The sequence below is a fragment of the Candidatus Pelagibacter communis genome (genome assembly GCF_001180105.1).
In the GTDB taxonomy this organism is placed as follows: domain Bacteria; phylum Pseudomonadota; class Alphaproteobacteria; order Pelagibacterales; family Pelagibacteraceae; genus Pelagibacter; species Pelagibacter ubique_K.
Genome location: NZ_CVSO01000070.1, coordinates 1 through 56665 on the forward strand (window position 1 = coordinate 1; position 56665 = coordinate 56665).

Annotated in this window: 65 protein-coding genes and 1 tRNA gene (1 of these 66 cut by a window edge); 33 read left to right on the plus strand and 33 right to left on the minus strand. The window is 29.4% G+C overall.

What is annotated here, in order from left to right:
• The first annotated feature begins 190 nt into the window (after positions 1 to 190).
• From AMN84_RS04355 to AMN84_RS04365, 3 genes are read left to right on the plus strand one after another with little or no spacing between them, the layout of a single operon-like run.
• Entirely contained in the window at positions 191 to 697 is a 507-nt protein-coding gene (locus tag AMN84_RS04355) for an invasion associated locus B family protein (RefSeq protein WP_075483738.1), read from the plus strand.
• An 8-nt stretch (positions 698 to 705) separates the two neighbouring features.
• On the plus strand, positions 706 to 1890 hold the full coding sequence (locus tag AMN84_RS04360; RefSeq protein WP_075483739.1) for an argininosuccinate synthase: 1185 nt from the start codon (positions 706 to 708) through the stop codon (positions 1888 to 1890).
• 4 nt (positions 1891 to 1894) lie between these two features.
• Positions 1895 to 3037 (plus strand): FAD-binding domain-containing protein, encoded by a 1143-nt coding sequence (locus AMN84_RS04365; protein ID WP_075483741.1) that lies wholly within the window; start codon positions 1895 to 1897, stop codon positions 3035 to 3037.
• Here the strand turns inward: AMN84_RS04365 and AMN84_RS05175 are convergent.
• From AMN84_RS05175 to AMN84_RS04380, 3 genes are read right to left on the minus strand one after another with little or no spacing between them, the layout of a single operon-like run.
• Positions 3030 to 3155, minus strand: coding sequence for a DUF2256 domain-containing protein (locus tag AMN84_RS05175; protein ID WP_075483743.1), 126 nt, complete (start codon positions 3153 to 3155; stop codon positions 3030 to 3032). The genes AMN84_RS04365 and AMN84_RS05175 overlap by 8 nt on opposite strands.
• A complete protein-coding gene (locus AMN84_RS04375) occupies positions 3130 to 3501 on the minus strand; it encodes a thiol-disulfide oxidoreductase DCC family protein (RefSeq protein WP_075483745.1) in 372 nt (123 codons plus the stop codon). Before AMN84_RS04375 ends, AMN84_RS05175 begins: the two co-directional genes overlap by 26 nt.
• Positions 3491 to 4984 carry a cryptochrome/photolyase family protein gene (locus AMN84_RS04380; protein ID WP_075483747.1) on the minus strand — a complete coding sequence of 498 codons (1494 nt, stop codon included), beginning with the start codon at positions 4982 to 4984 and terminating at the stop codon, positions 3491 to 3493. Before AMN84_RS04380 ends, AMN84_RS04375 begins: the two co-directional genes overlap by 11 nt.
• A 28-nt stretch (positions 4985 to 5012) precedes the next feature.
• Between AMN84_RS04380 and AMN84_RS04385 the strand changes: the two genes are divergently transcribed.
• Together AMN84_RS04385 and AMN84_RS04390 are read left to right on the plus strand one after the other, a co-directional pair.
• Positions 5013 to 5729 (plus strand): SDR family NAD(P)-dependent oxidoreductase, encoded by a 717-nt coding sequence (locus AMN84_RS04385; RefSeq protein WP_075483749.1) that lies wholly within the window; start codon positions 5013 to 5015, stop codon positions 5727 to 5729.
• Between the two features lie 52 nt (positions 5730 to 5781).
• Positions 5782 to 7449, plus strand: a complete 1668-nt coding sequence (locus tag AMN84_RS04390) for an O-linked N-acetylglucosamine transferase family protein (protein WP_075483751.1) — start codon at positions 5782 to 5784, stop codon at positions 7447 to 7449.
• On the opposite strand, the gene folD is transcribed toward AMN84_RS04390, so the two are convergent.
• The 5 genes from folD to hemC are packed head-to-tail and all read right to left on the minus strand — an operon-like array spanning position 7441 to position 11263.
• Positions 7441 to 8286, minus strand: coding sequence for a bifunctional methylenetetrahydrofolate dehydrogenase/methenyltetrahydrofolate cyclohydrolase FolD (folD, locus tag AMN84_RS04395; RefSeq protein WP_075483753.1), 846 nt, complete (start codon positions 8284 to 8286; stop codon positions 7441 to 7443). The two genes, AMN84_RS04390 and folD, sit on opposite strands and share 9 nt — an antisense overlap.
• A gap of 6 nt (positions 8287 to 8292) precedes the next feature.
• Positions 8293 to 8580, minus strand: a complete 288-nt coding sequence (locus tag AMN84_RS04400) for a YggT family protein (protein ID WP_075483755.1) — start codon at positions 8578 to 8580, stop codon at positions 8293 to 8295.
• The gene (locus tag AMN84_RS04405; RefSeq protein ID WP_075483757.1) at positions 8577 to 9662 is read right to left on the minus strand and encodes a mechanosensitive ion channel family protein; all 1086 of its coding nucleotides are present in this window, start codon (positions 9660 to 9662) and stop codon (positions 8577 to 8579) included. The genes AMN84_RS04400 and AMN84_RS04405 overlap by 4 nt, the downstream gene beginning before the upstream one ends.
• A gap of 2 nt (positions 9663 to 9664) precedes the next feature.
• The gene (locus AMN84_RS04410; protein WP_075483759.1) at positions 9665 to 10363 is read right to left on the minus strand and encodes a uroporphyrinogen-III synthase; all 699 of its coding nucleotides are present in this window, start codon (positions 10361 to 10363) and stop codon (positions 9665 to 9667) included.
• A complete protein-coding gene (hemC, locus tag AMN84_RS04415) occupies positions 10364 to 11263 on the minus strand; it encodes a hydroxymethylbilane synthase (protein WP_075483761.1) in 900 nt (299 codons plus the stop codon).
• A gap of 44 nt (positions 11264 to 11307) precedes the next feature.
• On the opposite strand from hemC, the gene tsaD reads away from it, so the two are divergent.
• From tsaD to acs, 4 genes are read left to right on the plus strand one after another with little or no spacing between them, the layout of a single operon-like run.
• On the plus strand, positions 11308 to 12381 hold the full coding sequence (gene tsaD, locus AMN84_RS04420; RefSeq protein ID WP_075483763.1) for a tRNA (adenosine(37)-N6)-threonylcarbamoyltransferase complex transferase subunit TsaD: 1074 nt from the start codon (positions 11308 to 11310) through the stop codon (positions 12379 to 12381).
• A gap of 16 nt (positions 12382 to 12397) precedes the next feature.
• Positions 12398 to 13966 (plus strand): tetratricopeptide repeat-containing sulfotransferase family protein, encoded by a 1569-nt coding sequence (locus AMN84_RS04425; protein WP_075483765.1) that lies wholly within the window; start codon positions 12398 to 12400, stop codon positions 13964 to 13966.
• A gap of 21 nt (positions 13967 to 13987) precedes the next feature.
• Complete coding sequence (locus tag AMN84_RS04430) at positions 13988 to 14401, plus strand: EVE domain-containing protein (RefSeq protein WP_075483767.1); 414 nt, start codon at positions 13988 to 13990, stop codon at positions 14399 to 14401.
• A gap of 2 nt (positions 14402 to 14403) precedes the next feature.
• Positions 14404 to 16494 carry an acetate--CoA ligase gene (acs, locus tag AMN84_RS04435; protein WP_082254980.1) on the plus strand — a complete coding sequence of 697 codons (2091 nt, stop codon included), beginning with the start codon at positions 14404 to 14406 and terminating at the stop codon, positions 16492 to 16494.
• On the opposite strand, the gene AMN84_RS04440 is transcribed toward acs, so the two are convergent.
• Complete coding sequence (locus AMN84_RS04440) at positions 16491 to 17114, minus strand: esterase (RefSeq protein WP_075483769.1); 624 nt, start codon at positions 17112 to 17114, stop codon at positions 16491 to 16493. The two genes, acs and AMN84_RS04440, sit on opposite strands and share 4 nt — an antisense overlap.
• Before the next feature lie 122 nt (positions 17115 to 17236).
• Between AMN84_RS04440 and AMN84_RS04445 the strand changes: the two genes are divergently transcribed.
• Genes AMN84_RS04445 through purH form a run of 7 tightly spaced genes read left to right on the plus strand, consistent with a single transcriptional unit; the run spans position 17237 to position 23601 of the window.
• Entirely contained in the window at positions 17237 to 17500 is a 264-nt protein-coding gene (locus tag AMN84_RS04445) for a DUF4212 domain-containing protein (RefSeq protein WP_075483884.1), read from the plus strand.
• Entirely contained in the window at positions 17500 to 19320 is a 1821-nt protein-coding gene (locus AMN84_RS04450) for a sodium:solute symporter family protein (protein ID WP_075483771.1), read from the plus strand. Before AMN84_RS04445 ends, AMN84_RS04450 begins: the two co-directional genes overlap by 1 nt.
• Positions 19321 to 19370: 50 nt before the next feature.
• Positions 19371 to 19721, plus strand: a complete 351-nt coding sequence (locus AMN84_RS04455; protein WP_075483773.1) for a hypothetical protein — start codon at positions 19371 to 19373, stop codon at positions 19719 to 19721.
• A gap of 43 nt (positions 19722 to 19764) precedes the next feature.
• Positions 19765 to 20424, plus strand: a complete 660-nt coding sequence (gene rpe, locus AMN84_RS04460; RefSeq protein ID WP_075483785.1) for a ribulose-phosphate 3-epimerase — start codon at positions 19765 to 19767, stop codon at positions 20422 to 20424.
• Between the two features lie 6 nt (positions 20425 to 20430).
• Positions 20431 to 21672: a heparinase II/III domain-containing protein gene (locus AMN84_RS04465; protein WP_256998160.1), complete on the plus strand. Its 1242-nt coding sequence runs from the start codon at positions 20431 to 20433 to the stop codon at positions 21670 to 21672.
• Complete coding sequence (locus tag AMN84_RS05145) at positions 21641 to 22057, plus strand: heparinase II/III-family protein (protein WP_256998161.1); 417 nt, start codon at positions 21641 to 21643, stop codon at positions 22055 to 22057. The genes AMN84_RS04465 and AMN84_RS05145 overlap by 32 nt, the downstream gene beginning before the upstream one ends.
• Positions 22054 to 23601, plus strand: coding sequence for a bifunctional phosphoribosylaminoimidazolecarboxamide formyltransferase/IMP cyclohydrolase (gene purH, locus AMN84_RS04470; protein WP_075483787.1), 1548 nt, complete (start codon positions 22054 to 22056; stop codon positions 23599 to 23601). Before AMN84_RS05145 ends, purH begins: the two co-directional genes overlap by 4 nt.
• Here the strand turns inward: purH and AMN84_RS04475 are convergent.
• A complete protein-coding gene (locus tag AMN84_RS04475) occupies positions 23598 to 23936 on the minus strand; it encodes a 4a-hydroxytetrahydrobiopterin dehydratase (RefSeq protein WP_075483789.1) in 339 nt (112 codons plus the stop codon). The genes purH and AMN84_RS04475 overlap by 4 nt on opposite strands.
• An 11-nt stretch (positions 23937 to 23947) precedes the next feature.
• A tRNA-Gly gene (locus tag AMN84_RS04480) sits at positions 23948 to 24022 on the minus strand.
• A 125-nt stretch (positions 24023 to 24147) separates the two neighbouring features.
• On the opposite strand from AMN84_RS04480, the gene AMN84_RS04485 reads away from it, so the two are divergent.
• Positions 24148 to 24792: an LON peptidase substrate-binding domain-containing protein gene (locus tag AMN84_RS04485; RefSeq protein ID WP_075483791.1), complete on the plus strand. Its 645-nt coding sequence runs from the start codon at positions 24148 to 24150 to the stop codon at positions 24790 to 24792.
• Here AMN84_RS04485 and AMN84_RS04490 read toward each other — a convergent pair whose 3' ends face one another.
• Positions 24793 to 25881, minus strand: coding sequence for an FAD-dependent monooxygenase (locus AMN84_RS04490; protein WP_075483793.1), 1089 nt, complete (start codon positions 25879 to 25881; stop codon positions 24793 to 24795). It lies immediately after the preceding gene.
• Between the two features lie 60 nt (positions 25882 to 25941).
• Between AMN84_RS04490 and AMN84_RS04495 the strand changes: the two genes are divergently transcribed.
• Both AMN84_RS04495 and AMN84_RS04500 read left to right on the plus strand, forming a co-directional pair.
• Positions 25942 to 27996, plus strand: coding sequence for an FtsK/SpoIIIE family DNA translocase (locus tag AMN84_RS04495; protein ID WP_075483795.1), 2055 nt, complete (start codon positions 25942 to 25944; stop codon positions 27994 to 27996).
• A gap of 35 nt (positions 27997 to 28031) precedes the next feature.
• Positions 28032 to 28541 carry a LolA family protein gene (locus AMN84_RS04500; RefSeq protein WP_179850703.1) on the plus strand — a complete coding sequence of 170 codons (510 nt, stop codon included), beginning with the start codon at positions 28032 to 28034 and terminating at the stop codon, positions 28539 to 28541.
• Here the strand turns inward: AMN84_RS04500 and AMN84_RS04505 are convergent.
• The 10 genes from AMN84_RS04505 to hisB all read right to left on the minus strand — a co-directional run bounded on the left by AMN84_RS04505 (position 28538) and on the right by hisB (position 33668).
• A complete protein-coding gene (locus AMN84_RS04505; protein ID WP_256998162.1) occupies positions 28538 to 28879 on the minus strand; it encodes a GNAT family N-acetyltransferase in 342 nt (113 codons plus the stop codon). The genes AMN84_RS04500 and AMN84_RS04505 overlap by 4 nt on opposite strands.
• A 22-nt stretch (positions 28880 to 28901) precedes the next feature.
• Entirely contained in the window at positions 28902 to 29048 is a 147-nt protein-coding gene (locus AMN84_RS05150; protein WP_256998163.1) for a hypothetical protein, read from the minus strand.
• Positions 29045 to 29410, minus strand: coding sequence for a histidine triad nucleotide-binding protein (locus AMN84_RS04510; protein ID WP_075483799.1), 366 nt, complete (start codon positions 29408 to 29410; stop codon positions 29045 to 29047). The genes AMN84_RS05150 and AMN84_RS04510 overlap by 4 nt, the downstream gene beginning before the upstream one ends.
• The gene (gene hisE / locus AMN84_RS04515; RefSeq protein WP_075483801.1) at positions 29407 to 29679 is read right to left on the minus strand and encodes a phosphoribosyl-ATP diphosphatase; all 273 of its coding nucleotides are present in this window, start codon (positions 29677 to 29679) and stop codon (positions 29407 to 29409) included. Before hisE ends, AMN84_RS04510 begins: the two co-directional genes overlap by 4 nt.
• Before the next feature lies 1 nt (position 29680).
• Positions 29681 to 30436: an imidazole glycerol phosphate synthase subunit HisF gene (hisF, locus tag AMN84_RS04520; RefSeq protein ID WP_075483803.1), complete on the minus strand. Its 756-nt coding sequence runs from the start codon at positions 30434 to 30436 to the stop codon at positions 29681 to 29683.
• Complete coding sequence (hisA, locus tag AMN84_RS04525; RefSeq protein WP_075483805.1) at positions 30429 to 31145, minus strand: 1-(5-phosphoribosyl)-5-[(5-phosphoribosylamino)methylideneamino]imidazole-4-carboxamide isomerase; 717 nt, start codon at positions 31143 to 31145, stop codon at positions 30429 to 30431. Before hisA ends, hisF begins: the two co-directional genes overlap by 8 nt.
• 63 nt (positions 31146 to 31208) lie before the next feature.
• A complete protein-coding gene (locus AMN84_RS04530) occupies positions 31209 to 31769 on the minus strand; it encodes a hypothetical protein (RefSeq protein WP_075483807.1) in 561 nt (186 codons plus the stop codon).
• Between the two features lie 10 nt (positions 31770 to 31779).
• Positions 31780 to 32442, minus strand: coding sequence for a hypothetical protein (locus AMN84_RS04535; RefSeq protein ID WP_075483809.1), 663 nt, complete (start codon positions 32440 to 32442; stop codon positions 31780 to 31782).
• Between the two features lie 2 nt (positions 32443 to 32444).
• Positions 32445 to 33071, minus strand: a complete 627-nt coding sequence (hisH, locus tag AMN84_RS04540; RefSeq protein WP_075483811.1) for an imidazole glycerol phosphate synthase subunit HisH — start codon at positions 33069 to 33071, stop codon at positions 32445 to 32447.
• Between the two features lie 6 nt (positions 33072 to 33077).
• Positions 33078 to 33668, minus strand: a complete 591-nt coding sequence (hisB, locus tag AMN84_RS04545; protein WP_075483814.1) for an imidazoleglycerol-phosphate dehydratase HisB — start codon at positions 33666 to 33668, stop codon at positions 33078 to 33080.
• A gap of 89 nt (positions 33669 to 33757) precedes the next feature.
• Between hisB and hslV the strand changes: the two genes are divergently transcribed.
• Together hslV and hslU are read left to right on the plus strand one after the other, a co-directional pair.
• Positions 33758 to 34273, plus strand: coding sequence for an ATP-dependent protease subunit HslV (hslV, locus tag AMN84_RS04550; protein ID WP_075483817.1), 516 nt, complete (start codon positions 33758 to 33760; stop codon positions 34271 to 34273).
• Between the two features lie 59 nt (positions 34274 to 34332).
• Positions 34333 to 35637, plus strand: coding sequence for an ATP-dependent protease ATPase subunit HslU (hslU, locus tag AMN84_RS04555; RefSeq protein WP_075483885.1), 1305 nt, complete (start codon positions 34333 to 34335; stop codon positions 35635 to 35637).
• On the opposite strand, the gene AMN84_RS04560 is transcribed toward hslU, so the two are convergent.
• Both AMN84_RS04560 and AMN84_RS04565 read right to left on the minus strand, forming a co-directional pair.
• Positions 35617 to 36039, minus strand: coding sequence for a Smr/MutS family protein (locus tag AMN84_RS04560; RefSeq protein WP_075483819.1), 423 nt, complete (start codon positions 36037 to 36039; stop codon positions 35617 to 35619). The two genes, hslU and AMN84_RS04560, sit on opposite strands and share 21 nt — an antisense overlap.
• 3 nt (positions 36040 to 36042) lie before the next feature.
• Complete coding sequence (locus AMN84_RS04565; protein ID WP_075483821.1) at positions 36043 to 36630, minus strand: Tim44/TimA family putative adaptor protein; 588 nt, start codon at positions 36628 to 36630, stop codon at positions 36043 to 36045.
• A 58-nt stretch (positions 36631 to 36688) separates the two neighbouring features.
• On the opposite strand from AMN84_RS04565, the gene AMN84_RS04570 reads away from it, so the two are divergent.
• Positions 36689 to 37114 carry an FxsA family protein gene (locus AMN84_RS04570; protein WP_075483823.1) on the plus strand — a complete coding sequence of 142 codons (426 nt, stop codon included), beginning with the start codon at positions 36689 to 36691 and terminating at the stop codon, positions 37112 to 37114.
• The gene (locus AMN84_RS04575) at positions 37098 to 37526 is read left to right on the plus strand and encodes a protein-export chaperone SecB (RefSeq protein WP_179850704.1); all 429 of its coding nucleotides are present in this window, start codon (positions 37098 to 37100) and stop codon (positions 37524 to 37526) included. Before AMN84_RS04570 ends, AMN84_RS04575 begins: the two co-directional genes overlap by 17 nt.
• Here AMN84_RS04575 and dnaQ read toward each other — a convergent pair.
• The 5 genes from dnaQ to AMN84_RS04600 are packed head-to-tail and all read right to left on the minus strand — an operon-like array spanning position 37517 to position 40932.
• Positions 37517 to 38179 (minus strand): DNA polymerase III subunit epsilon, encoded by a 663-nt coding sequence (dnaQ, locus tag AMN84_RS04580; RefSeq protein ID WP_075483827.1) that lies wholly within the window; start codon positions 38177 to 38179, stop codon positions 37517 to 37519. The two genes, AMN84_RS04575 and dnaQ, sit on opposite strands and share 10 nt — an antisense overlap.
• On the minus strand, positions 38176 to 38748 hold the full coding sequence (gene coaE, locus AMN84_RS04585) for a dephospho-CoA kinase (RefSeq protein WP_075483829.1): 573 nt from the start codon (positions 38746 to 38748) through the stop codon (positions 38176 to 38178). Before coaE ends, dnaQ begins: the two co-directional genes overlap by 4 nt.
• On the minus strand, positions 38745 to 39533 hold the full coding sequence (gene aroE / locus AMN84_RS04590; protein ID WP_075483831.1) for a shikimate dehydrogenase: 789 nt from the start codon (positions 39531 to 39533) through the stop codon (positions 38745 to 38747). The genes coaE and aroE overlap by 4 nt, the downstream gene beginning before the upstream one ends.
• Complete coding sequence (locus AMN84_RS04595) at positions 39530 to 40114, minus strand: Maf family protein (protein WP_075483833.1); 585 nt, start codon at positions 40112 to 40114, stop codon at positions 39530 to 39532. Before AMN84_RS04595 ends, aroE begins: the two co-directional genes overlap by 4 nt.
• Positions 40111 to 40932, minus strand: coding sequence for a pyruvate, water dikinase regulatory protein (locus AMN84_RS04600; RefSeq protein WP_075483835.1), 822 nt, complete (start codon positions 40930 to 40932; stop codon positions 40111 to 40113). Before AMN84_RS04600 ends, AMN84_RS04595 begins: the two co-directional genes overlap by 4 nt.
• 278 nt (positions 40933 to 41210) lie before the next feature.
• On the opposite strand from AMN84_RS04600, the gene hemE reads away from it, so the two are divergent.
• The 5 genes from hemE to AMN84_RS04625 all read left to right on the plus strand — a co-directional run bounded on the left by hemE (position 41211) and on the right by AMN84_RS04625 (position 46726).
• Entirely contained in the window at positions 41211 to 42215 is a 1005-nt protein-coding gene (gene hemE, locus AMN84_RS04605; protein WP_075483837.1) for a uroporphyrinogen decarboxylase, read from the plus strand.
• Positions 42212 to 43213 (plus strand): ferrochelatase, encoded by a 1002-nt coding sequence (gene hemH, locus AMN84_RS04610; protein WP_075483839.1) that lies wholly within the window; start codon positions 42212 to 42214, stop codon positions 43211 to 43213. The genes hemE and hemH overlap by 4 nt, the downstream gene beginning before the upstream one ends.
• On the plus strand, positions 43210 to 43650 hold the full coding sequence (hemJ, locus tag AMN84_RS04615; RefSeq protein ID WP_075483841.1) for a protoporphyrinogen oxidase HemJ: 441 nt from the start codon (positions 43210 to 43212) through the stop codon (positions 43648 to 43650). The genes hemH and hemJ overlap by 4 nt, the downstream gene beginning before the upstream one ends.
• 52 nt (positions 43651 to 43702) lie before the next feature.
• A complete protein-coding gene (rho, locus tag AMN84_RS04620) occupies positions 43703 to 44974 on the plus strand; it encodes a transcription termination factor Rho (protein WP_075483843.1) in 1272 nt (423 codons plus the stop codon).
• 69 nt (positions 44975 to 45043) lie between these two features.
• Positions 45044 to 46726: an O-linked N-acetylglucosamine transferase, SPINDLY family protein gene (locus tag AMN84_RS04625; protein ID WP_179850705.1), complete on the plus strand. Its 1683-nt coding sequence runs from the start codon at positions 45044 to 45046 to the stop codon at positions 46724 to 46726.
• On the opposite strand, the gene AMN84_RS04630 is transcribed toward AMN84_RS04625, so the two are convergent.
• Positions 46717 to 47550: a sulfotransferase domain-containing protein gene (locus tag AMN84_RS04630; RefSeq protein WP_075483847.1), complete on the minus strand. Its 834-nt coding sequence runs from the start codon at positions 47548 to 47550 to the stop codon at positions 46717 to 46719. The genes AMN84_RS04625 and AMN84_RS04630 overlap by 10 nt on opposite strands.
• A gap of 49 nt (positions 47551 to 47599) precedes the next feature.
• Here AMN84_RS04630 and mnmE point away from each other — a divergent pair, with 49 nt between their 5' ends.
• The 5 genes from mnmE to AMN84_RS04655 all read left to right on the plus strand — a co-directional run bounded on the left by mnmE (position 47600) and on the right by AMN84_RS04655 (position 53196).
• Entirely contained in the window at positions 47600 to 48931 is a 1332-nt protein-coding gene (gene mnmE / locus AMN84_RS04635; protein ID WP_075483848.1) for a tRNA uridine-5-carboxymethylaminomethyl(34) synthesis GTPase MnmE, read from the plus strand.
• Positions 48932 to 49047: 116 nt separating this feature from the next.
• Positions 49048 to 50919 (plus strand): tRNA uridine-5-carboxymethylaminomethyl(34) synthesis enzyme MnmG, encoded by a 1872-nt coding sequence (gene mnmG, locus AMN84_RS04640; protein WP_075483850.1) that lies wholly within the window; start codon positions 49048 to 49050, stop codon positions 50917 to 50919.
• Complete coding sequence (locus AMN84_RS04645) at positions 50916 to 51554, plus strand: 16S rRNA (guanine(527)-N(7))-methyltransferase RsmG (protein ID WP_256998164.1); 639 nt, start codon at positions 50916 to 50918, stop codon at positions 51552 to 51554. The genes mnmG and AMN84_RS04645 overlap by 4 nt, the downstream gene beginning before the upstream one ends.
• Positions 51551 to 52351, plus strand: coding sequence for a ParA family protein (locus tag AMN84_RS04650; protein ID WP_075483852.1), 801 nt, complete (start codon positions 51551 to 51553; stop codon positions 52349 to 52351). The genes AMN84_RS04645 and AMN84_RS04650 overlap by 4 nt, the downstream gene beginning before the upstream one ends.
• A complete protein-coding gene (locus AMN84_RS04655; protein WP_075483854.1) occupies positions 52348 to 53196 on the plus strand; it encodes a ParB/RepB/Spo0J family partition protein in 849 nt (282 codons plus the stop codon). The genes AMN84_RS04650 and AMN84_RS04655 overlap by 4 nt, the downstream gene beginning before the upstream one ends.
• Here the strand turns inward: AMN84_RS04655 and holA are convergent.
• The 3 genes in view from holA to leuS are tightly spaced (each overlapping or abutting the next) and all read right to left on the minus strand, a layout consistent with a single transcriptional unit that may run on beyond the window.
• A complete protein-coding gene (holA, locus tag AMN84_RS04660; RefSeq protein WP_075483856.1) occupies positions 53180 to 54181 on the minus strand; it encodes a DNA polymerase III subunit delta in 1002 nt (333 codons plus the stop codon). The two genes, AMN84_RS04655 and holA, sit on opposite strands and share 17 nt — an antisense overlap.
• Entirely contained in the window at positions 54178 to 54636 is a 459-nt protein-coding gene (locus tag AMN84_RS04665) for an LPS assembly lipoprotein LptE (protein ID WP_075483858.1), read from the minus strand. The genes holA and AMN84_RS04665 overlap by 4 nt, the downstream gene beginning before the upstream one ends.
• Positions 54633 to 56665: the 3' portion of a leucine--tRNA ligase gene (leuS, locus tag AMN84_RS04670; protein ID WP_075483860.1), read on the minus strand. It continues 508 nt past the right edge of the window; 2033 of the gene's 2541 nt are visible here — the last part of the coding sequence; its start codon lies off the right edge, out of view; the stop codon is at positions 54633 to 54635. The genes AMN84_RS04665 and leuS overlap by 4 nt, the downstream gene beginning before the upstream one ends.

The following is a 56665-nucleotide window of genomic DNA, read 5'->3' on the forward strand; positions in this document are numbered from 1 at the left end:
ACTTCCATTTACCTTATTTTTTTTTAGATCTACTATTTTTTGTAAACTAAATCTTTCCTTTTGTCACAAGTGTAATAATTGGTGCTACTACTATGCAACAGTTGAAAACAAATGTAGAAAGTGTAAATGTAAAATTAAATAATGAAATTATTAACCAAATTAACGAAGTTCAAAAAACATATCCAAATCCATGTCCTTAATTAATAAAATTACAGTATTGTTACTTTGTCTTTTTATTCTCACTGAAGCCTCAGCTCAAGAAATTAAAAAGGTAGGTAAATTTAAAGACTGGGAAACAATAGTAGTTACTGATGGAGCAAAAAAACTATGTTTTGCACAATCGAAACCAGTTTTACAATCACCAAAAAAAAATCCAAGAGAGGCAAGACTATTTATTAGTTTCAGACCAGCTGATAAAATTAAAGATGAAGTAAGTATTACATCTGGTTATCAATATAACACTCAAAATTCAATTACAGCTAAATCTGGAAAAAATAAAATTAAGTTTGATGTTAAAAAAGAAAACTTTGCTTGGATAGGCGACACAGGTTTAGAACGAAAGATGGTTAATGTAATGAAAAAAGGATCAAGAATTATGATTACGGGATATAATCAATCTGGATCTCAAACAATTGATCACTATTCTTTAATGGGTTTCACAAAGGCTTATAATACTGCAAAAAAAAGTTGCGCTTAATATCTTAAATGAAAAAAAACAAAAAAATTGTTTTAGCCTACTCAGGCGGACTTGATACATCTATTATTTTAAAATGGTTACAGGAAAATTACGATAGTGAAGTAATTGCCTACACTGCAGACATTGGTCAAGAAATAGACCGAAAGAAAATTATTAAAAATGCAAAAAATCTTGGTGTTAAAAAAATAATAATTAACAATTTAAAAAATACGTTTGTAAAAGAATATGTCTTCCCAATGATCAGAGGTCATGCAATTTACGAGGGGGTTTACCTTCTTGGGACATCAATTGCGAGACCATTAATTGCAAAAGATCAAATTAAAGTCGCAAAAAAATTTAAAGCTTTCGCTGTTTCACATGGGTCAACTGGAAAAGGAAATGATCAGGTTAGATTTGAACTTGGATATCATTATTTTGGTCCAAAAATAAAGGTTATTGCTCCTTGGAGAATTTGGAAATTAAAATCAAGAACAGATTTAATTAATTATGCAAAAAAACATAACATTCCAATTCCAAAAGATAAAAAAGGTGCACCACCTTTTTCAGTAGATGACAATTTATTTCATACATCTACTGAAGGTAAAGTTTTAGAAAATCCAAAAAATTCAGCACCTGAATTTATTTTTCAAAGAACAACTTCACCTGAAAAGGCACCTAATAAACCCACTTATGTTTCTATTGGTTTCAAAAACAGTGATCCAGTTAGTATTAATGGAAAAAAGTTAACACCAGAAAAACTTTTAGAAAAATTAAATCAAATCGGTGGAAAAAATGGAGTTGGAAGAGTTGATTTAGTTGAAAATAGATTTATCGGAATTAAATCAAGAGGTGTTTATGAAACGCCAGGCGGGACATTACTTTTAATCGCTCATAGAGCAATGGAGTCTGTGACACTAGATAAAGATACTATGCATAAAAAAGATTCTATAATGCCAAGATATGCAGAATTAATTTATAACGGTTATTGGTTCTCAAAGGAAAGATTTAGTTTACAAAAAATAGTAGATCTAAAAAAAAATAAGGTAAATGGAAGTGTTAAGTTAAAACTTTACAAAGGTAATGTTATAATTCAATCGAGAATGACAAAAAGCAGTGCTTACTCAATGAAAAAAGTTTCTTTTGAAGAAAATAAAACTTTTAACAAATCCAATGTTGAAAGATTTATAAATTTCCATAAAAAAAAATTAAATTAAAAATATGAATTTCGAAGCATCCAGAGCGAAAGCTATTGATAAATTAAATAATTTTTTAGAAAAAAATCTTTCGGATTATTCAAGGTTGAGAAACTTCGATTTTGGGCCTGATAAAAGAGATAACGTATCGTGCTTATCGCCCTATGTTACTCATGGGGTCCTTAATGAAATTGAAATTATTAAAAAATCGCTAGCGAAGTTTTCCTTTTCAAAAAATGAAAAGTTTATACAGGAGGTTCTTTGGAGAACTTATTGGAAAGGTTGGCTTGAGTTAAGACCAAACGTCTGGACCGATTATTTGGTAAGCTTAAACAGTATAAGAGAAAAATTTAAAGATAATAAAGAATACTTAAATGCGATAGAGGGAAATACTAACATCGAATGCTTTAATGAATGGGTAAAAGAATTAATAGAAAATAATTATCTTCATAATCACACGAGAATGTGGTTTGCAAGTATCTGGATATTCACATTGGATTTACCTTGGCAGCTAGGCGCAGAATTTTTTATGCAACATCTTTATGATGGTGATGCTGCATCAAATACACTTGGATGGAGATGGGTTGCTGGAGTACAAACACAAGGAAAACATTATCTAGCTAGTGAATGGAATATCAAAAAATTTACCAATAATAGATTTAACAATATTAAATTGATTGAAAACGCGCCACCAAAAGTTTCTGAAAAGACATACTCAATTGTAAAACAAAATTTTGCTAATCCTCAAGATATCGACTCTGAAAATTTATTAATTTTTGAAAATAACCTATCTTTTGAAATCACTGACTTTAAAGATTTTAAATTTAAAAAGATTTATTTGGTATCAAACAAAAATGAAAACAGATCCATCAAATTAAGTGATAAAGTAATTAAATTTAAATCTCTTTTAATTAAAGACCAAGAACAAAGAATAAAGAATCAATCAATTGAGTGTGAGATTATAGATATAAGTGAGGTCAAAAAAATAGGTGAAAATATTATTGGTTTATATCCAACAGTTGGTGAAAACTTAGATTATTTAAATTTAAATAACATTAAACTTAACTTCTTGTTCAGAAAGCTTGATCAGTATTCCTGGCAGTATTGCAATAAAGGTTTTTTTAATTTTAAAAATCATATTCCAAAAATTATTACAATGTTCACTTAGAAGAACATCTTTTTGAACAGTATTTGACTTTATCCCAATTCAATCTCCATTTTTTTCTCCATTTAAATGGCCTTTGACAAACTGGACAAATTTTAGTTGGAAGGTTTTGTTTCTTCATTAAGTTGATGTTTGTTTTTCAAAAAAAGAAAGTAGGCAACAAATTCATAAAGATAATGAAAAATTATAAATAAAGGTTTGAAACTAAATATTTTAGCTAAAAATTTATATTTTGGAATTTTTGACCAAATTATTACAAATGCTTTCGCCCCACCTATAACTTCTCCATTTTCGATGACATGCAATCTTCTTAGAAGCTCTGCTTGAGATTTTGAAGTCAAATTAATTGCTTCCTGATTATTGGTTATATCGACCCACTCTAAATTTTCATCAGAATTTTTTTTATAATGATCAATTTCCATTTTACAAATGTTACAGGAGTTATTGAAAAAAACTTTAATTGGCATTTGTATTTTCTTTAATAAATTTATCCGCTGCAGCCAGAATCATTTTTTTTCTAGATGAATTCATTTTATCATAAATTCTAACCATCATCGATAGTCTTGGATTTTGTAAAAAAAATTTTCTATTTTTATTAATAAATCTCCAATAAAGACCATCCATAATATTACACCAATCACCCTTTTTAAAATCCATCATTTTTAAAAAATAACTTGAACCACAAATATATGGTTTGGTTGCAAATATTCCTCCGTCACTAAATAGCCCCATGCCATAAACATTTGGTAACATTACCCATTCAGATGAATCAACAAACATTTCCATAAACCATTTATAAACAAAGATTGGTTTGATCTCACATAGATTCATTATATTAGATAAAATCATTAGTCTTTCTATATGGTGAGACCAGCCATGATCTTTAGCGTTTTTAATTGCATAATCTAGAGGGGGTAAACCGGTGTTTCCTTCATACCACGAAGGTTTCATTTTTCGGTTATGTTTAAAGAAATTTCCAGTTTCTAATTTATTATGGAAATTTTGGTAAATTCCTCTCATAAATTCACGCCAACCAATTACCTGTCTAATGTAACCCTCCAAAGAATTAATTCTTATTTTTTTCTTTTTGTGGCTTGTTAAAATTCTATCTAATATAATTTCAGGTGTAATTATTCCTAAGTTTAAATAAGGACTTAGTGCACTATGAAATAATATATTATTACTCTGATCAACAGCATCCTCATAATCTCCAAATAAATTTGATTTTTCTTTGATAAAAAAATCTAAAAGTCTCATTACATCTTTAAGTTCAGTTGCAAACCAGAAATTTTTTGTTGAACCAGGATGTTTTGAAAAATTTTTTTCTATAATTGATTTCAAATTTTTTGTATGAGAAGTTTCATTTATTTTTGGGAAGACTGGAATTTTGGTTCCTTTAGGAAGTTTTTTCCTATTGTCTTCATCAAAACTCCATTTTCCTCCTACTGGATCTTCACCATTCATTAAAATATTCATTTTTTTTCTTGTCTCTTTATAAAACACTGCCATGAAAGGTTTTTTTGATTTAGATAAATATTTTTTAAAATCATCTCTAGAATTTAAAAACATTGGGGTTTTGATTATATTTAATTTTATTTTATTTTTTTTAATAAAATCTAAAATTTTCTTTTCAAATGGTTTATCTTCTATCTCAAAAAAAGAAATTTCTTTAATTTTGTTTTTTTTAACAACCTTTTGTATTTTTGTTAAATAGTCACTTTTAAAATCTGCGTTATCAATTTTTGAATAAATTAGTTTAAATCTATTTTTCTTTAAATTTTCTGCATATGATCGCATTGAAGATAAAAATAGTAATATTTTTAATTTATGATGTTTTTCATAGGTGCATAAGCCATAATCCTCTGCCATAAAAAAAAGATGGTCATTTTTGAAGCGGCTTAAGTATTTTAATGGAAATAATTGGTTTCCAAGTGTAATAAACAATTTCATAATTTATTTATAAATACTATTATAAGATATGTCAGGAAAATATTTAATATTTGGTGCGACAGGTTCTATCGGCTCAAATTTGTCAAAAATGATGGCTGAAAATAATGAAGATGTTCAGCTTATTGGAAGAGATGAAGAAAATCTAAAAAATATTTCTTCTGAGATAGGTTGCAAATATACTGTTGTGGATGTTCTTGACTCTGCAAAAATTGAAAGTTTAAAAAATGAATTTGCAAGTGAAGAAATAAAAGGGATTGCATATTGTGTGGGTTCAATAGACTTAAAACCTATTAGAATGGTAAAAAAAGAGGACTTTCAAAAATGTTTCGATTTAAACTTTTACCCAATTGTTGAAACAATTAAAAATTTTCAAGAAAGTTTAAAAAAAAATAAAGGCTCTGTTGTAATTTTTTCAACAGTTGCAGTCAGAAGAGGATTTACTAATCATAGCATTATCGCATCTGTAAAAGGAGCTTTGGAGGGATTGACTGTATCTTTAGCAGCTGAATTTGCTCCAAACATAAGAGTTAATTGTATTGCACCAAGTCTAACTAAATCAAAAATTGCTGAACCGATGCTGAAGAATAAACTAATCGCTGAAGGTATAGCAAAAGCACACCCCATGAAAAGAATTGGTGAAGGTAAAGACGCTGCGGCGATGGCAAAATTTTTGCTAACCGATGAAAGTTCGTGGATAACTGGTCAAATTATAGGTGTGGATGGTGGAAGATCAAAATTAACATGATCTAAATTATTAAAATACCATTTTTAATAAAATAATATATTCTTGAAGTATTGTGAACAAATATTCAGCAGATGAGCTTTTTAAAATTGCCTATAATCATCTTCAAAAAAAAGAATTTGAAAAATCTACTAAGTTGTTCGAGAAACTTTTAAATGATTATCCTAATAATTTATCCATACTCCGTAACTTAAGTCACTCTTATGCTTTTTCTGGAGCTTTTAAAAAAGCCGAAGAATGCATTAAAAAAATTATAAAAATTAAACCTGATGAACCATTTGCTTATCAATTTCTAGCTAGTGTTTTAAAGAGCCAAGATAAGATTGAGGAAATGATAAAGATAGTGAATGAGGGATTAAAAAAAAACTTAATTAATGAAAAATGGGAAGTACAAAAAAAAATACTTTCTCCGTTAATTGCAAGTGACAAAAAAGAGATAGATGATTATAGACAAAAAATTAATAAAGGTTTAGATGAAGTTATTAGCTCAGATATAAAATTAGACTATGATAATGATCAAATAATTTCACCTCCATTATTTGAGCTTACTTACACCGATAAAGATAATTTAGAAATAAACAAAAAAATGGTGAAAGCTCTAAAAAAAATTTATCAACCGCTCAATCGTAAAATTGCAATAAATCAGAAATTAAATGATAAAATTAAAATTGGCTTTGTTTCTGAATTTTTTACTGATCATACAATAGGCAAATTGTTTAAAGATTTAATTTTCAGCCTAGATTTGAAATTTTTTGATGTTGTTATTTATCATTCTTACAAAACAAAAAAGGGCGAAATATTTGAAGAATTTTTAAACAAAAATAGTAAAGGTTTTAAAAATGAAATATTGCCTAATAAATTAATTGATAAAATTAAAATTCTAGAAAAAGAAAATTTTGACATTCTTTTTTATCCAGATATTGGCATGTCAATTGAATTTTATTTTTTATCTTTAGTTAGATTGGCGAAATATCAAATTATGTCTTGGGGCCATCCAGAAACAACTGGATCTGAATCTATCGATTATTTCTTATGTTCTAAAAATCTAATCTTGGAAAACTCTAAAAAATTTTACTCTGAAAATTTTTTAATAATAGATAAGCTTCCAATGATTTATAATAAACCGATTATTAGAAATAAATTGGATGATAAGGATATATCAAAAAAAAATATTTATTCTTGTCCCCAGACCTTATTTAAATTTCATCCAGACTTTGATGACTATTTATTTGATATTTTAAAAAAAGATAAAAAAGGAATTTTATATTTATTAAAAGACACTCACAAGGTTTACTACCAAAAGTTATTAGAAAGGTTTAAAAAAAATAAAAATTTCGACTCTAATAGAGTTGTTTTTCTAGATCCGTTAAATTTAAATCAGTTTATCAATCATTTGGGAACTTCTTCTGTGTTACTTGATCCAATTTATTTTGGCTCTGGAAATTCTTTCCATGAGTCAATGTTTTATGGGACGCAAACAGTGACATATCCAACCAAATATATTAAATCAAGAATCGTAAGCGCTGCATATATTCAAATGGAGGTTAAAAATCCACCAATAGTTAAAGATAAAAATGATTATGTTAATAAAGCAATTGAAATAGCTAATGACGAAAATATTTTAGACAGAAAAAAATATTATCAACAAGCAGCAAATAAAAAACTTTTTAATACTGAAGATGTTGGTGAAAAGTTTAATTCTATTTTAAAGGAATTATTTTAAACTTCTTTTAAAGCATTCAATTGTGTTTTTTAATAAGCAAGCAATCGTCATTGGTCCTACACCTCCTGGTACTGGGGTCAATGCTTTAGCTACCTTAGATACCTCTTCAAATGCAACATCCCCTACGATGCCTTTATCTGTCTTATTAATTCCTACATCAATTACTATTGCGTCTTTTTTGATCCAGTCCGCTTTAACTAGCTCTGGAATTCCTACAGCAGCAATAACAATATCACCTTTCAAACACTCGTTTTTTAAATCTTTAGTTTTTGAATGAGTAATAGTTACTGTGCAATTTTCTTTTAAAAGAAGCTGGGCCATCGGTTTACCATTTAAGTTAGATCTTCCAATCACAATTGCCTTTTTGCCACTTAAATTTGGTTCAGTCCTTTTTATAAGTAAATAACATCCTAATGGTGTACAAGGAACTGAGCTTTCATATCCAGATGATAAATTTCCTACATTGTAAGGATGAAAACCGTCAACGTCTTTATCAGGATTAATTCTTTCAATTATTTTTTGTTTATCAATATGATCTGGAAGGGGAAGTTGAACAAGTATGCCCGAAACTGTCTCGTCTTTATTGAGTTCATCAATTTTGTTTAATACTGAAATCTCCTGAATATCCTCGGGGTACTTTATAATCTCTGATTTAAGACCAATTTCCTTTGCGGATTTTTCTTTGTTTCTTACATAAATTTGACTTGGAGTTAAATCTCCAATTAAAATTACTGTCAAGCCTGGAACTTTTTTAAATTTTTTCTTAATTTCGTCAACTTCAACTTTAAGTTCGTTCCTCAGTTCAGCAGCAATTTTTTTTCCGTCAATTAAATTCATGATATTCTATATTATTGGTCTTATGTAATACTCCATACACATTTGCATGATCCATATCAACATAAGCAATATAACAGGCGAGATGTCAAATGCGCCAAGATTTGGCAAAAAGGCTCTTATTCTATTAAGAAACGGTTCAGTCATCCTATAAGTAAAGTCTAAAACAGAGTAAACAAATCTATTTCCAGTATTAATTATATTAAAAGCTACTAACCAACTTAAAATGACGTTTGCAATTACTATGTATGAGTAATACTTGAGTATTGTCATAGCAACTATATAAATTATTATCATTTTTTTTCTACGTAAATTGATTGACTAGGAAACGCAAACGATGCTTTATTTTTTTCAACAATTTCTTTAATACCAATTGCTAATCTTTCCTTAACTTTAAGCCACTCATTCCAGCTATCTGTTTGTGTAAAACATCTAACATACATATCTATAGAGCTATCCGAAAATTTATCTACTCTTACAGCCAAGCCTACCTTTGTGTCAAAATCTTTATTTTCAATGATAAAATTTTCAATTTGGTCCCGTATATTTTTTAATTGTTCTATAGTAGTGTCGTACTGAAGTGTAATTGTCCAGCTAATAAGCCAATTTGTAGTTTGGCTTATATTTATTACAGCGTTTTCAGCAAATTGAAAATTAGGTATTATAGCTAATGATTTATCAAACTTTCTGATAGTAGTTGATCTAAATCCAATTTTTTCAACAATACCTTCTATTGTGCCTTCAACTAAAATCCAGTCACCCATTTTAAATCTTTTTTCAACAAGTACTAAAATCCCTGAAATTAAGTTTTTAAATAAGTCTTGTGCGCCTAATGCTACTGCAACACCAAACAAGCCAAGTCCTGCTATAATTGGACCGATCTTAATTCCCCATAATTCTAATACAGCGGCAGCTCCAAGTATAAAAATAAGTATTTTTAAAGACTTAATTATCCAACCAATTAATTCACGTGTTAAAATTCTGTCTAGTCCACTTAAGATATAGGAAATTGGTTCTATTATTTGATGAATAATCCAGAACAATAGTATGGTAATTAATGTTCTATTAACATTATCAACGAATGAACTAGTCTCATCACTGAATGTCATATAATAACTTGCAAAAAAGAAACCCAACACTATTGGTAAAAATCTTGCTGGACCAACTAAAGATTTCACGAATGTATCATCTAATTTATTAGTTGTTTTTTTAGATATAATTTCCAATTTTTTTAAAATTAGTTTGCTAATAAGGCCTCTAAAAATTAGAAATATTAAAAATATTCCTAAACCAATCAGAATTTGACCAATATTAATTCCGAGAATTCCCTGGTCCCAAACCGAAAGAAATAGATCTTTAAAATTTATAAAAACTTCCATATCTAAATTTTATATAATAAAAATTCTTCTTCACCAGGATTAAATAAGAAGATTTTCTTCCATTTTATCTCATTTAACACAGATGATGTTTTTTCACCTATACACATAAGATTAGTTTTCATCCAATAATCATGTAGTTTATATTTTTTGATCAAATTTAAAAAACTCTCTGCACTATTTTGAGAATAAATATAAATAATATCAGGAATTTTTTTTTTAAGCTCATTTAAAAAATCAGGATTTAGTTCTTTAGTGTGTGAGACGCTATAATTAATTAACCTTTGAACATTTAATCCTTCTTTAATTAGGTCTTTGTCCAGATCATATGAGACTAATTCACCACTTATATACAAAATCTTCTCAGTCTTTTTTTCCAAATTTTGCAAAATTAATTCTTTCAAACTTCTTACATTTCCACCTGCCGAAAATGTATTATGAAAACCTTTTTGTTTTGCAGTTTTTTCTGTTGCATCACCTACACAAAAACATAAAATTTTTTTATCAAGGTGTTTAATATCTAAATTTCTAATTGCATTTGAGCTTGTAAAAACAACGTTATTATACTCTGAGCCATTAAGTTTAGGATGGCTTATTTTATCTATTTTAATTAAAGGAAGATGAGATACTGTGAAACCCTTGTCTTTGAATTTTTTTATGAGTTCTATTGAGTCTTCCAAAGGTCTAGTTAACAAAACATGCATTTATTTTTCCATTTCAAACTGTTTTTTTAAATCATCGCCGGCTTTTTTGGCAATTTCTAAAGATTCTTCTATTTTACATTCATCTTTATAAGTAAATTTTTTGTCACCATCACTAGAAAATAATTCAGCCACAATGTTTACATTTTTACCTCTTACATTAGCATATATACCTGCAGCAGTGTTGCAGTCTCCCTCCAAAGCAGTTAAAATTTTTCTTTCAATTTTAGCTTCAATTGAAGTTTCAAAATGGTTAATTTTTGAAAGAATTCTATTTACTCTATCATCTTCTTCTCTGGACTGAAGAACGATAGTCCCTTGACCAGCAGGAGGAACTATTCTTTTACATTCAAATATTTCTGATATTCTATTTTCTAATGATAAAGCAACTAAGCCAGCCTTTGCTAAAATAATTGCATCGTATTGATCTTCATCTAATTTTTTAATTCTGGTGTCTATATTTCCCCTTATTAATTTAAATTTTAAGTCTGGTCTTAAACGTTTTAATTGAAATTCTCTCCTTAATGAAGAAGTACCAACAACTGAGTTTTTTTTAATTCTATCAAGAGTTAAATTTTCTTTATTGACCAAAACTTCTTGGGGATCGTTTCTCTTAAGAAAACATTCAGTTCTTAGGCCCTTAGTTTCATTGGATGGAACATCTTTTAAAGAATGAACAGCTATATCAATATTTTTGTCTATAAGTTCTTTTTCAATGTTTTTTATAAATTCTCCTTTTCCTCCAATTTCACTAGTCCTTCTATCTAAAACTAAATCACCTTTTGTGGTTATTTTTATAATTTCAACCTCAACACCTGATTGTTTAATTTCGTCTTTTGCAATTTCAGCATATTTTAGTGCTAAAGAGCTTCCCCGAGTTCCAATTTTTAATTTTTTTATCATTTTAAATATTTTTTATTTTTAAAATTAATTATACTAATTAAATATTGAAAAAGAAAAAAACTATAATACTTGGTATTGAAACTAGCTGTGATGAAACGGCAGTGTCTGTTTTAGAGCATGAAAACAATAAAAGACCCAAAATATTGTCTAATATTGTGTCAAGCCAATTCGATATTCATGAGAAATTTGGTGGTGTAGTACCTGAATTAGCTGCCCGATCACATTTGGAAAAAATAGATTTGATTACAAATGAGGCTCTTAAAAAGAGTAAAATTAACATTAATAAAATTGATGCAATAGCTGCTACCGCTGGGCCAGGTTTGATAGTTTGTTTGTCTGTTGGATTAAATTTTGCCAAGGCTTTATCAGTCTCTCTTAGAAAACCTCTAATTGCTGTTAATCATCTTGAGGGACATGCTCTAAGTCCTAAACTTAATTCTGAATTAAAATTCCCATATTTGCTTTTTTTGATTTCAGGTGGTCACACTCAATTTTTATCAGTCGATGGACTTGGAAAATATAAAAGGCTAGGAACGACTATTGATGATGCATTGGGTGAAGCTTATGACAAAGTCTCAAAAATTATGAACTTTACTTATCCTGGTGGTCCAATTATTGAACAACTTTCAAAGAAGGGAAACAAAGATCGATTTAAATTACCAAAACCAATTTTTTATAAAGGTGGATCTAATATGTCTTTTGCAGGTTTAAAAACAGCAGTTTTAAGATTAAAAAATTCGTTAAAAACGAATAAAGACAAATGTGATCTAGCTGCAAGTTTTCAAAAAACTATCATAGAAATCTTAATTAAAAAAACAAAGAATGCTATTGATGAACATATTGAAAATTATCCTAGTAATAGAAGCTTGGTTGTTGCTGGTGGTGTTGCATCTAATAAAGAAATTAGAAAAAATTTAAAAAAACTATGTAATCAGGAAAATTTCGAAATTTTTTTTCCAAATATAGAAATTTGTACTGACAATGCGGCAATGATTGCCCTTGTTGGTTTAGAAAAATATAAAAAAAAAAAATTTGATAGTTTAGATTTCGAAGTTAAACCTAGATGGCCTTTGGATAGAAAAGCAAAATTTTTGAAGGGTGCGGGTGTAAAATTATAATTGCAAATTTAAATAGATGAATGGAAAAAAATACAGTATCCAGGAAGCATTAAGGTTAGCCTCAAATTATTTACATAAAAGCGAACTAAAAATTGCTAAAGATATTTATAAAAGTATTCTTAGTTCAGATTCATCAAATATTATTGCTTTGTATAATCTCGGACTAATACATTTTAGATTAGCTGATTATCAAAGCTCTATTAACTATTATAAAAAAGTAATTAGTCTTAATCCTGAAAGGATTGAGGAAGTTTATTTAGGTCTCAGTATTGTTTATAAAAATTTAGATGATACCGAAAATGAAGTCTTTAATCTTCAGAAAGCAACACAAAAAAATCCTAATTATTTTGTTGCCTTTAATAATCTTGGAAATTTAAATCGACGATTAAAAAATTATAAAGATGCAATTTTTAATTATCAAGAAGCTATAAAAATAAAAAAAGATTATGCTTTGGCTCATAATAATCTAGGAATTGTTTGGCAAATACTTGGAGATAAGATGAAATCAATAGATAGTTATAAAAAAGCGGTAAGTTATGAACCCTCAAACTTAGAATATGAATACAATCTTAGCAATCTTGATGATAAAAATTTGAATTCTAATTTAAATCACAAAGTTTCAAACATCATAAAAGAAAACCAGACTGATTTCAGGAATTTAGCATTTGGAAATTTTTTATTATCTAAATTTGAAAACAAAAAAAAAAATTACAAAGATGAATTCAAATATTTGATGGAAGGACATCAATTTTATTTTGATTCTAACAAAGAACAATTTTCTAAAGATCTAAATTTTTATTTTAATGACTTTCCAAAAATAAATGAAAAAATCAAATCAAACTTTAATAAAGAAAAATTAGGTTTAGATTGTAAAATAAGACCAATCTTTATCATCGGCTTGCCAAGGTGTGGCTCTACACTTGTTGAGAAAGTAATTGCATCAGGTTTAAAGACAATACCCGTTGGAGAAGAAACTGGAATAATAAGCTGTGAGATAAGAAACTATATTCATAAAGCAGAAACTATTCAAATTGATATAAACTCACTAAAAAATAAAATTATTAAAAAATATAAAACCTTAAAGCTAATTCAAAAAAAAAATAACTTAATATTTACTGACAAAAGTTTAGAAAATTTTTTATATGTTGATTTTTTAAAAATTATTTTTCCAAATGCAAAAATAATAAATTGTTTAAGAAACCCGCTTTCATCTTTAGTTTCTACTTTAAAAAATAATCTTCCTTTTTTGGCTTGGTCTCATAACTTAGATAATATATTCAAGTACTATGATTTTTATTATGAAACTATAAATAGAACAAAAGACTGTAATTCAGATTTAATATATAATTTAAACTATGAAGAATTCACTAAAAACCCCTTGATGGAGTCAAAAAAATTATTCAAATACTGTGAATTAGACTGGGATCCAAAATGCCTAGAATTTTATAAAAGAGACGATTTGACTTCTCAAACTATGAGTAATCTTCAAATAAGGAAAGCAATCGATAATAATACGAATTCGAAATATTTGATTTATAAAAAGTTTTTTTCTGAGTTTCAAAAAAAATATAGTTGGTTTTGTTAGTTATGAAAAAAAAATAAAAAAATGAAATACTGGTTATTAAAGTCAGAGCCTTACGTATGGTCTTTAAATCAACAAAAAAAAGCAGGTGAGAAGGGATCAATTTGGGATGGTGTTAGAAATTATCAAGCAAGAAATAATTTAAAAAAAATGCGAGTTGGTGATCTTTGTTTTTTTTATCATTCAAATATTGGAAAGGAAATCGTTGGTATTGTAGAGGTAATAAAAGAGGCTTTTTTGGATCCAGCCGATAAAAAAAAGATGTTTGTAGCTGTAAAAGTGAGGTTTAAAGAAAAACTTAAAAATCCTGTAAAATTAGAGGATATCAAAAAAAATAGCTCTTTAAAGGATATTCCCTTGATTAAACAAAGTCGATTATCAGTTATGCCCATTGACTCTAAAAGCTGGAAAATATTATATAATATGAGTAATATTTAGTTATGGCAAAAAGATCTAAAAAAAAAAGAAAAGTTAAAAAAAGAAAATCTTTGAAAAAAAGTAAGAAAAAAAATCTTCAAAATTCAAAAAAAAGAAAAACCTCTAAATCAAAAAAGAAGAGGAAAAATAAATTATCTTTAAGTCCAAAAAAAGAAAATATAGAAAAAATTTACAAAACAAAATCTGAGTGGATAAAAAAAGCTTTGGTATCAAAGACCGAGTACGAAAAAAAATATAACAACTCACTTAAAGAAAACGACTCTTTTTGGAGAAAAGAGGGAAAAAGAATTAGCTGGATAAAACCATACTCAAAAGTAAAGGATGTTAAGTATAGTAAATCTGATGTTCATATAAAGTGGTATTATGATGGTACTTTAAATGCCTCTAGTAATTGTATCGATAGACATCTCAAAAACAACAAAGATAAAACAGCAATTATCTGGGTTGGAGATGATCCAAAAGTTCAAAAGAAAATCACATATAAACAACTTCACACAGAAGTTTGTAAAGCTGCAAATGCTTTAAAAAATTTAGGGGTTAAGAAAGGTGATAGAGTTACAATTTACCTCACTATGATACCCGAACTGGCATACACCATGCTAGCATGCGCAAGAATAGGTGCGATACATTCGATAATTTTTGGTGGATTTTCTCCCGATAGTATTTCTGGGCGTATTAATGATTGTAATTCCGATTTTGTAATTACAGCAGATGAGGGTCTGCGGGGTGGGAAAACAATTAATTTAAAATCTATCACTGATGAAGCTTTATTAAGTTGTCCGAATGTAAAAAAATGTATTGTTGTAAAAAGAACAGGGAATAGAATTAATTGGAATGAGGACAGAGACGTCTGGTACCATGAAATAACAAAAAATGTACCGTCTTTATGTGAACCCGAAGAGATGAGCGCAGAAGATCCACTTTTCATTTTATACACATCTGGATCAACAGGTAAGCCAAAAGGGGTTTTGCATACGACGGGTGGTTATATGGTTTACGCATCTATGACACACCAATATATTTTTAATTATAAACCCAAAGATATTTATTGGTGTACAGCTGATATAGGTTGGGTTACAGGTCACAGCTATATTATTTATGGACCATTGTCCAACTGTGCAACAACACTTATGTTTGAAGGCATACCTACTTACCCCGATATTTCAAGATGGTGGCAAATTGTAGATAAATACAAAGTTAATATATTTTATACAGCCCCAACTGCAATTCGAGCGCTAATGAGAGAAGGAGATGCTCCTGTAAAAAAAACTTCTAGAAAAACTTTAAAACTTTTAGGAACTGTTGGTGAACCAATCAATCCTGAGGCTTGGGAGTGGTATTATAAAACGGTGGGAGACTCGAGATGTCCTATAGTTGATACCTGGTGGCAAACGGAAACAGGAGGCATTTTGATAAGTCCTCAAACTGGAGCAATAGATCTTAAACCGGGATCTGCGACTAAACCGTTTTATGGTATTAAACCTGTAATAGTTGATAAAGACGGGAAAGTACTCAAAGGAGAAGCACAAGGAAGATTGTGTATTGCTCAATCCTGGCCAGGTCAAATGAGAACAGTTTATGGAGATCACAATAGATTTATTGAAACATATTTTTCACAATTTGATGGAAAATATTTTACAGGTGATGGGTGTCGAAGAGACAAAGACGGTTACTATTGGATAACTGGGAGAGTTGATGATGTTATAATAGTGTCGGGTCATAATCTTGGAACTGCAGAAATAGAAAGTGCATTTGTTGCGCATCCAAAAGTAGCTGAAGCTGCTGTTGTTGGATATCCTCATGATATTAAAGGTAATGGTCTTTACTGTTATGTAACTCTTAATGCGGGTGAAAAACATGATGGTGATTTAGAAAGAGAGCTTAAAAACCATTTAGTAAGATCTCTTGGGCCAATTTATAGGCCAGAGATAATTCAGTTTGCCCCTAGTTTACCTAAAACTAGATCAGGGAAAATAATGAGAAGAATTTTAAGAAAAATTGCTGCTAATGAACATGACCAACTTGGGGATACAACAACTTTGGCAGATCCAAGCGTAGTAAAAAATCTCGTCGACGAAAGAAAAAATATTTAAAAATTAATTCTCTTTTCGAATTCTTCTTTAATATTATCCCACTTCAGTATCATAGAGTTTAAAACAATTTTTCTGTCCAAAGTTTTAAGCTCTTCAGCAATTGGCGCCCATTCATACAAAGCCAAAGCGCTCTTATTAAATGGCAAAGAGCTAAAATATTTTTTCCAATCAATTTCTTCTAATCTTTTGTCAAAAGTTGCTTTTCCTTTTGCAATAATATCATCTGGCATTCCATTCTTTAGTTCATCGTGCAAGATCTCTTCATAAATCATTTTGGATTTGGTTGTGTCTTCGTATTTAAAAAAATAGTTTAAATACGAAAAGCTGTAGAAAGTAAGATCTTGAAGGGCCACATAATAAATATTCCATTTTGCTTTGTTTATTGAAGATAAAAAAACTTCGTTATCAAAATGCAAAACGTATCTAGTTCCCATTCTTGTTTTTAAGTAATTGTAAAGAGTAACCTGGGTCACCCAAGCTGATTTTTGTTGAATAAATTTTTTCAGGTCGTCCAAATTCCTTAATTTGCTCTTAGGAAGCACTGCTTTGAACATTGCTCCTAAATAGACTTTGAAATCAGCAAGACTTATATCTTTTAGATTGAATTTATATTTTAGCATTATTTTCTACTACAAGTTGTCTAATTGTGTAAAAACACACTCAATTGTAACATTTTTAGGGGTTCCAATCTATGTCATTTTGGGTAATGTTTCGTCTTTTAACCTATAGGGAGGGAAAAAAAATGTCAAAACAACAACAACACTGGGAAAAAACTAGAATGTTGCTATTTATAACATTAGCAATCTGGTTTGTTTTCTCTATTGGCATCTTTTTCTTCGGCGCCGAGATGGAAGCGTCATCAATAAGACCACTTGGATATCCGTTGTCTTATTACATGACATGTCAAGGTTCTCTTGGAATTTTCGTAATACTAATTTTCTGGTTTGCGAATAGACAAGAAAAAATTGACGAAGAGTTCGGCTACACTGAAAGAGAGGATGACTAATGTTTAAAGGTAAATTTATAGACAATCTTCCTAAGATTTATGGAACATATACCGGCGGGTTTATTGTTTTCATAATCTTAATGGCGATTGCTGAACAAGCTGGAATGTCTGCGAAGTTAATTGGTATTTTCTTTGTTGCGTTCACAGTTTTAATTTATGCGTTAATTGGTTACCTATCACGTACAATGCAAACAGATGCATATTACGTAGCTGGAAGACAGGTTCCAACAGTATTCAACGGAATGGCAACTGCTGCAGACTGGATGTCTGGTGCTTCATTCGTTGCGATGGCTGGAGGAATTTACTTCAAAGGTTACGGCTATATGGCATTGCTTGTTGGTTGGACGGGTGGATACGTACTAGTTGCTTCGCTTTTAGCACCTTACTTGAGAAAGTTTGGTTGCTACACAGTTCCAGATTTTATCGGAACTAGATATGGCGGAAACATGGCTAGACTATCTGCGGTAATAGTCTTAACAGTTGCATCATTCACATACGTGACTGCACAGATAAACGCGACAGGAACAATTGCATCAGTTGCACTTGATATTCCTTTCGAGATTGCTGTGTACGTTGGTCTTGCAAGTATATTGATGTGTTCAATGCTTGGTGGAATGAGAGCAGTTACTTGGACGCAAGTTGCTCAGTACATCGTACTGATTATAGCATACTTGTTACCAGTTTTCTGGATCAGTAACAAAATGGGTGCAGGAGTATTTCCACACCTAATGTTAGCAGATGAAGTAGCAAGAATCGCTGAGTTAGAAGCTCAGTTCGGTCTTGGTGAAGTTAAAAACTCTGCAGCTGACCTAAAACAGGTACCAAAAGGACTATCTGGTATAACTAAAGCGCACGCAGAAGTTAACACAACACCTTGGAAATTTATTTCATTAGCGGTTTGTATGATGGCTGGAACAGCTTCATTACCACACGTTATGATGAGATATTTCACAACTCCAAGTGTGAAAGCTGCAAGAAGATCAGTAGGTTGGTCACTATTCTTTATATTCCTACTATACTCTTCAGCACCAATGTTAGCGACTTTGTCTAAACTATCACTAATGGATCCAAACTTAGCTACTGGAATTATTGGTAAATCAATCACTGAAGTTCAAGCGATTGACTGGTATCAAAACTGGAACCAAGCAAACTTAATGTTTGTAAGCGACTTTAACGGAAATGGAACGCTTGAATTAAACGAGTTTTTCATGGGTGGTAAAGCCGTTGTATTGGCTACTCCAGAGATAGCAGGATTACCATATGTAATTTCTGGTCTAGTTGCTGCTGGAGGTATGGCTGCTGCCATGTCAACAGCTGACGGATTAGTGTTAGCGATATCAAATGCTCTATCGCATGATATTTACTACAAGATGATTAACCCAAGAGCAGAGACAGCGAAAAGACTTATCGTTGCAAGGGTATTACTTGTATTAATTGGTTTTGCAGGAGCAACAATTGCAGCTCTTGAGATTCAAGGTATCTTAGGTTCAGTCATCTGGGCTTTTGACTTTGCGATGTCAGGATTGTTCTTCCCACTTGTGTTAGGAGTATGGTGGAAGAGAGCTAATGCTCAAGGAGCAGTCGCTGGAATGTTAGGTGGTTTAATCGCTGGTTCAGCATATCTAATTGCTGTAAGAAGTGGTTACCCTGGATTCTGGGGAGTTACTCAATTAACATTTGGTATTGTTGGATCTTTAGTAAGCTTAGTATTAATGGTGGTAGTCAGCTTGATGACTAAAGCACCTGATGCTGCTACTCAAAGAATGGTTGACGAAGTACGAATACCTAGCGGTAAAGCGATACTTGGTAAACAACACTAAATAATTACTTTCGAAGGGGCGAATTTCGCCCCTTCAATCTTTTTAAAATCATGTACGCAAATTTTCATCCAATGGTTTATTTAATCGATTACGTCATGGGCGTAATTATGTGGACATTAATTGGAAGAGTTGCGATGAATATATTTCAAAGGGAAGACTCAAATTTCTTCTTTATGAGGATATTTGTGAAGATGACTGATCCGTTTATAAGGATATTTGCGTTTATCACTCCATCCTTCATTATAAAACCTTTGGTGCCACTTTATGTTGCTTGGTTCTTCTATATGTTTAGATTTTACTTAATGCCTTACCTGTTGGGGTATTCTGTAATGGGAATGTTGTCATTTCCATTAGAAAGTGAAATTGCTATTCAGATATACCAAATTTTCGGTAAAAATTGATTCAAAAAAAAAACAAAAATTGATACTAGTATTCTAAGTATCAATGAAAAAAATTCAAATATCTCCATCAATTCTTTCAGCTGATTTCAGCAATTTGGAAAAAGATATTAAAAAACTTGAAACGGCAGGAGCTGACATGATTCATGTAGATGTGATGGATGGTCACTTTGTACCCAATATTACTATTGGTCCACCTGTTATTAAAGCGCTGAGAAATAAAACGTCACTTCCATTTGACGTTCATTTAATGATTAGTCCAGTTCATAAATATATAAAGGATTTTGCAAACGCAGGGGCAGATATTATTACAATTCATCCAGAGGCTACTCCTAATTTGCAAGAGTCCATCGATGAAATCAGAAGTTTTAAAAAAAAGGTTGGTATATCTTTAAACCCAGATACTAAAATTGATATTGTTGAAGATTATTTGGATAAGGTAGACTTAATACTTATCATGAGTGTTTACCCAGGTTTTGGTGGTCAAAAATTTATATCTGATGTTTTAGAAAAGATTAAAAGCTTAAAAGATTTAAAGGATAAAAGAAAATTAAATTTTGATATTGAAGTTGATGGTGGAATTAATTTTTCAAATTTCAAATCAGTAATTGATGCTGGGGCAAATGTCTTGGTATCAGGGACTACAATTTTTAAAGAAAACAATGGAGATATAAAAAAGAATATAGATTTTCTAAAATCGATTTGATTTATCATGATAGCTAAAGAAAAATTTTTTAATAATTCTCTTTCTTATCTTTATAAACAAATTAGAAAAGTATATCTCAACTCAAATATTTATAACCGGAAGATATCTAGAGTATTTGACGGAGGCTTGAATTATGTTCCAAATTTAAGTTTACTAAATTGTATTATTAAATCGAAAGAAAGAAATTTTAGGATTGAAGATTTTAGTCTTGAAGATGTTTGGAACAAAATTGATCTTAATGATAAAGATTTTAAAAAGATTCATAGTTTTTATTGGTTGTTTACAATTAACTTAAAATCATCAAAAAAAATTACTCAAAATATAATATCGAACTGGATTGGAAATTATGAAAGCTATTCACCTAAAAGTTGGGAAACAGATACCTTGGCAAAAAGAATTATTTCATGGATTGCTAATAGCCAGATTACTTATGAAAACGCGACAGAAAATTATAAAATTTTATTTTCTAGAAACATTAAAAAACAAGTAAATCATTTAATTAATGAGATTGATAACTCTTCAACTTTAAACGACAAAATGTTGGGATGTGCTGCGATAATTCTTGCCAGTTTATCTTTTAATGGCCAAACAAAATATCTAGACTTTGGACTAAATTTGTTAAAAAAAATTATTAATTCATCTTTTGAATTAGATGGATTTCCAAAATCTAGAAGTCCAAGACAACTACTTTTTTACATGAAGTATTTGATATTTATAAGGGAACTTCTTAGAGACTCACAGAATGAAATTCCTGAACATCTAAATGAAATTATCTATTACTTAGGAAAATGTTATGCATTTTTCTTTAAAGAAAATGAAAAGAAATTTTTGTTTAATGGCAACCAAGAAATAAGTAACCTAGATTTTCAAAATTTTCTTAAAATCCATGATTATAAATTTAAGAATAACCTAAATAATTTAGGCGGATACGCAATTCTCTCACATAAAAAAAATTGTTTAGCGATGGATGTTGGTTCATCCCCAGAAAAGAAAAATTCATCAGAATATCAATCTGGAGCGTTATCTTTTGAATTTTTTCATGAAAATGAAAAACTCATTACTAATTGTGGGTACTATCAAGATTTTAAACATAAATTAAATATTATTTCAAAATCAACAGCATCGCATTCAACTATTTCAATTGATGACAGTTCTTCATGTTCTTTTTCGAAAAATCCTAATGGTCAAAATTTTCTAAAAACTAACTTAAAAATATTTGATAAAAAAAATAGAGGACGATCAAGATAAATGGCATATCTCAGCAAAACATGATGGTTACCAAAAAAAATATGGCCTAAATATTCAGAGAGACCTTATCTTTTTCAAAAATAAAAATAAATTTATTGGAACTGATAAAATCATATCCAAAAGAGGTTTTCAAAATTTAGAATATGAAATTCGATTCCATCTTATGCCAGGTATAAATGCGATAAAAACACAAGATCAAAAATCTATATTAATACAACTGAAAAAATCGGGTTGGAAATTTACCTGTGATAAAGAAATTTTTGATATTGAAAAAGGTCTTTATTTTGGAAGAAAAAACTCTTTTTCTGAAAATTTAAATATATTTATAAATGGGTTTATCTCGAATGAAGAAGAAGAAATAAATTGGTCGATTGAAAAAATATGAATTTAAAAAAGATTAATCGAGCTCTAATTTCAGTTTCTGACAAATCTGAACTTTCAAAAATTTTAAAAGTTCTTAAAAGATTTAAAGTTGAAATATTAAGTTCTGGAGGTACTTATAAAAAAATTAATAGACTAGGTTATAAAAGTATTGAAATAAGTGATTTTACTAATTCTCCAGAAATATTAGATGGAAGAGTAAAAACCTTACATCCAAAGCTTTATGGAGGAATCTTATTCAAAAGGAACAATAAAAAACATCAAAAACAAATTAAAAAAATTGATATCAAAAAGATAGATTTAGTTATTGTAAATTTTTATCCTTTTGAAGATGCAGTAAAAACAGGAAATGATAAAAAAATAATCGAAAATATCGATATTGGGGGACCAACTTTGGTTAGAGCAGCAGCAAAAAATTATGAGGATGTAACAGTTATTACAGACACAAATCAGTATATTGCACTTCAAAATGAAATGAAAAAATATAGAGGTTCAACAAGTCTTGATTTTAGAAAAATATTATCAAGAGACGCTTTTCTTGAAACCGGGTATTACGATACAAAAATTACTGAATATTTGAACAAATCAAACAATTACTCGCTACCACCAAAAAAGAAATTGATTGGTGGAAATTTAGTTGAAAATTTAAGGTATGGAGAAAATCCTCATCAAGATGCAAGTGTCTATTCTTTAAACAAAGAAATTAATATAAAACAACTAAATGGAAAAAAATTAAGTTACAATAATTATAACGATATTTTTACAGGTATATCCTTATCAAAATCATTTACTAAAAATTATTCGACAGTAATTATCAAACATGCAAACCCTTGTGGAGTTGCATTAGATAAAAGAAAAATCAATAGCTATCTAAAAGCATATGAGTGTGACCCCACAAGTGCTTTTGGAGGTATTATTTCATGTAATTATAAAGTTGATAAAACTGTTGCAAAAGAAATTTCAAGTAAGTTTTATGAAGTAGTTGTTGCTAACGGTTTTGAAACTGGCGCTTTAAAAATATTAAAAAGGAAAAAAAATTTAAGATTGATTGACTCTAGTTCATTGAGAGAACTTAATTTTGAACAAAATACATCAATTATGAATAATTTTCTTTCGCAAACTTCTGACACTGGGATATTTAAAAAAGGCGACTTTAAAGTTGTCTCTAAAGTTAGACCTTCCAATGAGACTCTGAAAAATCTTTTGTTTACATTTAATGTATGTAGATTTGTAAAATCAAATGCAATTGTGATCTCACAAAGTAATGCAACTATTGGAATAGGATCAGGACAACCAAGTAGACTGGATAGCTGCAAGATTGCTGTTAGTAAAATGAAAAAATTAAGAAAAATTGATAGTAAAGAAAAAGTTGTAGCTGCATCTGACGCTTTTTTTCCTTTTGTAGATGGGATTGAAACTTTAGTACAAGCTGGTGTTGAGGCTATAATTCAACCAAGTGGATCTATTAGAGATAAAGAAATTATAAATTTTGCAAATAAAACAAATACTATTCTTGTCTTTTCCAAGACAAGACATTTTAAACATTAAGAAATTTTATCTATTTTAGCTGCAAGAATGAAGTCACTTTCGGCAAGACCATTTATAGCGTGAGTAAAAATTTTAATTTTTGCATATCCCCAACCAAACCAAATATCAGGATGATGACCTTCGCTTTCAGCAATGCCTCCAACTTTGTTTACAAATTCCTGGCTTTCAAGGAAATTTTTAAATTTAAATTCTTTAATTAAATAATAGTTTTTACTTTCATCAGGTTTAACGTCCCAACCGTCAACTTTTTTAAGATATTTATGTATCTCATCAATCTTAAAACTTGGAATTCCACCTTCGCACGGAATACATCTTTTTTCTGCTAAATCACTCATAATACTTTAAATGGAGCGGGCAATGGGACTTGAACCCACGACCTTCTCGTTGGCAACGAGACGCTCTACCACTGAGCTATGCCCGCCTATTTAATTACTTTGAAGTTAAAGGCTTTTTAAAAATTAAGCAAGCGACAAATTGATTAGTCTAAATTAAGAATTCTTTAAGCTTTGGTATAGAAATTTTCTAAACTCTTTGCTACAATTTATCATGAACAACCAAACAAAATTACCAAAAAAAATCCCTGTCTTTCCGTTGTCAAATTTCATATTTTTTCCAAATACGAGTGCTCCTCTGAATATTTTTGAACCAAGATATATCCAAATGATAGACGATAGTATGAAGAGTGACAGGATAATTGGAATGATACAACCAAAAAAATCTGGAGACTCAAAAAAACCTGATCTATTTAAAATTGGATGTATGGGAAAAATTACAAGTTTTAATGAGACTGATGATGGTAGGTATATAGTTATCTTAAATGGCTTAATAAGATTTAAAATTATCAATGAAATTGAAAGTGATAAATCATATAGAATGTGTGAAGTTGATCATAAAGATTTTGAACAAGACCTAAATGAAAAAAAGGAACCTATTAAATTTTCAGATTTAAGACTTATCTTTGATAATTTAAGATCATTATTTGAAAAGCAGGGTTATTTGATTAATTGGAAAGAATTCGAAAAACAAGACTTGAGTCAAACAATTAATACTTTAGCGATGGCTTCACCTTTTACACTTGAGGAAAAACAAATGCTATTGGAAACAAAGAATCTTAATTATAGAAAAGAAAAATTAGAACAAATTATTAATACTTATCTTAAAGATAACTTTAGTAATAAAACTATACAGTAATTAAAAGTTAAACCCCTTATTTGCAAATTTCTCTGAGATTTTCTTTAAAAAGAAACTATTATCTAAAGTTTCTGAAATTTTTTTGTTATCTAATATTTTAAATCTATTTTCTTTTTCAAAAAAATTGTGAATAAAATCAATTCCATATGCAAAAAAGAAGTTATTATGTTTTCTTTCTTTTTCAAAGGATAGGATAGCAGTTGATAGCTCTAAACCAAGATCTATATTTTTTTGAATTTGATCAGTTAAAGATTTTATATCTCTTACTGTCATGTTAAATCCCTGTCCTGCTAAAGGGTGGACTTTATGAAGATTGTCTCCAAATGATAAAATATTTTTAGAAGTATATTTTTTTGATAAAAAGAAATTTAACTTAAATTTATCAACATTATAAAATCTTTTGATTTTGTAGAATTTATTATACTTTTTAACCAGCTCTTTGAATTCATTTTCATTTATATCTAACTTATCGGTTACCGAATAAACTAGGGAAGTTTTTGAATTAGAAATTGGTAAAAAAGCTAAGGGACCCCTTTTTGTAAAAATCTGAACTGATGTATTATTTTTTAATTTTTGATGATCAATCACGGAAATATAGGATGTGCTTTTGTAATCTTTTTTTATGTTTTGAAAAAAGAATTTTTTATTAATAATGTTATTTGTTTCTGAATTAACAAAAATTTGAAAATCTTTTTTCTCTAATAATTTTAAATAATCAGAGTCCTTTTTGATATTGCTTTCTTTGAAATCTTTTCTTTTCTTTAATTTTTTATAAACACTGTCAAATAAAACGTGATTTTTCACTATAAAGAAAAGCGAATTTTTATTATCAAACTTTAAAAAAGTTTCTTTGGAATCATTTTTATAAAGAAAAATTTTACTTATTTTTTGACCAATTTCTTCAACATCTAAGTCGTACTTTTTCAAAAACTTAATATTTTCAAAAGATAATCCAATAGTCCTGTTATAGTTAATTTTTGCTAACTTATTTTTTTTTTGATGGTGCAGATGAACTGATATCCCTTTTTTAATTAAAACTTGAGATAAAATTAAGTTCGTTAAGTTTTTTCCAAATAAGCAAATTTTCATAAATATTTTTAATTTTAACAATAAATATTAAATGATACAAAGTGATAAATTTGATTCTTTATGAATTTAAAAATTAAGAATATCGATCTAAAAGCATTTATATTTAATCGCTTAATTGAAATTTTTGCAATTGGGCTGTTTCTATTGGCAATTTTACTGTCTTTGGCAGTGGTAACTTACACGCCAGATGATCCAAACTTTATTTTTTCTGAGGGACAAAAAGTTAAAAATTTGCTCGGAATTAATGGAAGTATAATATCAGACTTTTTTTTTCAATCAGTTGGATTAATAAGTTATTTCATTCCTATAACAATTATCTTTTCAGCAATTAATATTTTTTTTAAAAAGACGCCAAGTATAATTGTAAATAATATTTTTTTAGTAGTTTGTTATAGTTTAATCGGAACTTTCTTTTTAAGTGTTTTTTTAACATCGCCCTACTTTCTTTACATTAATGGAAATGGTGGATTTGTTGGTAATTTCTTAAATGAGTCATTTTTTTTAAAACTTGAGTTCTTGAATAATAAAATTACTTATTATTTTTCTTTAATAACTTTTATTATCTTATTTGTATTAAGCTTAAATCCAAATTCTTATTGGATTAAAATTTTCATAAGAAAGAAAAAAGGTAATCAGGTTAAAGATCAAATCATAAGTCAGGATCCACAATTTAAAGAAAAAGAAACTGTTCAAGAAACTTTTAACCTCAGTGAGTCCATTTCAGAGCCTAAAAAGGTAGGTGCTTTCAAACTTCCATCACTTGATTTCCTTAAGGTTCCAGAAAAGAAAGTTAAAAATGCAAAAGAAGAAAAAAAAGTTGATGCTGATTTTTTAGAAAAAGTATTGTTAGATTTTGGTGTACAAGGAAAAATAACAAAAATAAGTACGGGTCCAGTTGTTACTCTTAATGAGTTTGAACCTGCTGCGGGAGTTAAAGTCTCAAAAATCGTAAACCTGTCGGAAGATATAGCGAGAAATACAAGCTCTGAGTCTGCGAGGATTTCTACAATTCCAGGATCTAGTACAATCGGTATTGAACTCCCGAATTCATTTAGGGACAATGTTATGTTAAGAGAAATAATATCTAGTCCAAAATTTAACAATAAGGATTTAAAATTACCGATAGCTCTTGGTAAAAGTATTTCTGGTCAACCATTGATTGGAGATTTAACTTCAATGCCACATCTTTTGATTGCTGGAACCACCGGCTCTGGTAAATCTGTATGTATAAATACGATTATTCTTTCATTGCTATACAGACACAAACCAGAAATTTGTAAGTTCATTTTAATTGATCCTAAGATGTTAGAGCTTTCGACATATGAAGGAATTCCCCATCTATTATGTCCTGTGATAACTGAGGCAAAAAAAGCTGCCTCAGTTTTGGGTTGGGTAGTAAAAGAAATGGAAAATAGATACAAATTAATGACTAAAGTTGGCGTTAGAAATATTGACAGTTACAACGCTAAACATAAAATTTCTATGCCTTACATTGTAGTTATAGTAGATGAAATGTCAGATCTTATGTTGGTTGCCAGTAAGGACATTGAAAATTGTATTCAGAAACTTTCTCAAATGGCAAGGGCCGCAGGTATTCATATAATAATGGCAACGCAAAGACCTAGCGTTGATGTTATAACAGGTACTATAAAAGCAAATTTCCCAACTCGTATTTCTTTTCAAGTATCTTCAAAAATTGACAGTAGAACAATTCTTGGAGAACAAGGTGCTGAACAACTATTAGGGAAAGGGGATATGCTTTACATGTCTTCTGCAAATCGAATTACAAGAATCCATGCGCCATTTGTTTCGGATAATGAAATTGAAAAAATCAATTCTTTTCTTAAATCGCAAGGAGATCCAGAATATGTTGATGAAATTTTAAATTTATCCTCTGAAAGTCCATCTGATGATGGCTCTAATGACTCAGATCAAGATGACGAACTTTACAATAAAGCTTTAGAAATAGTTAAATCTGAGGGAAAGGCATCAACCTCCTTTTTGCAGAGAAAACTTCAAATAGGTTACAATAGGGCTGCAAGAATAATTGATATTATGGAAAGTAGAGGCGTTGTCAGTAAAGCTAATCACGTTGGCAAACGAGAATTGTTGTAATGAGAACAATTTTTCTGATTTTGATCATTTTTTTTATGTTAGCGCAAAAAAATGCTCATACAGAGCCTAAAATTATTAAAAAGATTTCTGAGATCAAAAATTTTGAATTTGATTTTGAACAACTTATTAACGACAAAAAAGAAACTGGCAATTGTATTATTTCATTTAATAATAAAATGATATGTAAATACATTGAAACTGGAAAGTTAATTGTATCTAACGGAAATACACTTTTAATTAAAAACAAAAACTCAAACTTTGCAAATACTTACAAAACCGAAAATACTTACTTTAAATATTTTCTTAATAAAGAATTTTTAATCACAAAAATCGAGGGAAATGTTATTGAAAAAGACCAAAATTTTCTCCTACCAATTAGCGATCAAAGTAATCGATTAAATATTTTTTTTGATAAGAAAAATTATTTAATTAAAGGATGGGAAACTACTGATTTATATGGCAATAAAGTAAGATCCTTTATTGTCGTTAAGAATATTAATCAAGAATTATCTGATAATATTTTTAATCTCAATCTTTATAACTAACTCGCTCTAATATTCAGATTTTCTTCTTTGAAAATTTTCATTCCCCTTGCTAAGTAATTTTTTATCGCATTAGGATGATCTAGTGTACAGGTGTGAACCCACATTCTTTTAATTTTTTTTTCAAATGATTTTATGATCGCAGTAGTTAAAGCATAGCCCCCAACTCCCTTACCAAAATAATCTTCAAACAAACCTAAATATGCAAGCTCTGTCTCATTTTTTTCTGGGTGATGTATCAGTTCAAAATATCCAACTAGATCTTTATTATTCTTGATTACGTAAGTTTCAAGATTTTTATTAGAAACATAGTTAGACCACTGAAGATCAGTCCAAATCAATCTATCAGTCCATCTATATTTCTTACCGATTTGTTTGTAAAAAAAACTTATTTAGTTGAAAATCTGGTTTCGTTTTTTCGATAGAATAATTATCATCTGGTTTACTCTTTTTAATAAGTTCATTTATATTTTTTAATTCTAAAAAATTCCTTTTGACACTAATAATCATTGAACCATTCTCCCTACTTTTTCGCCACCAAATAAATGAAAGTGCAAATGAGGTACTTCTTGGCCACCATTTTCCCCTACGTTTGATAAAGTCCTAAATCCACCATTGTCTATACTTGATATACCAATCTTTTTTGCAACAGTTGAAATGCCTTTCATTAAACCTGCAATTTCCTCAGAAGTGGCTTTAGAAGTAAAATCCTCTAAATTTACATATTTACCTTTTGGAATTACCAAAGCATGAACTTTTTTTTGTGGATTTATATCATGAAAAGATAAAACAAATTCATCCTCATAGATTTTTTTGCATGGTATCTCGCCTCTCAGGATTTTTGCAAAAATGTTATTGTCGTCGTAGCTCATTTTTTTCTTTTATCTAGTTCTTTCATAACATCTTCCATTTTGACGTTATTTGCTTCGAGATACACAATCAGATGATACAATACATCGGCTGTCTCATGAACTTTATTTGTATTATTTTCCACAGCCTCAATTAATTCTTTAACTTCCTCTTTTACCTTTTCTACTGACAATTCTTTGTTAGCTAATAATTTATTTGTATAAGATTCGCTTTGAGGTTTAGTCTTCCTCTCTCTTACCATTAAAATTATATCTTCCAGAGTTTTAAGCATATTATGTTCTAACAGGAATTCCTTTGGACTCCAAATATTGCTTTGCTTCTTTCACTGAGTATTTACCATAATGAAAAATTGATGCTGCAAGAACTGCACTAGCTTTACCTGATTTAATACCCTCTACTAAGTGATCAAGATTTCCAACACCACCAGATGCAATTAAAGGAATATTTACCTTGGAAGATATTTTAGACATTAACTCAATATCGTAACCAACCTGTGTTCCATCTCTATCCATTGAAGTAACTAACAACTCGCCAGCTCCGCTATCTTCCATTTTTTTAGCATATTCCAATGCATCAATCCCGCTATTATTTCTACCTCCATGAGTGAAAACTTCCCACTTATCTCCGTTTTTTTTTGCATCTATTGCAACAACAATACATTGGGAACCAAATTTTTTAGAACTATCAACCACGACTTTGGAATTTTCTACTGCAGCAGTATTAATTGAAACTTTGTCAGCTCCACAGTTCAATAATTTATTTATATCATCAACACTTCTTACTCCACCACCTACTGTTAGAGGCACAAAACATTTCTTTGAAGTCTTCTCGACAACCTCATAAATAGTATCCCTATTCTCATTTGAAGCAGTAATATCTAAAAAACAAATTTCATCTGCTCCACCATCACTATAGATTTTTGCTTGCTCAACAGGATCGCCAGCATCTTTCAGATCAACAAAGTTTATACCCTTAACTACACGACCATTTTTAACGTCTAAGCAAGGTATAATTCTATTTTTAAGCATCTTCTTTAGCCAGCTCCTCTAATTTAATATCACCATCGTATATTGCTTTGCCAACTATAACACCTTCAATATTTTTTAATGTCTTAGCTTTTTTGATATCCTCTATTGATGATACACCACCAGAAATTATTACAGGACAATTGGAAATTTCAGCAACCTTTAATGTTTCATCAAAATTTGGGCTTTCTTTTGTGCCATCTTTATTAATATCAGTAAAAATTAGTCTACTAATACCGTAGTCATTTACTTCAGTTAAAAAATCTAAAGTTGATATGCCTGAACTTTCTTTCCAACCTGATAACGAGAGTTTTCCATCTTTTGCATCCAAACCTAATGCAATTTTTTTTGGAAATTTCTTACAAGCCTTTTTCAAAAAATTTTTATCTTTAATGGCCGCACTTCCTAAGATTATTTTATCTACACCTATATCAGCATATTCTTGAATACTATCAAAATCTCTCACGCCTCCTCCTACCTCTACTTTAAAATCAAATTTACTCACGATCTCTTTAATGATATCAAGATTAACTGTTTCTCCCGCCAAAGCTCCATCAAGATCAACAATGTGTAAATTTTTAAACCCTTTATCAATAAATTGTGTTGCCTGTTCGACTGGTGACATTTGGTATTCTGTCTTTTGACTAAAATCACCTTTAATTAATCTTACACACTTTTTATCTTTAATATCAATTGCTGGAAATATTTTCATTTATAAAAAGTAAAATGCTATTATTAAAGCGACTATTTCTAAAGCAATTAGAGTTTCAATCATTTAATCTGTGTACCTATAAGCCCAAACAAGTTTTTGTTCTAAAATTTTCTCAACCGCAGATCTATAAGCATCTGTGACGATATTTTCATAATCTCTAATCACATACAATGAATTTTGTAATTTATTTTTAAAAATTTCTTTGGACAATCTTTCCCCTTTTATTGGTTGGCTTGCATCATTTTTTTCTTTATAAAATCTTACTAAATCGAGAAAATTAGGAATTCCTTTTTTTGACTTTTCAAGGATATTCTCCCAAATAAAATTATAATCCTTTTTTGATATTAGATTATCTCTACATGCTATAAAAAGGCTTACTTCCATATTCACTGCTATTAAAGCTTTCAAATGAATTTTCAAGTCCTTGTATTGCTCTGGATAAATTGGTTCTTTTTTATAATCATTCAGTATTTTATCTATATTGTCCTCAAAATTAAATTTTAAGTCAAATTGACAAATGCGGTATAAAAAAAGAAATTTATCTCTTTCAGGTTTGTCTTCATTTAAAAATAAAAGAGCTGCATCCAAAAGTTTTTCTTTTTTAGATTTTCCAAATATTCCCATCCGCTTTTATTTATTCTTTTCTTCGGTCTCTTGATTGCTCATTTATTTTGTCCCCATAAGCCTTAATTTTGTTTAATTCATTTTTTTGATCCTTATTTTTTTTAAAAGCTTTAACTCCAAGAAATCCCACTATTGCTCCTATCCCGGCTAAAACTATGCCACCATTTAAAGCTACCCCAACACCAACAATTTTTCCTGCAACACCAAGTGATCCTCCAAGCGCACCACCAATAACTCCACCACCAATTGCTCCTATTCCCTCTTTTGTTGTAACGATACCTGTTGCTTTTCCGACTGGATTTTTTTTTAATTCTTCTAGTTTTCTCATCGCCTCTTGTTTCATAGCTAAAGCTTCAGCTTCTTTTCTTTGACGTTCTGCCTCTTCAAACTCAATTCTTTTCTTTCTCTCATTTTCTGCACTAAATGCAGAAACGACTAAAATAAGCAAAATTGTTAAAATTATTAAGGGCCTCAGATAATTTAAGATTAATCCAATATTATCTTCGGGATATTTCTCTTTGAATTCTAAAATGTTTTCATACTCATAAGGAATATAAAAAGCAGCAAATATTAAAGCTATAAAAATAAAAATAATAGGAACTTTGGGACCAAGTTTTTCGACAAGTTTTCCTATCAAAGTAACTTTTGTGATAAGTTTAAAAAGCCAATTCATTTTTATAAATCTATAAAATTTTTGATTATTTGTAATCCTAATTTATCACTTTTTTCTGGGTGAAATTGGGTTCCGTAAATATTGTTTTTCTCAACAGCACAAACATGTTTTGACGAATAGTCAGTTGTTGCTGATATAGAATTTTTGTCGATTGGTACAAACTCATAACTGTGAACAAAGTACATGTGTGATTTATCTTTTATATCTTTAAAAATTTTACTCTCTTTGACTAAATTTATTTGATTCCATCCTATGTGAGGGAGCTTATATTTCCCATCTTGATTGTCTATTTTTGTCACTTTCCCCGGGATCCAGCCTAATCCTTTTGTCTCTGACTCTTCATATCCAACATCAGCGAACATTTGTAATCCAACACATATTCCAAGAAGAGGTTTTTTCTTATTCATTACAAAGTCATTTAGGCAGTCAACAAGTCCATTAATAGATTGTAATGCATCCACACAACTTTTAAATGATCCCTGGCCTGGTAACACAACTTTGTCAGTAGATTTAATTTTGCTTAAATCAGAAGTTACTTCAATTTTAACTTTATTTTGGGCTACCTCTTTAAATGAATTAATGACAGAGCTTATGTTCCCTGATTTGTAATCAACAATAGTTACGTTCATTAATTTTTATAAAGAGCCTTTAGTAGATGGCACGACTTTTTTATTTTTTGGATCTATTTCTAATGCAGCTCTAAGTGATCTTGCTAAACCTTTAAAACACGACTCCACTTTGTGGTGACTATTATCGCCATACAAATTCTCAATATGCAATGTAATTCCTGCAGATTGTGAAAAAGCTTGAAACCATTCCTTAAAAAGTTCTGTGTCCATTTCTCCAAGTTTTTCTACTTTTAAATCTACTTTCCAAATTAAATACGGTCTGTTTGAAACGTCTAATGCAACTCTAGTTAAAGTTTCATCCATTGGTATCATTGCGTGAGCATATCTTTTAATTCCAATGAATTTTTTTGATGCTTTTTTAAGACATTCACCAATAGCAATACCAGTATCTTCTGTTGTGTGATGGAGATCTATGTGTGTATCTCCTTTTGCTTTAACCTTTAAATCAATCGATGAATGTTTAGAAAGTTGTTCAAGCATATGATCAAGGAAACCTATGCCGGTATCTATTTTATATTGACCTTTACCGTCAATATTTAACTCAACGTCAATTTTTGTCTCTTTTGTTTTTCTTGTTATTGATGCTTTTCGCTTCATATATACCTACGTATATCTATATTATTTAGTCATATCAACAAAACTAATTTGCCACTTGAAGAATAGAAATTCATATCCATCTATACCTCATGACAACAATTGTATTAGTAAGAAAAAAAAATGACGTAGTTGTGGCAAGTGACGGCCAGGTCAGTATGGGAAATACTGTAATTAAAAGCAATGCAAACAAAGTTCGTAAAATTGAGAAACGAAATGTGATTGCAGGTTTTGCTGGTTCAACAGCAGATGCGTTAACTCTTTTTGAAAGATTAGAAGCTAAACTTGAAAAACATGCTGGAAATTTAACTCGAGCTGCAGTCGAACTTGCGAAGGATTGGAGAACCGATAAATATTTAAGGCGACTTGAAGCATTAATGGCAATTGGTGATAAAGAAAAAAGTTTTATAATTTCAGGTACCGGAGATGTTTTAGAGCCTGAAGGAGATGTTATTGGAATTGGATCAGGTGGAAATTACGCACTTGCAGCTGCAAAAGTTCTAATGGATACAGAATTAAACGCTGAAGAAGTAGCAAAAAAAGCAATTAAAGTTGCAGCTGATATTTGCGTTTTTACAAACGATAACGTTAGAATTGAAAAAATATAATGGAAAAATCAAATATTAAATCGTTCCCAAAAAAAAATTCTGAGGAAAAAAAGAATCACATAGATTCTCTTTCACCAAGAGAGATCGTATCTGAATTAGATAGATACGTTGTGGGACAAAATAAAGCTAAAAGGGCTGTTGCTATTGCTCTTAGAAATAGATGGAGAAGACAAGCTTTAAAAGGTGAAATGAGAGATGAGGTTTTACCAAAAAATATATTAATGATTGGGCCAACTGGTGTTGGTAAAACTGAGATATCAAGAAGGCTTTCAAAATTAGCTGAGGCACCTTTTGTTAAAGTTGAGGCTACAAGATTTACTGAAGTTGGTTATGTTGGAAGAGACGTAGAACAAATTATTAGAGACTTGCTAGAAATTGCAATTGCAATGGAAAAGGTTAAAAAAAGAAAAGAAGTTCACGCAAAAGCACAAAAGCTTGCAGAAGAAAGAGTTTTAGATGCGCTTGTAGGAAATAAAGCGAGTGTAGCAACAAGAGAAAGTTTTAGAAAGAGATTGAGAAATGGAGATTTAGACGACAACGAAATTGAAGTTCCAGTTAATGAGAGTGGAAATATGCCGAGCTTTGAAATACCTGGAATGCCTGGAGCAAACATTGGAATGATAAATATTGGTGACATGCTTGGTAAATCAATGGGCAATAAATCAAAAAAGAAAAAGATGACAGTAAAAGAGTCTCATGAAATCTTGTTAAATGACGAAGCTGATAAACTTATTGAACAAGATAAAATTATTAAATCTGCAAAAAACGTGACTGAAAATAACGGAATTGTTTTCTTAGATGAAATTGATAAAATTTCCGCAAGAACTGATAGGGTTGGCGGAGATGTATCAAGAGAAGGAGTTCAGAGAGATTTGTTACCACTAATAGAAGGTACTACTGTTAGTACAAAGTATGGACCAGTAAAAACAGATCATATATTATTTATAGCATCAGGAGCTTTCCAACTCGCTAAACCTTCAGATTTACTTCCTGAATTACAAGGAAGATTACCAATAAGAGTTGAACTTGATGCATTAAACAGTTCTGACTTTAAAAGAATTTTGAAAGAACCAGATAATAGTTTAATTAAACAGTATAAAGCTTTATTAAAAACTGAAAATGTTGATTTAGAATTTTCAGAAGATGGAATTGATACTATTGCAAATTTAGCAAGTGAAGTAAACTCGTCTGTTGAAAATATTGGTGCAAGAAGACTTCATACTATTATTGAAAGAGTTTTAGATGAAATTAGTTTCACTGCGACAGATAGATCAGGTGAAAAAATTGTAATTGATTCAAAGTATGTAAAAGAGAATCTTGGACAATTAGTTAAAGATAATGATTTATCTAAATTTATTCTTTGATCTTAAATAAACATTAAAAGAACCTAAGTTTTTTTCTTTAGTGTTATCAATATTTTTAATCTTTTTCATAAGCTCAACATTGGAATTAATAAACTCAGGTATAGAATGTTTTAATATGCTTAATTCAGACGATTTATAAGGATCTTCAGCAGATTTAGATCTCATTCCTTTGCCTGTAATTATATTTACTTTTAAGATATGTTTCTCGAAACATTCATTAATAGTTTTTTCAACAAATTTATTTGCTTGGTCCAAGCCATAACCATGCAAATCTATAACAAATGTAGATTTATTTTTATTAATTGAAGGTTCATTCAATTCATCTTTAGATATTATCTTATCTTTGCTTTTTACAAATTTATTCCAGTCCTTAAGATCTTTATCTGATGGTTTTTTGTTCAAATATTAAATATTAGTCTCAACTAATACCCAATTAGGATCATTAGAGTTTAAGTTCCTAGAGAATCTCCAAGTATCATAAACTTTTTTGACTTTTTCTGGGTCGCCTGTAAGAATCTTGGAATTTTTGTCCCTATTACATGATATTATTTCACTTATAAAATCTACTGTAACTTCAAGCACATTATCTTTTTGTTCATGTTTTTTAATTTCAGCTGAGTTTATTCCAATAAAGGTTGTCTCTGACTTTATCCCATTTTTTTCTCTATTAGAAATTGCTTCCTGAAATTGACTCAAAACTTTTCTATCTAATAAGTTTTTAATATCTTTTATGGATCCTTTTGAAAAATTTGTGATGATCGTTTCGTAAGCAACCTTTGCTCCTTCAATAAAATCTTTTTTGGCACTTTCGTCAAAATTTCTGTAATTTGGTTTTTCTGCAGACTTCATTTCTGGCATTTCATGGGGGAAGCTGTTAGAAATATCGTCTTCATAACCTGATCTTTTGCCTAAAATTCCTCTTAACCTTAAAAAAATAAAGCCGGCTATCATAGCCAACAAAATAATGTCTAAATATTCAAAACTATAATTCATATTTAAATAATATTTACTCTATTGCTTAATTTCAACAAGCAATTTAGATTAATGACAAATGAACACAGTACTTTTATTGATAATTTTGGTCCCAATTCTAGAGATTTATTTATTTATCAAAATTGGAAGCCAAATTGGAGCTTTCACAACCATCTCATTAATATTTGTTACAGCTATAATTGGGGTTTATTATGCCAGATATGAGGGTTTAAATACTCTAAAATCAGGAGTGTCTCAAATTTATAAAAATCAAATGCCTTTATTTGAATTAATATCAGGGGCTGCATTAGCTTTAGCGGCTCTATTATTGATAATACCTGGGTTTGCTACTGATGTATTGGGGTTCTTAATAATATTTCCATTAACTAGAAAATTCATTTTTCGAGTACTTGCAAAAAACCATAAAAGTTCTCAGCACGCCAAAGATGATTTGATTGATGGAGAATATGAAGATAAGGAAGATGGACATGACAAAAAATTATAAAATTTTAACGACTTTTGTAAAGGATGTATTATCAAAAATTCAAAATATTGAAAGTTATTTGTATTTAAAGGATAATATTCCAAAATATACTTTAAATATTGATATCAACTCAATTCCTCTAAAAAATAATATGGCAGAAGTTGATGTTAAGCTTACTTTCGACGATAAAAGTAAAAAAGATAATAAGGGATATTTTGAAATGACACATGCGACCATTGTTAGAGTGGAGCAAGAGGCCGTAAATAAAAATGAACTTCAAAAAATATTTCTAAGAGACGTGCCGACAGATGTATATCCAGAAATTGAAAAAATTTTCTTAGAAATAGTAAAATCAATCGGATATCCAGATTTAAAATTAGAGAAAAAAATCAATTTCGTTGAGCTATTTGAAAAAAATATGGGTCAAAAGTAATGTTTTTTTTGAGATTTTTTTAAATAAATTTCGTGATTTTTTAATTCCTCATTGGAGGGTTTAATTATCCTTTTGCAATAATCGCTGTTTGATTTTTTAAGATTGTCTATACCAATATTTTCTAAAAAAGCTAATCTAGGTTCCTTTTGATCTATAAGATTGATATAAACCTTTGAAAGAAGTTCACAGTCAATGAGTGCAGTGTGATAAGTTCTTCTCGAATTATCGATTCTAAATCTTTTACATAATGCATCAAGACTTATCTGAGAGCCAGGAAACTTTTCTCTTGCGAGTTCGAGAGTATCTATTACATTTTTTTTATCTATAGGTTTTTTCCCCAATATTTTCAACTCATTGTTCAAATGGGATAAGTCAAATTGAGCATTGTGAATGATTAAAATTTTATCTTCAATAAACTTTAAAAAATTTTCAACAATCTCGGAAAACTTTTTTTTATCTGCCAAAAATTCATCTGAATAACCATGAACTTTCTTAGCTTCATCAGAAACTTTTCTTTGAGGATTTAAGTAGCAGTGGAATCTCTTATCTGTAATTATCTGATTATCTAATTCTATACATCCAATTTCAACGATTCTATGACCGTTTTCAACAGATAGACCTGTAGTTTCGGTATCTAGAACAACTTCTTTCATTGTAAAATTTTACCTTTTAAAAATTTAACTTTTTTTTTTGCTTCAGAATTATTAAAGTCGTTATTAATTATAAAAGAAGCAATTTTTTTTTTTTTACTTAAAGGCATCTGGTTTTTTCTCAAAATATATAACAACTTATGATTAAATCCTCGTCTTTTGTTTAAATTTTTTATCATTTTTTTTTTATCCGCTTTAATAAAAATAATTATATCTTTTTTTTTATTTAAATTATTTTCAACATATAATGGGACATCTAATAATACAAATGGCTTTTTTTTGTTCTTCTTTAAGAAATTAGACATTTTTTTTCTTACAATTGGATGAACGAATTTCCCAATTATTTTTAAATTATTCGGTTTTGCAAAAATAATGTTGAGAATTTCGTTTTTATTTATGGGATATTTTTTTATAAAGTTGGGAAATTTTTTTTTGAGTCTCCTAAATATATAGTGATTATTTCTATATATCTTACCAACTTCTTTATCAGCGTTAAATGTTGGTGCTTTGAAAAGTTTTGCAAAGTGAGTTTTTCCTGAACCTATATCTCCAATTACAGCTATTTTTTTCATTTTATTAAATTTATGGTTTTATCATCAATTTTAGGAAATACTTTGTTCCAAATAGCAAAGGATTGATGAGCTTGATAAATAAACATCATTTTTCCGTTTTCTGTCTTATTTCCATTTTCCCTAGCCTGCTTAAGAAAATGTGTTTCTGACGGATTATATATCACGTCATAAAAAAATTTGTTTTGGTGAGGAAAATTAAGATCCAAATCGATTGTATCATTGTCTAGTCCGACACTGGTAGCATTAATTACTATGTCAAAGTCTGGTATTTTTCCCCATTTTACAATTTCAATCTTTTTGAATATCTTTTTGATTTTCTGAGACTTTTCTAAAGTTCTATTTGTTAGGAATATATTTTCACAACCCATATTTTCCAAAGCACATATAATTGATGAACAAACGCCACCGGCTCCAATTATAAAGATTTTTTTTCTCTTAATTTCATAATTTATATATCTAATCGCTAATTCAAAACCGGCTATATCTGTATTATGTCCAATAACCTTATCTCCTTCATTGAAAATAGTATTGACTGAATTAGTTTTTTGGGCCTCTACACTTAACTTATCTAAAAACGGAACTATTGAATTCTTAAATGGAACAGTTACATTGGCTCCAGTAATTTCTAAACTACGAAGTTTTTCAACAAATTTTTCAAGCTCCGATGTTTGAAGTAAATTTTTTTTATATACGGCATCTATTTTATTTTCATTGAACCAATGATTGTGTATTTTTGGCGACAAAGAATGATCTATTGGATTTCCTATTACGCAAAAATTTTTCATCCGTAACTTTCTAAATATTTTTTAATTTCCTTGATTGGAAGTCCCATTATTGTATCAGTATCTCCATTAATTTCATCGAATAATTTTCTGCCTTCCCCTTCTATTTGATAAACGTTGTAAGAAAATAGATTTTTATCTGACACTTTTTTGAGATATCTTTTTAATTCATCTTCAGAAAACGTTTTCATAACCATTTCTGCTTTATCTGTGTAGTTCCAAATCATCTTTCCATCCAATGAAATACATACGGAACTTATAAGATAGTGAGTCTTGCCGTTTAAATCTTTTAGAATTTCAAAAGCCTTCTTTCTATCTTTGGGTTTCGAAATAATTCTTCCATTTAAATCAATGACACTATCTGCTCCTAGAACAAATTCACCCAATTTATTTTGGCTTACTTTTGCTGCTTTAAGTTCGGCTAAATTTTTTGAAATCATCTCTGGATCTGCGCCCTCTTTGACAAGACTCTCTTTAATCTCATCTTCATCTAAATTTGATGGTATTACATCAAATTTTATGTTGTTCTTACTTAAGATTTGTTTTCTTACTTCGCTTCGTGAAGCTAAAATTATTTTTCTCATTTTTGATTAAATATTTCATGAATTTTCAGAACTGAAGCTGCTGTTTCCTCGACTGATTTTCTTGTCACATCAATGCTTGGCCACTTATATTTTTGAAATAATTTCCGAGCATCCTCCATCTCCTTTTGAACTGTATCTAAGTTTATATAATTTTTATTTTCATTTTCATTAATAGATTGCATTCTATTTTTTCTAAGATCTACAAGTCTTTCTGGCTCTGCTGTGAGACCTACAATACATTTTTTAGTCGGATTTTTTTTGAGAGTTTCTGGAACAGAATTTTCATTAACTAACGGAATATTAGATATTTTCATTCCTTTGTTTGCTAAATAAATTGCTGTTGGTGTTTTACTGGTTCTACTTACACCAAGTAGGACAATATCAGATTTATCAATATCATCTACGGAATTACCATCGTCATGATTCATAGTGAATTGTATAGCTTCAATTTTTTTATAATAGTCATCATCCATAATATGTTGTCTGCTTGGTACATGAAGAGCTTCTTGATCCAACAACCTTGAAAATCTTAAAATTAGATCGCCGAGAATTCCAAAACAGGGAATTTTTTTTTTGTTGCATTTATCAGACAAAAATTTAGCTAATTTATTATCAACTATAGTATATAAAACTATTGAATTTTTACTCATCTCTGAAGATTCTAATATTTTTGAGATTTGATTTTCTGTTCTTGTAAATGAATAAAAATGAGTTTTATATTTAAAACTTTTAAATTGTGCTTTGATGGCTAGAAATATCCTTTCTAAAGTTTCTCCTGTTGAATCTGAAATTAAATAAATGTCGTATGTATTAATCATGTATAAATAGTTTATATTTTTAAAGAATTGACATCATATTGTTCCTCTAAATTAATAGTAGAGATTAATTTGTATAACCTCATATTTATAAACATTTTTAAACATGTTAAATAATATTATACTTTTAATACCTCAAAAATGTAAATTGTAAAAAATATAACAAATCTATGACAAATTTATTAAATCATATGTGAAAAAACTGTTATAAAGATGTTAAAAAAATTAAGTTACCATTATTAACAGGACATAAAACTAATACTATAAATAATATATCATAAATGAATAATACGTTGATCAGAAATTGCATAGAAAACAACACAACTAAAATACCTATTTGGTTAATGAGGCAAGCAGGTAGGTATTTGCCTGAATTTCGATCAATCAGAAAAAAGAATGAGGATTTTATTAAATTATGTTTAAATAAAAAACTATCTTCCGAAATTACTCTACAACCTTTAGATAGATTTAATTTCGATGCCGCAATATTGTTCTCTGATATTTTATTAGTCCCTTATGCATTGGGACAAAAAGTAAAATTTATGAAAAATTATGGACCTGAACTTGGTAAATTAGATATAAATATTTTAAACAATATAAGCAAACAAGAGTTTATCTCTACTTTAAATCCAGTTTATGAGTCTTTAAAACTCGTTGAAAAAAAATTGTCTAAAAAAAATAAAGATATAATAGGATTTGTTGGTGCCCCTTGGACTTTGTTGGTTTATATGCTTAATAGAAAGTCTCCAAAAGAAAACAATTTTAACTCCATACCAAAAAATAAAGAAGTAAATATATTATTAGAGAAAGTTATTGAATTTCTTAAAATTCATATTGATGCACAAATTAAAAATGGCGCCACAATAATTCAAATATTTGATAGTTGGGCAGGTTTATTAGAAGAAGATGATTTAGAGTATTTTGTTTACAATCCAACACAAAAATTAACTAATTTTATAAAAGAAAAATCTTCCACATCAATTTGTTTTCCAAGAAATATTAAAAATTATAGAAAATATGTTGAAAAAACAAAAACAGATATAATAAGCATTGATTACAACGTAGATCCTAACGTTATAAAACATGAAATTGAGATACCAATACAGGGAGGTCTTGATCCTAAAATTTTACTAGAAGAATCTAAAATAGTGAAAAAGGGAGTTTTAAAATATTTAGATGCGTTCAAAAATAATAGATACATTTTCAATTTAGGTCATGGTGTCTTGCCTAAAACAAATCCTGAAACAGTCAAATATATGGTAGAGTTAGTGAAAGATTACAAATGAACAACGATCATCCGAAAGTAAATTTTGGTAAAACAGGTGTACTATTAGTTAATTTAGGAACCCCAGATTCTACTAGTTGGTGGGATATAAGAAAATATTTGAAAGAATTTTTATCTGATAGAAGAGTAATAGAAGTAAATCCTTTCTTATGGAAAATTATTTTAAATTTATTCATTCTTACTTTTAGACCATCCAAAACAGCGAAAGCTTATAAAGAAATATGGATGAAAGAGGAAAATATATCACCGCTACGCTATTACACTATTAAGCAGACCGAAAAGGTGAAATCTATTATATCTAGTGAAAACTTGATCGTTGATTTTGCGATGAGATATGGGAACCCAAGCATCAATAGTAAAATGTTAAGTTTACAAGAAAGCGGATGTGAAAACATTATAGTACTTCCACTGTACCCACAGTATGCAGCAGCAACAACAGCAACAGTTTGTGATGAGGTTTATAGGACATTAATGAAAATGAGATGGCAGCCTAGCCTTCAAATTATACCTCATTACGAGTCTGAACCCTTATATATTCAAGCTATTGTAAATTCTATTAATCACAAACTTAGTAACATTAACTGGAAGCCTGATTTGATATTGGCTTCTTATCACGGCATACCAAAAAAGTATTTTGATAAAGGCGATCCATATCACTGTTATTGTCACAAAACATCTAGATTGATTAAAGAAACTTTTAATAAAGACATACCTATTTTAACAACTTTCCAATCAAGATTTGGTCCTCAAGAATGGCTTCAGCCTTATACAGATAAAACTTTAGAAAATTTACCTAAAGATGGAAAAAAAAATGTTTTGGTAATTTCTCCTGGCTTTTCTTCTGATTGCGTTGAAACCCTTGAAGAAATTTCTATTCAGGGAAAAGAAAGCTTTTTAGACTCCGGTGGAGAAAAATTTGATACAATACCTTGCTTAAATGATAACGAGGATCACATAAAATTATTAGTGCACTTAATCAATAAAAGCATAAGAAAATGAATTTTTATTTAATATTTAAATCTTTACATTTAGTTGCAGTGATTTCTTGGATGGCAGGACTGTTATATTTACCAAGAATATTTGTTTATCACACAGAAAACTCATCAAATGTGGAGATTTGTAAGGTCTTTAAAGTAATGGAGAGTAAATTGTATTTCTACATTATGTATCCAGCAATGTTACTTTCATGGATATTTGGTTTGGCCTTAATACATTCTGTTGGTGCTGAATTACTAAGTGCACTTTGGATGCAGGTTAAATTCTTTTTGGTTGTCGTTTTAACGGCTTATCACTTTTACCTTGGATCGTGTTTAAGAGCATTTAAAGACGACAGAAATACATCAAGCTCAAAATATTTTAGAATTATTAATGAAATACCAACTATACTGTTAATTTTGATCATTTTTTTTGCAATTTTAAAGCCATTAGGAGGTTGAAATATTATAAATATATATTATATTAGCTTAATCAAATTGTTTATTTCCCCACATGAAAATCCAAGAACTTAAAAAAAATAGCCCGGCACAACTAATTGAACAGGCTGAAAAATTAGGCATTGAAAATGCAAGTACACTTAGGAAACAAGAAATTTTATTTGCAATACTAAAAAAACTTGCTGAAAAAGGTGAAGAAATTACTGGAATGGGTGTTCTTCAGCTTCTCCAAGATGGATTTGGATTTTTAAGAGCTTTAGAGTCAAATTATTTACCGGGAGCAGATGATATTTACGTCAGCCCAAGTCAAATTAGAAAGTTTGGTTTACGAACAGGCGACACGGTTGAAGGACCTGTAAGAGCCCCGAAAGAGGGAGAAAGATATTTTGCTTTACTTCAAGTGAGCAAGATTAATCTTGAAGATCCTGAAAAATCCAGACATAAAATAGCCTTTGATAACTTAACCCCGTTATATCCAAACAAACAAATAGTTATGGAAGTTGAGAGTAAAACGGTTGAGAAGAAACCAAATTTAACACCAAGACTGATTGATTTAGTTAGTCCAATTGGAAAAGGACAAAGATCTTTAATCATTTCTCCCCCTAAAGCAGGAAAAACTATGATCTTACAAAGTATAGCAAACTCAATAACAGCTAATCATCCAGAGTGCTATTTAATGGTTCTTTTAATTGATGAGCGTCCTGAAGAAGTAACTGATATGCAAAGAACGGTTAAAGGTGAGGTTATAAGCTCAACATTTGACGAGCCGGCTCAACGGCACGTCGCTGTTGCAGAGATGGTAATAGAAAAAGCCAAAAGAATGACAGAGCACAAAAAAGATGTTGTAATATTACTTGATTCAATCACAAGATTGGGAAGGGCATATAACGCAGTAGTACCAAGTTCAGGAAAAGTTTTAACTGGAGGTGTAGATGCAAATGCACTTCAGAGACCTAAAAGATTTTTTGGAGCCGCTAGAAATATAGAGGAGGGCGGATCTTTAACAATAATTGCAACTGCTCTTATTGATACAGGAAGTAGAATGGATGAGGTAATTTTTGAAGAATTCAAAGGGACAGGAAACAGCGAAACAATATTGGATAGAAAAATTTCTGAAAAGCGAATATTTCCGGCAATTGATATCACTAAATCTGGCACTAGAAGAGAAGAACTCCTTTTTGAAAAAAATGATCTTCAAAAGATGAATGTCCTAAGAAGAATAATTGCTCCAATGGGTTCAATGGATGCAATAGAATTTATAAATTCTAAGCTGAAAAACACTAAAAGTAATTCAGAGTTTTTTAACTCCATGAACAAGCCTTCCTAAGAAAAAGTACATTTAATAATTCATTTAAAATAATCTCTTATTTGATAGTATTTGTTTATGTCCATTGATATGCAAAAATTAAAAAAACTCTTTCAGGAAAAAAAATACTCTGAGGTTGTTTTTGCGATTGAGTCATTTACAACAGAAAAAAATAGATCTGCGGCCTTATACAATATCCTTGCAGTTTCTAGAGCATCACAAAAAGGTAAAACAGATAGAGATGTCCAGTATGCTTTGAATGAATTTGAAACTGCCTTTTATAAAGACAACCTAGGTGAAATATCACTTAACTCTGTATGTAGCCATATAAAGCTTTGTGTTGAAATGGGTCGAAAAGATTCTGAATTAATAAATAATATTTTGATATCTGAAAAGATGTATCTTGAAGCAGAAAAAAAATTTTCTAAAAACGACAGATACTTAGCACACGGCATCGACTTGTACAAATATCTTATAAGACATGAAGAAAAAATCGCCGCCGTAAAAAAAGTTATAAATAAAAATGGGTTAAGTAAAGTTTTAGGATCTTCGTATATTACAGGTCAAATGTATATAAGTGATTGGAAACAAAAGAATTTTGCGGAGTTTCAAAAAAAGTTTTCTAATATATTTAGTGTCCTCAATTCAAAGAAACTTGGCAAGATTGATTTAGCAAAAAAAAAAATTAAAGTTGGTTTTTACTCACCTGATTTTAAACAACATCCAACTTTTTACTTTATAAAAGATCTAATTAAAAATTTAAAACAAACAAAATTTGAGACTATTGCTCTATCTCTCTCAAAAATCCACCAACATGATAAAATTACTGATGAATATTTAAATCTTTTTGATGGCTGGATTAATCTTGGCGATAAATTAGATCAAGAAATAGTCAATACGATTCAGAATGAAAACATAGATATATTGATAGATCTAGTTGGTTTATGGGCATATAATAGAATAAATATTTTCAATACAAGAATATGTCCTCTTCAAATTAGTTGGTTAGGTTTTAATAATTCTACTGGTCTTAAAGAAGTAGATTTTATTTTGGCTGACAAGAACACTGTGAAAGACGAAGAGAAAGAATATGAAACAAAAATTTATAAACTTCCAAAAATTTGGAATTCACATTGTGGATTTGAATATAAAAGAGTTTATAATGAATTACCTTATAAAAAAAATAACTATTTTACATTCGGTTCATTCAATAATTTTATGAAAGTAAATGACGAAGTGCTAGATACATGGATTGAAATTTTGAAAAAAGTTAAGAATTCTAAGCTAGTCTTAAAATCATCTTTGTTGCTTTGCGAAGAAGTTATAAAGAAAAAATTTGAAAAAGAAGGATTAAAAAATTCTGTTGAAATTTTAAAAAAAACAAAAAGGGAAGATTTTATATCTCACTTAAACCTTTATAATAAGATAGATTTATGTCTTGATACTTTTCCATTTACTGGTGTGACAACAACTTTTGAAGCATTATGGAAAAATGTCCCTGTAATAAGTAAGGCAGGATATAACTTTAATTCCAGGTGTGGTGAAAGCATTTTAAGAAATGCAAATATTGAAAATTTTATTGCTAAAAGCAACTCTGATTATGTTCAAAAGGCTGTTTTTTATGCTAAAAATATAAACGAATTAGAAAAAACAAGAAATAATCTTTTTGATAAAATTCAAAAAACACCCTTATTTGATACAAAAGGATTTAGTGATGATTTTTCTGAAGCACTTGTAAATATGCAAAAGTTAATAAGTAAAAATTATAAATAACCTAATTCAATCATTTCTTTATTAAAAAGGGTCTCGATCTTTTTTATTAAATTAGCTGGTAGTTCCTTTTTCCATTCACCAGTTTTTCCACTTCTAAAAAATAATTCTCCTTTACCCTTTTCTGAAAAACCCTCAGCTTTTTCTATTTTTTGCAACTCTTCGAATTGAGTTTGTTTTATTGCTTTTCTTAGTTTCTCCTCGTTTAATTTAGTACCATCAACTTCCTTTAAATAATTTATTATTTTTTCAAATGTATTGAACTTATCCAAGAGCATATCTTCATATTTTACAATTAAAGTTTTACAAGATTTATAATTTTTCCAAGATTTATAGTGATCCGACCAGGTACCGATTAAGGTTTTTTTATATCTTTTATCCCCTGATAAAGGATATTCAAAATAGAACGAAGAGGATAAATTTTCATATGTTTTTTCATAATTAAGGCCCATGTGATGTGAAAGAGAGATCAAAACGTCTCTAGGATCTCTAACTATGTAGATCGCGCCTTTAGTATTTCTATTTGTAGTAAACTGGTATTGGCCTATTGTACACATTGCATTATGAGTTTTAACAAAGTTCGTTATATTATTAAGATTTATATAGTCTTGCATTGTTTCCCAATTTTTTACTATTTCTTCAAATTTGAAATAATCTACTTTAAGTCGATCTAATAATAATTGATCTGGAAAACCTTGTGGTTTAAAATTATCAAGAATTGAACCTTCCAGGTTAAGTTTTTCATTTGATTCCATGAAATAACTTTTTAAAAACATACGCATCCATGTGTTGCCACTCTTAGGATATGAAGCCAACCAAATTATCATGATATATTTTAATGATATCCTTATATAAAATTCAATATATAATATAATCATGACAATTTGTGCTTTATCAACTGGAATAGGAGCTTCAGGAGTTGCAATTATTAGAATTTCTGGCCCAGAGACTAGTTCCCTTATCAAGTCTTTAACAAATAAGGCGCTTCCAAAGCCTAGAGAGGCCACCCTTCTGGAATTAAACAATATCAATAATTCTAGACCAATTGATCAAGGAATAGTTTTATGGTTTCCTGGCCCAAAAAGCTATACAGGCGAAGATATGGCTGAATTACATGTGCATGGAAGCAAAGCTGTAGTTAAAGAGCTTCAAGAAACCCTTTTAAGCACAAAAAAATGCAGATTAGCCGAGCCCGGAGAATTTACCAAGTTAGCATTTTTAAATGGAAAGATAAATCTACTGCAAGCAGAGGCGATAGGCGATTTAATAGCAGCAGAAACAGAAATTCAAATGGAACAGGCCCAAAATATTATAAAAGGTAAGTCTTTTTTAAAATTTAATGAACTAAGAGAGAAATTAATAAAAGTTTTGTCAAAAATTGAGGCAAAGATTGACTTTCCAGATGAAGACTTACCCTCTAATGTTCTTGATGATGTTAAAAAAGATGTATCTATTATTGAGAATGAAATCAAAAAAATATTATTAAGCTACGAAGTCGGAGAAAAAATAAGATCAGGTTATAAAATTGCTATAGTTGGTCCTCCCAACTCTGGTAAATCAACTTTAATGAATTATTTAAGTAAAAGAAATGTAGCAATAGTGTCTGATGTTGCAGGAACTACCAGAGATGTGTTGCAAACAAATCTAAATTTTTATGGTTATCCAGTTATAATTTCTGACACTGCGGGTATAAGAGACTCTAAAGATCTAATTGAGAAAGAAGGTATTAAACTTGCTTTCAAAAAAGCAGAAGAAGCGGATCTTAGAATAGTCGTTATAGAGCCAAAAAATGTTGATTTTTATGGTTTTTTGAATGATTTATTTAATAAGAATACAATTTTAGTTATTAACAAATCAGACCTTAATAAATTTGACGTTAAGGATAGACTCAATAAATATGATCCAATCTCAGTATCTTTTCTCAAAGAAAAAAACATAGATGAATTGATAAATCGTATTAAAAAAAATTTAATTACTGATATGAAGTTCAGTGACGACATTTTTGTAACTAGAGAAAGACACAAAAATAATTTGAAAGAATGTTTAATAAATTTGCAAAACTTTAGAGATAAAACAGAAGCTTTAGATTTTGATAAAGGTGCTGAAGATCTTAGACTAGCACAAGTGAGTTTAGGCAAAATTGTTGGAAAAGTTGATGTAGAGGCCATATTAGGCAGTATTTTCAATGATTTCTGTATAGGTAAATAATGCCAATTTTGCTCGATTTTTCATCTCTTTTTTTAATAAATCGTTGGTATTAGCCAGTTTTTTAATGTTTTTTTGTAAAAACTTGTAAAATTCGTTATCGATTATAAATTCAATGTATGAAAAATAATTTTTCATTTGATGTTGTTGTTATTGGTGGTGGTCACGCTGGTTGCGAAGCTGCTGCTGCATCTGCTCGTATGGGTGTTAAAACTGCATTATTTACAAATGATACTAATACTATAGGCGAGATGTCTTGTAACCCTGCAATCGGTGGGTTAGGTAAAGGGCATTTAGTAAGAGAAATAGATGCTTTAGATGGTGTTATGGGAAACATAGCTGATAAGTCTGGCATTCAATTTAGATTACTAAATAGAAGCAGAGGACCTGCTGTACAGGGACTACGAACTCAAAGTGATAGGTCTATTTATAAAAAGGAAATGCAGTCAAAACTGCTAAACTACTGTAATTTAAGCATATTTTCGATGTCGATAAATCAATTTATAATTGAAAATAATGAGATAAAAGGTCTCAAGGCAGTAGATGGTACTGAAATCAAATGTTCTAAGGTAATTCTCACAACGGGCACTTTTTTAAATGGTTTGATACATATAGGTGATAAAAGAACGCCAGCTGGTAGGTATGATGAAAAACCAACGTTAGGTTTATCGGATCAATTAAGAAAATATGATTTTAAATTAGGTAGACTAAAGACAGGAACTCCTCCAAGGTTAGATGGTACAACAATCAATTATGATAATCTTGAACGGCAAGATGCAGATAAAGATATTTCTTTTTTTTCTTTCTTAACTAAGAAAGTTTATAACGATCAAATTTCATGTAGTATGACTTACACAAATAAAAAAGTTCACGATATTATTTCTGAAAATTTAAAAAAGAGTGCAATGTATTCTGGAAGTATTCAGGGTGTTGGTCCTAGATACTGTCCATCTATTGAAGATAAAATTTATAAATTTAAAGATAAGACTAGACATCAGATCTTTTTAGAACCTGAAGGCCTCAACGATAATACAGTGTATCCAAATGGTATTTCTACATCTCTTCCAGAAGAGATACAGTATAAAATTTGTCACAATATCAATGGTTTAGAAGATGTGAGAATTATAAGACCTGGATATGCAATAGAATATGATTATGTTGACCCTAGAGAGCTTTTCTCAACCTTAGAGACTAAGAAGATTAAAAATTTCTATTTAGCAGGACAAATAAATGGAACTACAGGTTATGAGGAAGCTGCAGCACAAGGATTGATTGCCGGGGCCAATGCAGCGTTGTCGATACAAAATAAAGAACCATTAATTTTAGATAGATCTCAAGCTTATATCGGTGTCATGATAGATGACTTAGTGACCAAGGGGGTTGCTGAACCTTATAGGATGTTTACTTCAAGAGCGGAGTACAGATTAACTCTTAGATCTGACAATGCTGATTTAAGATTAACTGATATAGGAATAAATATTGGCTTAGTTTCAAAAGAAAGAGCTGAGGTTTTTAATTCAAAAAGTAAAAATTTAAGGAATATTTCTAATAAAATGGATGAATTAAAAATCTCACCCTCAAAGGTATCTAAATTTGGTGTAAAAATAGCAAAAGACGGTATTTTAAGGACTGCTAGCAACATATTGGCCCAAAAAGGGGTGACTATGGACAAGATTAGAGTGATTTGGCCTGAATTAAGCTTTATATCAAAGGAAATAGATGAGCAATTGGAGACTAATGCCCATTACAAGGGTTATTTGAAGAAACAAAGTGCTGATATATTAGCTTTTAAAAGAGATGAAAATCTTAAAATCCCAAATAATATTAATTATGACAGTTTTTCTGGGTTTTCAAACGAGGTCAAGTCAAAATTCAAGCAAATTAAGCCAAAAACAATGGGTCAAGCACTCAGAATTGACGGTATAACCCCAGCTGCAGTATTTATTCTGTTGTCACATCTTAAAAGAAAGTCTATTAAGAAGATAGCTTGATAGATTCGCATAAAATTGATTACTCAAAACTAGACACTTTGAATGTTTCACGTGAAACATTTCTTGAATTAGATGAATTTAGAGAAATGATTTTGGATGAGAACAAAAAAATTAATTTAATTAGCCAAAATACTGTGGAATTAGCCAGAGATAGACATATAGTTGACTGTGCACAAATCATTGATTTAATTGACGAAAATCACCTATCTTGTACTGATCTAGGTTCTGGCTCAGGTTTACCTGGTTTAGTTATAGCCATTATCAAAAAAAAACAAAAATCGAAGATGAAATTTTTTCTTTATGAAAAAAGTTTTAAAAAAAGCAATTTTTTAAAAAAAGTTATTAATAAATTTGAACTAAACGCTGAAGTAATAAATCAAAATATATTTGATCAAAAAAAATTAAATTCAGATTTGATTGTAGCGAGGGCATTTAAACCTTTGCCGGTTATTTTAGATTTAGTAACGAAGAACTTCGATGATTTTAAAGACATCATTTTGTTTTTAGGAAAAAGTGGAAAGAGTTCTATTGAGCAAAGTTTAAAAAAGTGGAATCTAGAATTTTTAGAAAAAAAAAGTGTAACAGAAAAAGATTCAATCATAATTAAAATTAATAAAGTGAGTAAAAAAAAATGAAAGAGAAAATTATTTCAGTCATCAATCAAAAGGGTGGTGTTGGAAAAACGACAACTGTAATTAATTTAGCTGCAGGACTTAGTTTAAATGGAAAAAAAATACTAGTTATAGATTTGGACCCACAAGGAAACGCGACAACAGGATTAGGTTTGTCAAATGTAGCAGATACTAGCAAATCAATTTATGGAGTTTTGAATGGAAAAGAGGAGATTCAAAGTTCAATTCAGAAGACCAATTTTCAAAACTTAGATATCGTAACATCAAATGTTGATTTATCTGGTTTGGAAGTTGAAACCGCAGATGACGAAAATAGGGCATATCTTTTAAAGACTAAATTAACCTCATATTTAAACAATTCTAGCCACTCTTACGACTACGTCTTGATTGATTGTCCACCTTCTTTAAGTTTATTAACTGTGATGGCTTTGGTTGCATCAGACTCATTAGTTGTGCCTTTACAGACAGAATTTTTTGCCCTTGAAGGGATAACTCAGCTTATAAAAACAATAGATCGTATTAAGGTCGGTCTTAATCCAAATTTATTTGTAAGAGGAATTTTGTTAACGATGTATGACAAAAGAAACAGACTATCCGCACAAGTTGAAACAGATGCAAGAGATTATTTTAAAGAAAAAGTCTATCAAACAGTAGTTCCTAGAAATGTCCGTTTATCAGAAGCACCTTCACATGGGGTCCCTGTTTTAATATATGACAAACATTGTCCAGGAAGTAAATCTTATATTAAATTTACAGAGGAGTTTTTGGCTCAAGAATCGAGTTTCGTAACAGCAGCATGACCAGTATTTTTAAAAATAAAAAAGGTTTAGGAAGAGGATTGTCATCTTTAATAGGAGATACGAAAACTGTTTCGAAAAACAATAAGATTTCAGTGAGCGACCTAATACGTAATAGATATCAACCTAGAAAAAATTTTGATGAAGAAAGTTTAGTTGAATTAACAAATTCAATTAAAGCAAGGGGAATAATACAGCCAATTATAGCTAGAAATTCTGACAAAAAAGGTAAATATGAGATTATTGCTGGTGAGAGAAGATGGCTTGCCGCACAAAAAGCAGGTCTTCATGAAGTGCCAGTCGTAATTGTTGAAGCGGATAATAAAAAAGCCTTAGAATTTGGAATTGTTGAGAATGTTCAAAGGCATGACTTGAATCCAGTTGAAGAAGCCGAAGGATATAAGAGATTGATAGATGAGTTTGCTTATGACCAAGAACAAGTTGCCAATTTTATTGGCAAAAGCAGGAGTCACATAACTAATTGTCTAAGGTTACTTACTTTGACTGATGATATATTAGATTTATTAAAGAAAAATAAAATTTCTCAAGGACATGCAAAAGTTTTAGTTGGCCATGAAAATGCAAGCAATATTGTTAAGAAAATTATTAAAAAAAATTTATCAGTCAGACAAACTGAAAATTTAGTAAGAATTCATAAATCTTACTCAAAATCTCAATCTGCCTCAAAGGATCCAAATATCAGGAAGCTTGAAAATGATATATCGGAGAAAATTGGATTATTAGTTAAGATACAAAATAAAAGAAATAACAGGGGTTATCTCACATTTAGTTATAGAGATCTAGATCAACTCAATTATTTAATTGAAATAATTAAAAAGCACTTTTAGTTCCTTTTGTTGACGTCTTGAATATAAAATCATACACATGCAGAAGACCAATTGAACTATTTTTTTTTAAACGGAGTTCGATCTTATTTATTTGTGCAATTAATTTTTTAATCTTTAAATAAGACCAATTTTCTAATTGTTTTTTTACTATTGGCTTATCTTTCCAAAAAATAGGTGGATAACAATTATTAACTAAATCATCTATACTTTCTTTTGTATTCATTTGCTCAATTAGGTATAAAAGTCTCTTTGCTTTATGAATGAATACTCTTAAAATCAATATTGCATCCTCTGATTTATAATTGCTTTCATGCAATATTTCAGAAGTTTTTCTTAAATTTTTTAAAAGTGAATTATCTACAAGTTCATTTATATTATAATTTTCTGAAAGATTGGTGAGTTTGTAAATTTCCTCAATGGTTATATCTTTTCTATTTTGAGAGTATAAATATATTTTATCTAATTCTTTTCTAAGATGACCTCTGTCTCCGTTGCACCTATTTATTAATAGATTAATTGTCTCTTGTGAAATATTCACATTTATTTCTTTAAAAAATTTACGTGATATCTCAATTAAAGTTATATTCGTGTCTTTGTAAGTAGGGACTATTACTAAGCTTTTTTCTTTTTCAAAATAACTTCTTAATTTTGATTTTTTTTCCAAAATATCCGCATCTAGGATTACTTTAATATCTTTAACATCTTTACTTAAAATATTTTCAATTACTTCTAAAATTTTTTCGGAACATCTTTTGATTATAAAAATTTTTTCTTTATCAAATAAAGATCGGTTTAAAACACTGTCCATAAAATCATTGTTCGAGTCTAATATTTGGTTTTCATCATAAATTTCTGTTTTTCCATTAAAATCTTTTTTTAAATTACTTATTATCTCTTTTTTTAATCCATCGTTATCTCCGTAAACTAAGAAATAATTATTATTGTTTATTTTTTTTGTGTTTATTTCGAAATGTTTAACAATCATTTTAAAGTTGTGATTAAAAAAATTATATCTGTAGCAATTTTGTTGTTTAGGTTTCTTTTTATGTTTTCTTCATATTCAGCCATACTAAATTTGTCACTTTGTACATCATATCCAAATTCTTGAGTAAAATTCTTTTTTACGATTTGTGTATTCTTTTCATTTAATACCTTTACATTAGCTGTAATTACAATTTTGTATTTAGAAGGATTTCCCTTATTATCTTTTAGTATAACTTTAACCTTTTCTTTATGATCTAACTCTAGCTTAAGTTTTCTTATCGCGTCATTTTTAGATGTAGATAAAATAGATCTTTCAATTAAATTTGATCCTCTGCTTAAATTATTATTTTTAAATTCTATTATTTCGAAGTTGCTATCCTTTGAGCCATAGATTGGTGTAAATCCACAACCTGTTAAAAAAAATAGAGATATGTATAATGAAATTAAAATTTTCATTTAATAATTAAATTTACCAGTTTGTTTTTAACAATAATATGCTTAAAAATACCTTTATTGTTCAAGATACTTGAGATTTTGGTATCTTTTTTGATACTCTCAATTAATTGTTTATCTTCAAGATCTTTTTCAATTTTAATCAATGATTTTTTTTTACCATTTATTTGTATAACAATATTTACAAATTTTTCCTCCAAATACTTCTTTTCAACAGATGGCCATTTTATTTTATCACTTATTTTTAAACCATTAATACATTCTGACACTAGGTGAGGTAGCAAAGGGAACATAAGTGTTAAAATTTTTAAATAGTTGTCTTTTAAATTATTAATTTTTGTTTTGTTTATTTCTTTATTGAGAAAATTATATGTTTCATGTAAATAAGCGATTATTACATTTAAATTAAATTTCTCTAAACTTTGTGTAAATTTCTCAATAAGTTTGTTTGTATAAATTGTAAGCTCATTGTCTTCACCATCAATATCTTTTTTATTTATGTGTTCAATAATTTTTTGATGTAATAACCAAAATTTCTGAACAAACTTGTAAGAGGCAATCATCCCTTGATCTGACCATTGTACATCTTTTTCTGGTGGACTATCTGAAAGTATAAAAAGTCTTACAGAGTCTGCACCATATTGAGAAATTATTCTTTCTGGATCAATCGTATTTTTTTTTGATTTCGACATCGACTCTGAGGGCCCTACGATAACTTTTTTTTGTTTATTTTTATTTTCAAAAAAATTTTTTCCATCCTCAGAAAAAACTTCATCTGGACTTAGCCAATTATTGTTTTCGTCTTTATAGGTTTCGTGGCAGACCATTCCTTGAGTAAAAAGGCCTTTAAAAGGTTCGGTTGGGATGAAATTTGAATTTTTAAATGCCAATGCTTGCATAAAAAATCGAGAATATAACAAATGTAAAATAGCGTGTTCAACTCCTCCTATATATTGATCGACAGGCATCCAGTATTTTATATCTTCACTATCGAAACCATACTCATTTTCTGATGGAGAACAAAAACGTAGAAAATACCAAGATGAATCCACAAAAGTATCAAGTGTATCAGTGTCAAGGATGCAAATTTCACCATTAATTTTAATTTCTTTCCATTTTTTTTGATGGTCTAGAGGGTTTCCTTTTGTATTAAGATTAATTTTTTCTGGTAGCTTAATAGGCAACATTTTTCTTGGTACCTTAACAATGTTCCCACTTTTATCGTATGCGATGGGAATAGGACAACCCCAATACCTTTGACGTGATATTCCCCAGTCTTTAAGTCGAAAATTTATTTTTTTTTTCCCTAAATTATTTTTTGTTAAATAATCAATACTTTTTTCAATCGCTTCTCCAGGTGTTTTAAGACCATTTAAAAAAGATGAATTAATCATCACACCGTTTTCTTCAAAGGCTGCATTTTTTACTAGATAATCATCGCTTTGATCCTCTGGCCTAACTACAGTTTTTATATTTAATTTATATTTTTTAGCAAACTCAAAGTCTCTTTGATCATGCGCCGGACACCCAAATACAGCTCCAAATCCATAATCCATTAATACAAAATTTGCAAAATATACAGGAACTTTCATTTTAGGATCTATTGGATTGATAGCTTGAAGATTTGTCTTAAAACCTATCTTCTCAGCTTGGGCAATCGACTCTTCTGTAGTCCCCGTTTTTGAACACTCACTCTTAAAGTTTTGGAATTCTGGATTTTTTTCAAAATATTTAGAAAGAGGATGATCTACAGATAGAGCAAGAAAAGAAAAACCAAACAAAGTATCAGGTCTTGTAGTATAACATTTGATGTTTTTTATGGGCAAATCACCTTCGATTTTAAAGTCTATTTCACACCCATAAGATTTGCCAATCCAGTTTTTTTGCATTACTTTTACTTTGTTTGGCCACTCACTAAGATTATTTAAACCATCTAAAAGTTGTTCTGAAAATTTCGAAATATTAAAGAACCATTGACTCAATTTTTTTCTTTCAACTTGAGCACCTGATCTCCATCCCTTTCCATCAATAA

Coding starts and splice junctions, on each gene's coding strand:
- AMN84_RS04355 (WP_075483738.1), top strand. CDS start 191: ATGTCCTTAATTAATAAAATTACAGTATTGTTACTTTGTCTTTTTATT.
- AMN84_RS04360 (WP_075483739.1), top strand. CDS start 706: ATGAAAAAAAACAAAAAAATTGTTTTAGCCTACTCAGGCGGACTTGAT.
- AMN84_RS04365 (WP_075483741.1), top strand. CDS start 1,895: ATGAATTTCGAAGCATCCAGAGCGAAAGCTATTGATAAATTAAATAAT.
- AMN84_RS05175 (WP_075483743.1), bottom strand. CDS start 3,155: ATGAAGAAACAAAACCTTCCAACTAAAATTTGTCCAGTTTGTCAAAGG.
- AMN84_RS04375 (WP_075483745.1), bottom strand. CDS start 3,501: ATGCCAATTAAAGTTTTTTTCAATAACTCCTGTAACATTTGTAAAATG.
- AMN84_RS04380 (WP_075483747.1), bottom strand. CDS start 4,984: ATGAAATTGTTTATTACACTTGGAAACCAATTATTTCCATTAAAATAC.
- AMN84_RS04385 (WP_075483749.1), top strand. CDS start 5,013: ATGTCAGGAAAATATTTAATATTTGGTGCGACAGGTTCTATCGGCTCA.
- folD (WP_075483753.1), bottom strand. CDS start 8,286: ATGAATTTAATTGACGGAAAAAAAATTGCTGCTGAACTGAGGAACGAA.
- AMN84_RS04400 (WP_075483755.1), bottom strand. CDS start 8,580: ATGATAATAATTTATATAGTTGCTATGACAATACTCAAGTATTACTCA.
- AMN84_RS04405 (WP_075483757.1), bottom strand. CDS start 9,662: ATGGAAGTTTTTATAAATTTTAAAGATCTATTTCTTTCGGTTTGGGAC.
- AMN84_RS04410 (WP_075483759.1), bottom strand. CDS start 10,363: ATGCATGTTTTGTTAACTAGACCTTTGGAAGACTCAATAGAACTCATA.
- hemC (WP_075483761.1), bottom strand. CDS start 11,263: ATGATAAAAAAATTAAAAATTGGAACTCGGGGAAGCTCTTTAGCACTA.
- AMN84_RS04425 (WP_075483765.1), top strand. CDS start 12,398: ATGAATGGAAAAAAATACAGTATCCAGGAAGCATTAAGGTTAGCCTCA.
- AMN84_RS04430 (WP_075483767.1), top strand. CDS start 13,988: ATGAAATACTGGTTATTAAAGTCAGAGCCTTACGTATGGTCTTTAAAT.
- acs (WP_082254980.1), top strand. CDS start 14,404: ATGGCAAAAAGATCTAAAAAAAAAAGAAAAGTTAAAAAAAGAAAATCT.
- AMN84_RS04440 (WP_075483769.1), bottom strand. CDS start 17,114: ATGCTAAAATATAAATTCAATCTAAAAGATATAAGTCTTGCTGATTTC.
- AMN84_RS04445 (WP_075483884.1), top strand. CDS start 17,237: ATGTCAAAACAACAACAACACTGGGAAAAAACTAGAATGTTGCTATTT.
- AMN84_RS04450 (WP_075483771.1), top strand. CDS start 17,500: ATGTTTAAAGGTAAATTTATAGACAATCTTCCTAAGATTTATGGAACA.
- AMN84_RS04455 (WP_075483773.1), top strand. CDS start 19,371: ATGTACGCAAATTTTCATCCAATGGTTTATTTAATCGATTACGTCATG.
- rpe (WP_075483785.1), top strand. CDS start 19,765: ATGAAAAAAATTCAAATATCTCCATCAATTCTTTCAGCTGATTTCAGC.
- AMN84_RS04465 (WP_256998160.1), top strand. CDS start 20,431: ATGATAGCTAAAGAAAAATTTTTTAATAATTCTCTTTCTTATCTTTAT.
- purH (WP_075483787.1), top strand. CDS start 22,054: ATGAATTTAAAAAAGATTAATCGAGCTCTAATTTCAGTTTCTGACAAA.
- AMN84_RS04475 (WP_075483789.1), bottom strand. CDS start 23,936: ATGAGTGATTTAGCAGAAAAAAGATGTATTCCGTGCGAAGGTGGAATT.
- AMN84_RS04485 (WP_075483791.1), top strand. CDS start 24,148: ATGAACAACCAAACAAAATTACCAAAAAAAATCCCTGTCTTTCCGTTG.
- AMN84_RS04490 (WP_075483793.1), bottom strand. CDS start 25,881: ATGAAAATTTGCTTATTTGGAAAAAACTTAACGAACTTAATTTTATCT.
- AMN84_RS04495 (WP_075483795.1), top strand. CDS start 25,942: ATGAATTTAAAAATTAAGAATATCGATCTAAAAGCATTTATATTTAAT.
- AMN84_RS04500 (WP_179850703.1), top strand. CDS start 28,032: ATGTTAGCGCAAAAAAATGCTCATACAGAGCCTAAAATTATTAAAAAG.
- AMN84_RS05150 (WP_256998163.1), bottom strand. CDS start 29,048: ATGATTATTAGTGTCAAAAGGAATTTTTTAGAATTAAAAAATATAAAT.
- AMN84_RS04510 (WP_075483799.1), bottom strand. CDS start 29,410: ATGAGCTACGACGACAATAACATTTTTGCAAAAATCCTGAGAGGCGAG.
- hisE (WP_075483801.1), bottom strand. CDS start 29,679: ATGCTTAAAACTCTGGAAGATATAATTTTAATGGTAAGAGAGAGGAAG.
- hisF (WP_075483803.1), bottom strand. CDS start 30,436: ATGCTTAAAAATAGAATTATACCTTGCTTAGACGTTAAAAATGGTCGT.
- hisA (WP_075483805.1), bottom strand. CDS start 31,145: ATGAAAATATTTCCAGCAATTGATATTAAAGATAAAAAGTGTGTAAGA.
- AMN84_RS04530 (WP_075483807.1), bottom strand. CDS start 31,769: ATGGGAATATTTGGAAAATCTAAAAAAGAAAAACTTTTGGATGCAGCT.
- AMN84_RS04535 (WP_075483809.1), bottom strand. CDS start 32,442: ATGAATTGGCTTTTTAAACTTATCACAAAAGTTACTTTGATAGGAAAA.
- hisH (WP_075483811.1), bottom strand. CDS start 33,071: ATGAACGTAACTATTGTTGATTACAAATCAGGGAACATAAGCTCTGTC.
- hisB (WP_075483814.1), bottom strand. CDS start 33,668: ATGAAGCGAAAAGCATCAATAACAAGAAAAACAAAAGAGACAAAAATT.
- hslV (WP_075483817.1), top strand. CDS start 33,758: ATGACAACAATTGTATTAGTAAGAAAAAAAAATGACGTAGTTGTGGCA.
- AMN84_RS04565 (WP_075483821.1), bottom strand. CDS start 36,630: ATGAATTATAGTTTTGAATATTTAGACATTATTTTGTTGGCTATGATA.
- AMN84_RS04570 (WP_075483823.1), top strand. CDS start 36,689: ATGAACACAGTACTTTTATTGATAATTTTGGTCCCAATTCTAGAGATT.
- AMN84_RS04575 (WP_179850704.1), top strand. CDS start 37,098: ATGACAAAAAATTATAAAATTTTAACGACTTTTGTAAAGGATGTATTA.
- dnaQ (WP_075483827.1), bottom strand. CDS start 38,179: ATGAAAGAAGTTGTTCTAGATACCGAAACTACAGGTCTATCTGTTGAA.
- coaE (WP_075483829.1), bottom strand. CDS start 38,748: ATGAAAAAAATAGCTGTAATTGGAGATATAGGTTCAGGAAAAACTCAC.
- aroE (WP_075483831.1), bottom strand. CDS start 39,533: ATGAAAAATTTTTGCGTAATAGGAAATCCAATAGATCATTCTTTGTCG.
- AMN84_RS04595 (WP_075483833.1), bottom strand. CDS start 40,114: ATGAGAAAAATAATTTTAGCTTCACGAAGCGAAGTAAGAAAACAAATC.
- AMN84_RS04600 (WP_075483835.1), bottom strand. CDS start 40,932: ATGATTAATACATACGACATTTATTTAATTTCAGATTCAACAGGAGAA.
- hemE (WP_075483837.1), top strand. CDS start 41,211: ATGAATAATACGTTGATCAGAAATTGCATAGAAAACAACACAACTAAA.
- hemH (WP_075483839.1), top strand. CDS start 42,212: ATGAACAACGATCATCCGAAAGTAAATTTTGGTAAAACAGGTGTACTA.
- hemJ (WP_075483841.1), top strand. CDS start 43,210: ATGAATTTTTATTTAATATTTAAATCTTTACATTTAGTTGCAGTGATT.
- rho (WP_075483843.1), top strand. CDS start 43,703: ATGAAAATCCAAGAACTTAAAAAAAATAGCCCGGCACAACTAATTGAA.
- AMN84_RS04625 (WP_179850705.1), top strand. CDS start 45,044: ATGCAAAAATTAAAAAAACTCTTTCAGGAAAAAAAATACTCTGAGGTT.
- AMN84_RS04630 (WP_075483847.1), bottom strand. CDS start 47,550: ATGATAATTTGGTTGGCTTCATATCCTAAGAGTGGCAACACATGGATG.
- mnmE (WP_075483848.1), top strand. CDS start 47,600: ATGACAATTTGTGCTTTATCAACTGGAATAGGAGCTTCAGGAGTTGCA.
- mnmG (WP_075483850.1), top strand. CDS start 49,048: ATGAAAAATAATTTTTCATTTGATGTTGTTGTTATTGGTGGTGGTCAC.
- AMN84_RS04650 (WP_075483852.1), top strand. CDS start 51,551: ATGAAAGAGAAAATTATTTCAGTCATCAATCAAAAGGGTGGTGTTGGA.
- AMN84_RS04655 (WP_075483854.1), top strand. CDS start 52,348: ATGACCAGTATTTTTAAAAATAAAAAAGGTTTAGGAAGAGGATTGTCA.
- holA (WP_075483856.1), bottom strand. CDS start 54,181: ATGATTGTTAAACATTTCGAAATAAACACAAAAAAAATAAACAATAAT.
- AMN84_RS04665 (WP_075483858.1), bottom strand. CDS start 54,636: ATGAAAATTTTAATTTCATTATACATATCTCTATTTTTTTTAACAGGT.